General features: G+C 40.8%; 30 protein-coding genes and 4 pseudogenes. 25 read left to right on the plus strand and 9 right to left on the minus strand.

The features are described 5' to 3' along the window. The first annotated feature begins 463 nt into the window (after positions 1–463). From HMPREF0027_RS04580 to tsf, 8 genes and pseudogenes are all read left to right on the plus strand, one after another. Positions 464–1,345 carry an extracellular solute-binding protein gene (locus HMPREF0027_RS04580; RefSeq protein WP_420834421.1) on the plus strand — a complete coding sequence of 294 codons (882 nt, stop codon included), beginning with the start codon at positions 464–466 and terminating at the stop codon, positions 1,343–1,345. 133 nt (positions 1,346–1,478) lie between these two features. After that, on the plus strand, positions 1,479–1,634 hold the full coding sequence (locus tag HMPREF0027_RS13125; RefSeq protein ID WP_005622614.1) for a hypothetical protein: 156 nt from the start codon (positions 1,479–1,481) through the stop codon (positions 1,632–1,634). A gap of 84 nt (positions 1,635–1,718) precedes the next feature. Beyond that, positions 1,719–2,045: a hypothetical protein gene (locus HMPREF0027_RS13130; protein ID WP_420834418.1), complete on the plus strand. Its 327-nt coding sequence runs from the start codon at positions 1,719–1,721 to the stop codon at positions 2,043–2,045. Continuing rightward, positions 2,033–2,671 (plus strand): annotated as a pseudogene (locus tag HMPREF0027_RS13135) (ABC transporter permease); the annotation flags it as partial. The gene HMPREF0027_RS13130 and the pseudogene HMPREF0027_RS13135, both read left to right, overlap by 13 nt. A gap of 243 nt (positions 2,672–2,914) precedes the next feature. Next, positions 2,915–5,041 carry a TonB-dependent siderophore receptor gene (locus tag HMPREF0027_RS04590; protein WP_005622620.1) on the plus strand — a complete coding sequence of 709 codons (2,127 nt, stop codon included), beginning with the start codon at positions 2,915–2,917 and terminating at the stop codon, positions 5,039–5,041. A gap of 103 nt (positions 5,042–5,144) precedes the next feature. Beyond that, positions 5,145–6,929, plus strand: coding sequence for an ABC transporter ATP-binding protein/permease (locus HMPREF0027_RS04595; RefSeq protein WP_005622622.1), 1,785 nt, complete (start codon positions 5,145–5,147; stop codon positions 6,927–6,929). A 263-nt stretch (positions 6,930–7,192) separates the two neighbouring features. Beyond that, the gene (gene rpsB, locus HMPREF0027_RS04600; protein ID WP_005622626.1) at positions 7,193–7,909 is read left to right on the plus strand and encodes a 30S ribosomal protein S2; all 717 of its coding nucleotides are present in this window, start codon (positions 7,193–7,195) and stop codon (positions 7,907–7,909) included. Positions 7,910–8,005: 96 nt separating this feature from the next. Then, the gene (gene tsf, locus HMPREF0027_RS04605) at positions 8,006–8,851 is read left to right on the plus strand and encodes a translation elongation factor Ts (protein ID WP_005622628.1); all 846 of its coding nucleotides are present in this window, start codon (positions 8,006–8,008) and stop codon (positions 8,849–8,851) included. 132 nt (positions 8,852–8,983) lie between these two features. On the opposite strand, the pseudogene HMPREF0027_RS04610 reads toward tsf, so the two are convergent. Further along, positions 8,984–10,539, minus strand: a pseudogene (locus HMPREF0027_RS04610) (phosphoethanolamine transferase). Positions 10,540–10,648: 109 nt separating this feature from the next. On the opposite strand from HMPREF0027_RS04610, the gene pyrH reads away from it, so the two are divergent. After that, positions 10,649–11,362 (plus strand): UMP kinase, encoded by a 714-nt coding sequence (pyrH, locus tag HMPREF0027_RS04615; RefSeq protein ID WP_005622634.1) that lies wholly within the window; start codon positions 10,649–10,651, stop codon positions 11,360–11,362. Positions 11,363–11,518: 156 nt separating this feature from the next. Next, positions 11,519–12,076, plus strand: coding sequence for a ribosome recycling factor (gene frr / locus HMPREF0027_RS04620; protein WP_005596791.1), 558 nt, complete (start codon positions 11,519–11,521; stop codon positions 12,074–12,076). Positions 12,077–12,152: 76 nt separating this feature from the next. On the opposite strand, the gene pdxR is transcribed toward frr, so the two are convergent. Continuing rightward, a complete protein-coding gene (gene pdxR, locus HMPREF0027_RS04625) occupies positions 12,153–13,553 on the minus strand; it encodes a MocR-like pyridoxine biosynthesis transcription factor PdxR (RefSeq protein ID WP_005622635.1) in 1,401 nt (466 codons plus the stop codon). Positions 13,554–13,640: 87 nt separating this feature from the next. Between pdxR and pdxS the strand changes: the two genes are divergently transcribed. Then, entirely contained in the window at positions 13,641–14,528 is an 888-nt protein-coding gene (gene pdxS / locus HMPREF0027_RS04630; RefSeq protein ID WP_005622636.1) for a pyridoxal 5'-phosphate synthase lyase subunit PdxS, read from the plus strand. Further along, positions 14,528–15,103 (plus strand): pyridoxal 5'-phosphate synthase glutaminase subunit PdxT, encoded by a 576-nt coding sequence (gene pdxT, locus HMPREF0027_RS04635; RefSeq protein WP_044024288.1) that lies wholly within the window; start codon positions 14,528–14,530, stop codon positions 15,101–15,103. Before pdxS ends, pdxT begins: the two co-directional genes overlap by 1 nt. A 71-nt stretch (positions 15,104–15,174) precedes the next feature. Here pdxT and tadA read toward each other — a convergent pair whose 3' ends face one another. The 4 genes from tadA to pnp form a co-directional block, all read right to left on the minus strand. Further along, positions 15,175–15,765 (minus strand): tRNA adenosine(34) deaminase TadA, encoded by a 591-nt coding sequence (gene tadA / locus HMPREF0027_RS04640; protein WP_005622638.1) that lies wholly within the window; start codon positions 15,763–15,765, stop codon positions 15,175–15,177. A 17-nt stretch (positions 15,766–15,782) separates the two neighbouring features. Beyond that, positions 15,783–17,606 (minus strand): DEAD/DEAH box helicase, encoded by a 1,824-nt coding sequence (locus tag HMPREF0027_RS04645; protein ID WP_005622639.1) that lies wholly within the window; start codon positions 17,604–17,606, stop codon positions 15,783–15,785. Between the two features lie 229 nt (positions 17,607–17,835). Next, on the minus strand, positions 17,836–18,774 hold the full coding sequence (nlpI, locus tag HMPREF0027_RS04650; protein WP_005622640.1) for a lipoprotein NlpI: 939 nt from the start codon (positions 18,772–18,774) through the stop codon (positions 17,836–17,838). Positions 18,775–18,853: 79 nt separating this feature from the next. After that, positions 18,854–20,977 carry a polyribonucleotide nucleotidyltransferase gene (gene pnp / locus HMPREF0027_RS04655; protein WP_005622641.1) on the minus strand — a complete coding sequence of 708 codons (2,124 nt, stop codon included), beginning with the start codon at positions 20,975–20,977 and terminating at the stop codon, positions 18,854–18,856. 280 nt (positions 20,978–21,257) lie between these two features. Between pnp and parC the strand changes: the two genes are divergently transcribed. The 5 genes from parC to HMPREF0027_RS04680 all read left to right on the plus strand — a co-directional run bounded on the left by parC (position 21,258) and on the right by HMPREF0027_RS04680 (position 31,529). Then, positions 21,258–23,504, plus strand: a complete 2,247-nt coding sequence (parC, locus tag HMPREF0027_RS04660) for a DNA topoisomerase IV subunit A (protein WP_005622642.1) — start codon at positions 21,258–21,260, stop codon at positions 23,502–23,504. Between the two features lie 139 nt (positions 23,505–23,643). Next, positions 23,644–24,975 (plus strand): chromosome partition protein MukF, encoded by a 1,332-nt coding sequence (mukF, locus tag HMPREF0027_RS04665; RefSeq protein WP_005622643.1) that lies wholly within the window; start codon positions 23,644–23,646, stop codon positions 24,973–24,975. A 78-nt stretch (positions 24,976–25,053) separates the two neighbouring features. Beyond that, on the plus strand, positions 25,054–25,767 hold the full coding sequence (mukE, locus tag HMPREF0027_RS04670; RefSeq protein ID WP_005622644.1) for a chromosome partition protein MukE: 714 nt from the start codon (positions 25,054–25,056) through the stop codon (positions 25,765–25,767). 20 nt (positions 25,768–25,787) lie between these two features. Continuing rightward, positions 25,788–30,278, plus strand: a complete 4,491-nt coding sequence (gene mukB, locus HMPREF0027_RS04675; RefSeq protein WP_005622645.1) for a chromosome partition protein MukB — start codon at positions 25,788–25,790, stop codon at positions 30,276–30,278. Positions 30,279–30,353: 75 nt separating this feature from the next. Next, entirely contained in the window at positions 30,354–31,529 is a 1,176-nt protein-coding gene (locus HMPREF0027_RS04680) for a sugar transporter (RefSeq protein WP_005622646.1), read from the plus strand. Between the two features lie 53 nt (positions 31,530–31,582). Here HMPREF0027_RS04680 and acnB read toward each other — a convergent pair. Next, a pseudogene (acnB, locus tag HMPREF0027_RS04685) lies at positions 31,583–34,189 on the minus strand (bifunctional aconitate hydratase 2/2-methylisocitrate dehydratase). 122 nt (positions 34,190–34,311) lie between these two features. Between acnB and HMPREF0027_RS04690 the strand changes: the two are divergent. The 5 genes and pseudogenes from HMPREF0027_RS04690 (at position 34,312) to HMPREF0027_RS12920 (ending at position 37,305) form a co-directional block, all read left to right on the plus strand. Then, the gene (locus HMPREF0027_RS04690; RefSeq protein WP_005622649.1) at positions 34,312–35,052 is read left to right on the plus strand and encodes a GntR family transcriptional regulator; all 741 of its coding nucleotides are present in this window, start codon (positions 34,312–34,314) and stop codon (positions 35,050–35,052) included. A 192-nt stretch (positions 35,053–35,244) separates the two neighbouring features. Continuing rightward, positions 35,245–36,151 (plus strand): annotated as a pseudogene (locus tag HMPREF0027_RS04695) (anion permease). Positions 36,152–36,231: 80 nt separating this feature from the next. Further along, positions 36,232–36,606: a PrpF domain-containing protein gene (locus HMPREF0027_RS12910; protein WP_005622653.1), complete on the plus strand. Its 375-nt coding sequence runs from the start codon at positions 36,232–36,234 to the stop codon at positions 36,604–36,606. Beyond that, a complete protein-coding gene (locus HMPREF0027_RS12915) occupies positions 36,560–36,889 on the plus strand; it encodes a PrpF domain-containing protein (protein WP_005622654.1) in 330 nt (109 codons plus the stop codon). Before HMPREF0027_RS12910 ends, HMPREF0027_RS12915 begins: the two co-directional genes overlap by 47 nt. Before the next feature lie 35 nt (positions 36,890–36,924). Then, the gene (locus HMPREF0027_RS12920) at positions 36,925–37,305 is read left to right on the plus strand and encodes a PrpF domain-containing protein (protein WP_276324223.1); all 381 of its coding nucleotides are present in this window, start codon (positions 36,925–36,927) and stop codon (positions 37,303–37,305) included. A 107-nt stretch (positions 37,306–37,412) separates the two neighbouring features. On the opposite strand, the gene HMPREF0027_RS04705 is transcribed toward HMPREF0027_RS12920, so the two are convergent. Next, positions 37,413–39,143 carry a DUF3413 domain-containing protein gene (locus tag HMPREF0027_RS04705; RefSeq protein WP_005622656.1) on the minus strand — a complete coding sequence of 577 codons (1,731 nt, stop codon included), beginning with the start codon at positions 39,141–39,143 and terminating at the stop codon, positions 37,413–37,415. A 1-nt stretch (position 39,144) separates the two neighbouring features. Further along, positions 39,145–39,366 (minus strand): YejL family protein, encoded by a 222-nt coding sequence (locus tag HMPREF0027_RS04710; RefSeq protein WP_005622657.1) that lies wholly within the window; start codon positions 39,364–39,366, stop codon positions 39,145–39,147. Positions 39,367–39,561: 195 nt separating this feature from the next. Here HMPREF0027_RS04710 and HMPREF0027_RS04715 point away from each other — a divergent pair, with 195 nt between their 5' ends. Genes HMPREF0027_RS04715 through HMPREF0027_RS04725 form a run of 3 tightly spaced genes read left to right on the plus strand, consistent with a single transcriptional unit; the run spans position 39,562 to position 44,557 of the window. Then, positions 39,562–40,194 (plus strand): TetR/AcrR family transcriptional regulator, encoded by a 633-nt coding sequence (locus HMPREF0027_RS04715; protein WP_005622658.1) that lies wholly within the window; start codon positions 39,562–39,564, stop codon positions 40,192–40,194. Between the two features lie 28 nt (positions 40,195–40,222). Further along, on the plus strand, positions 40,223–41,428 hold the full coding sequence (locus tag HMPREF0027_RS04720) for an efflux RND transporter periplasmic adaptor subunit (RefSeq protein WP_005622659.1): 1,206 nt from the start codon (positions 40,223–40,225) through the stop codon (positions 41,426–41,428). Positions 41,429–41,440: 12 nt separating this feature from the next. Further along, complete coding sequence (locus HMPREF0027_RS04725) at positions 41,441–44,557, plus strand: efflux RND transporter permease subunit (protein ID WP_005622660.1); 3,117 nt, start codon at positions 41,441–41,443, stop codon at positions 44,555–44,557. Positions 44,558–44,756 lie beyond the last annotated feature (199 nt).

The following is a 44,756-nucleotide window of genomic DNA, read 5'->3' on the forward strand; positions in this document are numbered from 1 at the left end:
CCGAAAAGCGAGTAATGGAAAAATGAGCAGAATTCTGTAAAATACAATTATAGTAAAAACAATGCCCTTATCGAAATAAGGGCATTTTTGTACGGTTTTGTTTAAATTTTGGTCTTTGTGCAACTGCTACATAATACCGAAATTTCTTGCAAAAACAACCGCTTGCTATTTTATTAGCATTATTTGTAAATCTGACTCTGTTAAAATATTAATTTCTGATTATTTGAATCATACCTGTTTGTCTTGAAAATGACGCACAGTTTTCTGTAAATAAAAAGGATAAGCATAATGAAAGTAAAACTAAAAACGTTGGCTCTAATCGCAAGTACAACATCGGCATTAATTAAGTGCGAACACAGCTCAGGCGGAGGGGCGTTTAACCGTTTATTGTACGGTGCAAAATGAGGTGTGTGAAAACTTAACTCAAAAGTTTGCGAAGCAATATCAGGTTTAAACGCAGTTTATCCACGGCGGTACCGGTACGATTTTCGGCAAAATTAAGGCGGAAAAAGACAATCCACAGGCGGATATTTGGGGCGGCGGTACGATTGAACCGCATTTCCAAGCCGGAAAACGTAGCTTATTAGAAAGTTATCGTCCGCCAAAACAAGCGGAGATTCTGCCGCAATTTAAATCACTAATGGAAAAATGTGGCGATAAAACCTCGATTATCTATATGTTAGTGTTGGGTTCTGGGGTAAATAGTGAGAAGCTACAGAAATTGGGCGTGAAAGCGCCGCAAAGCTGGGATGATTTGTTGAATCCGGCATTTAAAGGTGAGATTCAGCTGCCGGATCCCAGATCTTCAGGGACGACTTACACGATTATGGCAACGCTTATTCAAAAATTGGGGAAAGAAAAGGCGTTCGAGTATCTTAAGAAATTAAATGAAAACGTATCGCAATATGTAAAAAGTAACTTGGTGACGGCAAATCTTTCTCGAGGCGAAAGTAGCGCAAGTATCGGCTTTGTACACGCTTATGCTACGGAAAAGGAAAAAGGTGCGCCAGTTGAAACAGTGATTCCGGCAGGTAAAGTCGGTTATGCGTTGGGCGGAGCGAGTATTATTAAAAACGCACGTAATTTAGAAAATGCTAAATTATTTATGGATTACGTGTTAAGTGCCGAAGCACCGAAGCACCGAAGCACCGAAGCACAAGAATTACCGTGGCGAGAACATGGTGTATATCAGATTCCGACCAATGTGAATGCGAAGGCTTCGCCAAGTTCGGTAGATCCGAAAAAATTCGACTTATTGGATTTCGATTTTGATAAATTCGGTTCGAGTGAAGAAGGTAAGCGTTTAATTGATAAATGGCTTACTGAAATTAAATTAGCGAAATAATTTTCTCTTTGATGACAAGCGGTTGAATTTCTCCCAAATTTTACAGGCAATTTTTGCAAAATTTCAGCTAAATTTAACCGCTTATAAACCACGCTATGTCGTGGTTTATTTTTTTGAATAGCACAAATCTTTTATGTTACAACGTTTTTCTCATTCTTATTTTTGGATCTTATTAGCATTGCTTGCCTTTGCTTGTTTGCCATCGAAGGCGTTAGATTACGGCTTATTCAGTGCTACCAAAAGCGAATTTGTTGCGGCAATGGGCTGGAGTGACGTTAATATCAGTTGACTTTAGTTTGGCGGTTTACTGATTTTTCCGGCGTTTCGTTTCATAAAAGATCGCATCTTACGCAGCCGAATTGAATTGAGTTTGGTGTTGTTACTTACCTGCTTTCTATTATCTTCCGCCTCTTATCCTAACTATCGTTTCGGCTATGCAATTATTTTTCTTGCTTTAGCATTATTGGCAATCAGCAGCAATGTGTTGGCGAATTTAAAAGTGTTACAAGCGGAGCGCTTTATGATTGTGAGCTTGTTAGTGGTGGTATTAACGATAGCGCTTTTTATTTTATATCCGATCACCACAATTTTTAGCACGATGTTCAGCGAAGGTAATTCGTTTGCGATTCTTGAGCAAAGCTATATTTTACTCATTGTTTGGAACTCATTAAGCGTATCGGCAACCGTGGACAAGGCTTAGCTCAGGGCGGTTTCCCGTAATTGATTCAAACCCTGTTGTTTTCACTGATTGCCGCCCCAATCAGTGCAGTATTGGGATTATTGATTGCTTATTTGCTGACTCGCCGTACGTTTGTCGGCAAGCAAAGTTTGGAGTTTGTAACCTTACTTTGTTTTGTCGTACCAGGGACAGTTGCCGGCGTGTCTTATGTGGTGGCGTTTAATCATTCGCCGATTTACCTTACCGATACGGCGGCGATTATTGTCTTATCAATGGTAACTCGCAATATGCCGATTGGTATGCGAGCCTGTATGGCAGCATTGCAGCAATTGGATAAATTACTCGATGAAGCCTCGTTTTCATTAAGAGTAAGTTCGTTGAAAACTTTACTATTTGTAACCTTGCCACTGTTAAAGCCAGCATTTTTATCGGCATTGGTGACGAGTTTTGTCCGTTCCATGACGATGATTAGTGCAATCGTGTTTTTAGTTTCGCCAAGTACCCGAGTGGCGACATCTTATATTCTGAATAGAGTCGAAGACGGGGCGTACGGTCTGGCAGTGGCATACGGCTCAACGTTGATTATGGTGATGGTGTTAATTATCGGTTTATTCGGCTGGTTAATGAAGGATAAACAGCGTTTTTAAATTGTTAGTAGATTAACCACAAGCGGTTGTTTTTACTCAAACTTTTGCAAAATTTGAGCTAAAAATGACCGCTTGTTGTTTGCTTGGTAATTACTTTGTAAATAAAAGTAAATAATAAGGTACTCAGGGTGATTTCTATTGGAAAGATAGGTATGTTCTCAAATTTTGATTGAGAATTATTTTCAATAATTAAAACCTATTTATTGAGGTATTTTTTATTGATTATTTTATGGAAGTATTGGTATGAAATTCAAATATAGTGTGATTTATAGCGCATTATTTACGTTACCACAATCGCAAGCGGCAATGCTTGAACAAGTCAACGTGAGTGCGCAATTTGAAAAAGCAAAAGCGGCAGGCGATAAACAAAAAGAAATTGTGAATTTAAGCCTGCTTGGTAGACAGACTGCTTTTACTTCGCCGATTTCCGTAGTTAATTATGATGAGAAAGCGTTTGAAGATAAAGCACCTCGTAATGTAGTGGATGCGATTGCGAAAACTGATGCTTCGGTAATGAATTTCGGTGGTGAAACCAATACGTTATCCGGTGTGTATGTACGTAACTTGCAATTAGATATGCGCCAAGTAAGTGTAAACGGTTTGGCAGGTTTATATTCGACTTATAATTCGCCGACTGCAGCCGTGGCTTCGGCACAATTAATTAAAGGTGCTTCCACTGCAGCTACCGGTATGGATCCGGAAGGTTCTACCGGTGCCTCAATGAATATCGAAACCAAACGTGCAACTAATGAAGAGATTAATAAAATCGGTTTCGGCTGGTATAGCAATAATCGTTTACAAGAATCGTTCGATTTTGGTCGCCGTTTCGGTGCGAATAACGAATGGGGCGTACGTGTAAGCGGTAAATACCGTGACGGCGATACTGCACGTAACGATTACGATGAAATGAATAAAGAATTGGCGATCGGTACGGATTATCGTGGTGATAAATTACGTGTTGGCTTGGATTATATGTATAGCAAACGTGATATCGATGGCGGACGTGCTCGTTTACAGGAACTGCAAAATCTTGCTTATACTGTTCCTGTTGCGCCAAACGGTAAAACTAACTTAAATCCGCATTGGTTAGGACAGACTACCGAAGATGAAACCGTGATGGGGACTTTCGAATACGATTTAGCTTACGGAATGATGTTATCCGGCGGCTTAGGTCATATGGAATCTCGTTATTCGGGCGCATTCGGGCAAATTACTGCGCCTAAGCAGAACGGTGAATTTGAAGTAAACGGTATTCGTGGTATTGATTTCCGTTCTCGTAATACCAGCGGTAATTTGAAATTACAGGGCGACTTTGAAACGGGAGCGATTTCGCATAATTGGAATTTAGCTTTTGATTCGGTGGTACGCCAGCGAGATCATGACCAAAGCAGTAAAACCAATGGAAAAATTAAAGGTGGTACAATCTATGCACCAAGCTTTGCGCCGTTAAAAAACTTTGATTTAACTGCAAATACTCAAGGAGTGGATTCAAAGCTGAGTGCTAATAGCCTTGCCTTTGCCGATACCTTAGGTTTTACTGAAAATAGCGTTCGTCTAACTTTGGGCGGCCGCTTCCAGTGGATTAAGCAACAGGATAAAAAAGCCGGTACGGAAGTGAAAGCGGATCGCTTTAGTCCGATGGTAACCCTTGCTTATGTGCCAAATCCGGATTTGGTACTTTACGGTAACTATTTGGAAGATTTAGAGCCGGGTAATATTGATGCGGAAACCGGTGAGATGAATAGCCCGCGTGTTAGCAAGCAAATCGAAATTGGTGTGCGTAAAAACTGGGATAACTGGCTAACGACCACGCTAAGTGCGTATGAAATTCGCCGCCCGGGGATTATTCGTGGTAATAAAGCCGCACTGAAAGCACTTGCGGGTAAAGAGCATGGCAAAGAACGTAACCGTGGGATTGAATTTAATACTTATGCGAGTTTGTTCGATAATACGTTACGTCCATCATTAGGTTTGACTTATAACCAAGCGAAATTATTTGATTTCCCAACCTATAAGGATACTTTTGTTGACGGCGTACAAGTCACCAGCCCTCGTTGGATGGCGAAAGCTAATGTAGAATGGGATACGCCGTTTGTGGCTAACTTAACGCTGAATGCCGCATTACAATACTATGGAAAATCTTACCAAGATAGCGCAGCGAATTATCGCTTGCCGTCTTATACCACAGTAGATTTCGGTGCGAAATATGTAGTGAAAGTGGCTGACAAACAAACGCTGACTTTACGTGGTGGAGTGGAAAATGCCTTTAACAAACGTTACTGGCAGGTACAACGTGGTCAATATGACCGCAGTTTTGCCGTGTTAGGTATGCCTCGTACTTACTGGGCAAATATGGAATATTCATTCTAAATAGGCTTTGGCAAGCGGTCGGATTTTGCAAAAAATTTGCCAATTCCGACCGCTTGTTTTTTTGTGCGGAAACGCGATTTGTTATTTTTCAGACAGTGTTTAAATGAACTGGCAAACAGAATTAAATAATAGTTTTTTGTGGTTGATAAGTGCGCTTTGTTGTGTGTCTGCCGGACTTTTGCTGGCGGGCGGGTTACTCAAACAAACCGAATTTGGGCAGCGCTTTTGGCATATCACTCACCCTTGTTGGCAGAAAAGCCATAAAGGGAAAACGCTCGGCTTACTTTTATTGTTGATCTTTTTGATCCTACTGGAAGTACGTATCAGCGTACTCAATACCTTCTTCTACAACGGTTTATATAAATCGTTGCAAAACAAGGCGGTCGAGGCGTTTTGGTTTTTTGCCGGTATTAATGCGTTATTGGTGATCGTGAAGATTATTCACTCGATCATCAATTATTTTCTTACCCAATCGTTTGAAATTAAGTGGTTGGAAAAGCTCAACAGTGAGATGCTAAATCGTTGGTTGCAAAATAAAAATTACTATCTGCTACAGTATGAGAAAACGTTGCCGGATAATATCGATCAGCGTATTGAGCAGGACGCAACCGCTTTTGTTTCAGGAACGGTTGAAGTCACTCGAGGCGTGATTAATTCGATTGTCGCAACCATCGAGTTTACCATTATTTTATGGGGGCTTTCGGGACTGCTGACGCTATTTGGTGTAGATATTCCGAAAGGCGTTGTGTTCTTTATTTATCTGTTCATCATTTTTGCAACCGCTTTATCGGTTTGGATTGGACGACCGCTGATGCGTTTGAATTTTAATAAAGAAAAGTTGCAAGGGGATTACCGTTATTCATTGATTCGTGTGCGAGATAATGCCGAAAGTATCGCTTTCTATTCGGGTGAATTACGAGAACAGCATAATTTAACCGCTAAATTCGATTATGTCATTGCAAACCGCTGGAAGATTGTGCGCAAAATGTTAGGGCTGGACGGCTTTAATACCGGCGTAACACAAGTTGCGATGATTTTACCCTTGATGTTACAAGCGCCCCGTTTCTTCGCAGGGCAAGCAACATTAGGCGATATGCACCAAACGGTACAATCGTTTAATCGCTTAATGCGAGCTTTGTCTTTTTTTCGCTTGTTTTATGAAGAATTTACCCTATATCAAGCCCGCTTAAATCGTCTATACGGCTTTTTCACTACCTTGGATAAGCTCGACCAAATGCAGGTAAATGCGCCTTACCCGTGTTCAAGAGGTTTTGTGCTGAAAGATTTTGGGGTCAAAGACGCAAGCGGTCAAATTTTGCTGAAAAATATAAATATTGAATTACAAGCCGGCGATTCATTGTTGATTCAAGGCGCTTCCGGCAGTGGAAAAACCACTTTATTGAAAGCTTTGGCGGGGATTTATCCATTTGAAACGTTCGGAGTAGCAGAACGTGCTTGTTTAGAACAACCGCTATTTTTACCGCAACGTCCGTATGTACCGCAAGGTAGTTTACGTGAAGCGATTTGTTATCTGAATTTAGCTGTGACGAACGAACAATTAAAAGCAGCAATGCAACAGTGTTGTTTGAGCAAGTATGTGGATTCTCTGGATTTTGATACCGATTGGCAAGCAACTCTTTCACCGGGCGAATTACAACGAGTGGCTTTTGTGCGTATTTTATTAGCGAAACCGGAGTTGATCTTCCTCGATGAAACGACATCGGCATTAGATGAACCGACCGAAGCAATTTTGTATCGGACGATTCGAGAGCGATTACCGAATAGTATTATCATTAGCGTAGGGCATCGTTGTACTTTGCAGCAGTTCCACAATAAGCAGATCAATTTAACCGATCGTGAGCGCTGTGAGTGCATTAATTGCAGTTAATACAAGCGGTTAAATTTGCCGGTATTTTTGCAAAAAATCGCTGGTAATTTTATCCGTTTTTTGGCATAATTCGCCCCGTTTTTTGTCTGAAGAATTTTAGGCGAGAAACATTCATATTTATTTTTTAACACTAAAACACACACATATCGCAAGCTAATGATCGGGGTGCTACGTAAGTGGTTGATTTATTAGGATATGTGGAGGCTAAACCCCGCTTTGTCTTTCATAAGTGACAAAGCAAACAACATTTAAGGAAAATTCTTATGGCACAAGTTTCTATGCGCGATATGCTTAACGCGGGCGTTCATTATGGTCACCAAACTCGTTACTGGAACCCAAAAATGAAACCATTCATTTTCGGTGCGCGTAACGGTGTTCACGTAATCAACTTAGAAAAAACTTTACCTTTATTCAACGAAGCTTTAGCGGGATTAACTCGCATTTCAAGCAACAACGGTAAAATTTTATTCGTTGGTACAAAACGTGCAGCGTCTGAAGCAGTTAAAGCAGCAGCAGTAGATTGCCAACAATTCTACGTAAACCACCGTTGGTTAGGTGGTATGTTGACTAACTGGAAAACAGTACGTCAATCAATCAAACGTTTAAAAGATTTAGAAGCTCAAACTCAAGACGGTACTTTTGACAAAATCACTAAAAAAGAAGCGTTAATGCGTACTCGTGAGTTAGAAAAATTAGAGTTAAGCTTAGGCGGTATCAAAGATATGGCTGGTCTTCCGGATGCAATTTTCGTAATCGGTGCTGACCACGAACATATCGCAATCAAAGAAGCGAACAACTTAGGTATTCCGGTATTTGCTATCGTTGATACAAACTCTACGCCAGACGGTGTAAACTACATCATCCCTGGTAACGATGACGCAACACGTGCAATCCAACTTTACTTAGACGCAGCATCAGCAGCAGTTAAAGAAGGTCGTGGTTCAAACGTTGAAGCTGAGTTAGAAGCGACAGCTGAATAATCGTTATTAAGGCATAGCCCTTAAATCACTTTGGAGCAGGGGCGATTTTTTATCCCCCTGCTTTTCTTATCTAATTCAACCTTAGAGGAATACAAAATGGCTGAAATCACAGCATCACTCGTAAAAGAACTTCGTGAACGTACTGGCGCAGGTATGATGGAATGTAAAAAAGCGTTAGTTGAAGCAAACGGTGATATCGAATTAGCAATCGACAACATGCGTAAATCAGGCCAAGCTAAAGCGGCTAAAAAAGCAGGTAACGTGGCAGCTGAAGGTGTTATCTTAGCTCGCGTTGCTAACGGTTTCGGTGTGTTAGTTGAAATGAATTGCCAAACTGACTTCGTAGCAAAAGATGCTGGTTTCTTAGAATTAGCAAACGAAGTTGTCGATTACGCAGCAGCAAACAAAGGCATCACAATTGAAGCATTAGCGGCACAATTCGAAGAGAAACGTGTTACATTAGTTGCTAAAATCGGTGAGAACATGAACATCCGTCGTGTTCAATACTTAGACGGTAACGTAATTGCACAATACTTACACGGTGCGAAAATCGGTGTATTAGTTGCTGGTGAAGGTTCAGAAGAAGAATTGAAGAAAGTTGCAATGCACGTTGCAGCATCTAAACCAGAATTCGTAAACCCAGAAGACGTTTCTGCAGACGTAGTTGCTAAAGAACGTGAAATCCAAATCGAAATCGCGATGAACTCTGGTAAACCAAAAGAAATCGCTGAGAAAATGGTTGAAGGTCGTATGGCTAAATTCACTGGTGAAGTTTCATTAACTGGTCAAGCATTCGTAATGGATCCTTCACAAACAGTTGGTGCATACTTAAAATCAGTAAACACTTCTGTATCTAACTTCATCCGTTTAGAAGTTGGTGAAGGTATCGAGAAAGTTGAAACTGACTTCGCTGCAGAAGTTGCTGCAATGCAAAAAGTTTAATTTTCGGTATGAAAATAGAAAAAGCAGGCTTTGGCCTGCTTTTTTATTTCTATCTACCAATTGGTTAAGCGGTCATATTTGCTGAAATTTTTGCAAATTTTTTGCTAAAAATGACCGCTTGTTATCAGCTAACTATTTGGTTGGAATTACAATCGCCGGATCGGCTTTTTCTGGGATTTTTTCAATTACTTGCTTCAGTCCGTAATCGTCTTTATCGCTTTGACTACTAAATAAATCCGCTTGTGGATTTAATTTCTCATTAGTAATGCCAATCCATTTACCGATACCGTCAGTAAAGTTTAAACCGGATTTAAACACTTTATAAACGTGGCGTTCGGTATCATCGCTTGAAATTTTAAATAACGGTACGTCAAAGTGCAGCTTGCCTTGTGCGGTATTTAAAATATGGATGCCTTTATTGTCTTCACTATGGATTAAACCGTGGTCGGAAAAGTAAACCATGGAGAAGCTTCTGCCGCTTTTCGCTTTATTTTGATTTAACTCGTTATACAGTTTTTCCAATAATTCATCGGTTTTCTTCATCAAAGAAAGGTAACAGTTCACGTTGTGATATTTTTGCGCAATTTTGGCATCATCAAAGATTTTTGGGTAATCGGTTAGGCAATCGCAGGTAATCGAATGTGAACCATATAAATGTACCGCAATAAAGCGCTTTGCCTTGTGCCGCTTGTGAAATCACTTGGCTGAATTTCGGCAGTAATGCGAAATCACTGATATTTTGGCTAAATGAATTACCTGATTTGAGAAAGATCTTCTCATCGCTTTTGTTTGCCAATGAAGAAATAGGCGTATCAAAACGCCCTAAATAACCTTGATTGGAAATCCAGTAAGTTTTAATACCGGCGGATTTGACCAGCTCGACTAAATTTAAGCGGTAATTGCCTTCCCAAGGTTGAGTATTCGGCTTGGTGAGTAATAATTTGAGTGACGAAATGGTATTGGTTCCGTCAGCGGTGAATCCGTCAATTAGCGTACCTTTCGCGTTGCTCATAAACGGCGTATTTTCAACCGGATAGCCGTAAGCATGATGATAATCTTTACGGGCGCTTTTACCGATAACTAACACGTAATCATCATATTTTGAATCGCTAGAAAGTGTGGAATTGCCCCATTCGGAAGGAATCGCAGTACTGTTATTTAGCGCTTCTAATTCCTGTTTTACCTTCATACTTTCACTAAAAAATTCGTGAAAGAATTTGAAGGGAGCAAGGCTGAAAAGTGAAACCACTAATGAGCTAATAATAAATGCACGATTGTTCAAGAAATTAATCTGATGCTGTTTGGTAATTTTTCTGAAAAAAATGACCGCTAGTAAGATTCCGATAGTAATCAAATAGTTGCTAATCGGTAACTGAGTGAGAAACTCTCGTCCTTCCAGTAAATCGGTTGCAAATAATGAAGCAATATATTGATAAGACGGCGCACCGAAAGATAAGCCGATTGGCGTATATAGCATATAGCCGATAGTAATCGGTAATAATAATGCGTAGTACGAAATCTTAGAACTTCCGAGCGCAATAATTAAAATGATGGCGCATAGTATTTCAATAAGAATTAGGTGTAGGGAAGAAATCGGAACCTTTTAGCATAAAGTAGCCGGCGAAAATTGCTAAAAGCAGCGCAATAAAAGTATAGATGACTTGTTGTTTTGTTAATTTCTGTGTCATTTGCTATTCCAAGAAGTAAATATAATCGGTTGCTATTTCCTGATTAAACAGGATAGTCTATAATGGCGTAATTTTGTTTTTAGTCCATACAGCATAAGAGGCAATTAAAATGAGTAAACCAATCTACAACCGTATTTTATTAAAGTTAAGTGGCGAAGCGCTACAAGGTGATGAAGGCTTCGGCATCGATCCGTCAATTTTGGATCGTATGGCGTTAGAAATAAAAGAATTAGTAGAAATGGGCGTAGAAGTTGGCGTTGTGCTTGGTGGCGGTAACTTGTTCCGTGGTGCGAAATTAGCAAAAGCGGGTATGAACCGTGTTGTGGGTGACCATATGGGTATGCTTGCAACTGTAATGAACGGTTTAGCAATGCGTGATGCGTTACACCGTGCGGATGTAAACGCAAAATTAATGTCTGCATTCCAATTAAACGGTATTTGTGACACTTATAACTGGTCCGAAGCAATTAAAATGTTACGTGAAAAACGTGTGGTGATTTTTTCTGCTGGTACAGGTAGCCCGTTCTTTACTACGGATTCCGCAGCCTGTTTACGCGGGATTGAAATCGAAGCGGATATCGTATTAAAAGCAACGAAAGTCGATGGCGTATATGATAAAGATCCGGCTAAATTTGCCGATGCGAAACTTTATAATCAATTAACTTATGCGGAAGTGATTGATCAAGAATTACAAGTTATGGACTTAGCGGCATTTACGTTAGCACGTGACCACGGTATGCCGATTCGTGTATTTAATATGGTAAAACTGGGTGCATTAAAACAAGTAGTAACCGGTACAACCGAAGGTACGATTATTTCTTAATTATCTGAATACAGTAAAAGCGGGTCGTTTTTTATTGCTTATTATTCGCTGCGTTAATTTAACCAAATGAGAAATTTAGCGTTAGGACTATGAAAATGAAAGGGATTTAGGTAAACTTGAACAGTTTATTGACTCAAATATTGAAAGGAACAACAAATGATCAACGAAATTAAAAAAGATACTCAAGACCGTATGGAAAAGAGCCTGGAAGCGTTAAAAAGCCATATTTCTAAAATTCGCACCGGACGTGCGCAACCGAGCCTTTTAGACGGTATCCAAGTAGAATACTACGGTTCTGCAACACCGCTTCGTCAATTAGCGAACGTGGTGGCGGAAGATGCGCGTACTTTAGCGGTAAACGTATTTGACCGTTCTTTAATTAGCGCGGTAGAAAAAGCGATTTTAACTTCCGATTTAGGTTTAAACCCATCGTCAGCCGGTGCAACCATCCGTGTTCCGCTTCCGCCATTAACGGAAGAACGTCGTCGTGATTTAATCAAAATCGTAAAAGGCGAAGGCGAGCAAGGTAAAATTGCCATCCGTAACGTACGTCGTGATGCAAATGATCAAATCAAAGCGTTATTAAAAGACAAAGAAATCAGTGAAGACGAAGAGCGTAAAGCACAAGATGAAATCCAAAAAATCACTGACGGCTATGTGAAAAAAGTTGATGAAGTATTAGCGGCAAAAGAAAAAGAATTATTGGATTTCTAATCTTTGCGAAATAAAGAAAAAGGTACGTATTGCGTGCCTTTATTTTTGCCAAAAAATTGACAAATTTGACCGCTTGTTAGCAAGCAATATCCCAACAATGCAACAACTTATCTAATCCTTCCCGAAGCTGTTCTTCCGATAAATGGCCGAAGCCTAAACTAAATAATCTACGTTGTTGTTGATGAATCGGATAGACCTTAATTTTCTGTGCATTTGCCAATGTAACTAATTGATTTAATGATCTTGTTTCATCTAATAATTCGATCAGCAAATAGAAGCCGGAATGTTCGCCGTAATATTTAATCCGTTTGCTATAAGGGACTAACAGCTCACACAATAATTCCATTTTTTTGCGATATACCTTGCGCATGCGGTTGATATGTTTTTCGAATTCACCGGATTGAATAAATTTAGCTAACCTTTGCTGTTCCAATCGTGAAACAGACGCATTAAAAAATTCACAATATCGCTGATATTCGCGCAATAAATTGCGAGGTAACACCAAAAACGTAATCCGTAGCGAGGGCATCAGTAATTTGGAAAATGAGCCTAAATAGATCACTTTATCTTGCCTGTCTAAACTTTGAAGCGAGGGAATCGGTTTGCCGGTGTAGCGGAACTCGCTGTCGTAGTCGTCTTCAATAATGTAACGACCGTCTTGTGCTACTGCCCATTCGAGTAATTGTTGGCGTTGTCCGATCGTTAAAATATGACCGAACGGATATAAATGTGAGGGAGTTAAATAAGCGACGTTAATTCGGTTTTGTTCCAAGAAAGGAATGTCCAGCTGATAATTTTCCGAACTAAACGGCATTTTAACAATCGGCTTTTGGTAGAGATGCAGTAATTTTTCTACCGTAGGATAACCGTATGATTCCATCGCCCAATTCATAGTAGGGTTGAGTTGCTGAAATAATAAGATCAATTGCTGTAAGCAACTTTCTAAGCCCGCCCCGATCACGATTTGCTCCGGCTCGCAATTCACCCCGCGTGAAGCCAATAAATATTGAGAGATTTGCTGACGTAAATTGAGGTCACCTTGTTTATCGCCCATATTCAAAAAATCTTTATTTGCCCAATTCGCACATTTTTTCCAACGATTAAACGGAAAAGATTGGCTATCGATTTTATTCGGGTTGAAATCAATTTCATATTCGCTACAAGCGGTCGGATTTACAAAACTTTTTACGACATTAGTATGCGGATAAGCTAACTCTGCCTGAAAACAGACAAAGAAACCACTGCGAGGTTTGGATTCGATATAACCTTCGGCTAACAGCTGTGCATAGGCACTTTCCACCGTATTTTGGCTAATTTGCAAGTGTTCGCAGAGCTGACGTTTAGACGGTAATTTATCGCCAAGTTGCAATTCTTGGCTGTAAATAGACCGCTTGATTTGCTGATAAAGTTGTAAATAAAGCGGTGTAGCTTGTTGCTTATTGAGTAGATAGCTTAATTTTTTCACTTCTGACCTCATTAATATTTATTAAATTGATGCTTTTAATTATATCTGTTCGAGCTAAAAATAGCCATCGTTTTTCATATCAATAATAAGGAAATTAAAATGACTAAAATGTTAGGTTCAGATCTAGTTAAACGCGGAATGGCTCAAATGCAAAAAGGCGGGGTCATTATGGATGTAGTGAATGCGGAACAAGCTCGTATCGCAGAAGCTGCCGGTGCGGTTGCCGTGATGGCGTTGGAACGTGTACCTTCCGATATTCGTGCGGCGGGCGGGGTAGCAAGAATGGCGAATCCGACGATTGTGAATGAAGTGATGGAAGCTGTATCCATTCCGGTAATGGCAAAAGTCCGCATCGGACACATTGTCGAAGCGAGAGTGTTGGAAGCAATGGGCGTAGATTATATCGACGAAAGTGAGGTATTAACCCCGGCGGATGAAGAGTTTCACTTATTAAAAAGTGACTATACCGTGCCTTTTGTGTGTGGGTGTCGAGATTTAGGCGAAGCTCTGCGCCGTATTGGTGAAGGGGCTTCAATGCTACGTACTAAAGGAGAGCCGGGAACGGGCAATGTAGTAGAAGCGGTACGCCATTTACGTAAGGTCAATGCGCAGTTACGTAAAGTGATTAATATGAGTCATGACGAGCTGATGACTGAGGCAAAACAGTTAGGCGCACCATTTGAACTATTGTTGCAAATTAAAACGTTAGGCAAATTACCAGTGGTGAATTTTGCGGCGGGCGGAATTGCCACACCGGCAGATGCCGCCTTGATGATGGAACTCGGTGCAGACGGTGTTTTTGTCGGCTCAGGAATTTTCAAATCCGAAAATCCGGAAAAGTTTGCAAAAGCGATTGTAGAAGCTACCGCTCATTATCAAGATTATGACTTGATTGCTCGTCTTTCGGAGGATTTAGGCGAACCGATGAGAGGCTTGGAGATCAGCAAATTAGCGGCACAAGATCGTATGCAAGAGCGTGGTTGGTGATGAACGATTACACAAAATATACCGTAGGCGTATTGGCATTACAGGGGGCTGTTTCGGAACATATCGCTCAAATAGAAACTTTGGGTGCAAAAGCCATTGCGGTAAAGACGTTAGTCGAATTGCAGCAAGTTGATGCGCTTGTATTGCCCGGTGGCGAAAGTACCGCAATTGGACGATTACTTCATTCAAGCGGTTTATTTCAGGCGCTACAATCATTTAATAAACCTATCTTAGGCACTTGCGCCGGATTGATTTTATTAGCGAATAAACTTGAAGACGATGAGCAACCTCATTTGGCGAAAATGGATATCCAAGTTCAACGTAATGCGTTTGGGCGACAGGTTGATAGCTTCCAAGCGGAATTAATGGTTAAAGGATTTACTGAACCTTTTCCGGCGGTGTTTATTCGTGCACCTTATATTAGTGCTGCTGGATATGAGGTAGAGGTATTGGCGAAATGGCAAGGAAATGTTGTATTTGCCAAGCAAGGTAATTTACTGGCTTGTGCATTTCATCCGGAATTAACTTCAGATAACCGTATTATGGCATTGCTGTTAGAACAGATTAAAAGATAGGGTGTTTGTTGACACACTAGGGACACCGTATAGGTGTCCTTATCCAAGGAGTTTGCAAAAAATGCAGAAAATTAGACCGCTTGTTTTTGTTGCTTATGTTCTTTTCGTCGGCGTTGAAAGAATCGGCTGATTTTTTGACTACAGTCTTCCGCTAATACTCCTCCTCGAATTTCAAGAAAATGGTTCATTTTGTAATCTTCAAACAGATGAAATCTCGAACCGATAGCACCGGTTTTATAGTCACTCGCACCAAAAACTAAGCGATGTAAGCGACTATGTAAAATAGCTCCGGCACACATAGTGCAAGGTTCTAAAGTGACATATAGAGTACAACCTAATAAGCGATAGTTATTTTGTACTTTACCTGCTTGACGTATTGCAAGCATTTCTGCATGCGCACTAGGATCGGCAAGTTGAATCACTTGGTTCCAGCCTTCACCAATAATGTTTCCATCGCTATCGATCAGAACTGCGCCAACAGGAATTTCATCTATTGCTTCCGCACGATCCGCTAATGCTAAAGCATATTGCATAAAGTGAATATCTTGTGCTGAGATGGCTAGTGAACATTGGGTCGTTTGAGGTTTGATAAACATAATCGTAAAAATTAGAAAAAATTTAACCGCTTGATTGGATAGCAAAATGCCCCAAAACTGGGGCATTTAGTTAACAACGTGAATTAGTCACGACGACCACGACCTCTGTCATTGAAACGTTTTTCTTTAAAACCGCCTTTTTTACGGTCGTTAAGGCCACCACGATCTCCACGGCGGTCATTTCTATCGCTACGACGACCACCACCACGGCGTTCTTCAAACGGTTGGCTGTTTACACCACCGGTAGGGCCTAACAAAGACATTTGCATCTGTTTGTTTAATACACGTGCTTTCTGCGCAAAGTGTTGCACAATGTGGTTCGGCATACCTTGTGGTAACTCAATCGTAGAGTAAGTATCGTGTAATTTAATGTGACCGATATAACGGCTGCTAATATCACCTTCGTTAGCAATAGCGCCTACGATATGACGTACTTCCACACCGTCTTCACGACCTAATTCGATACGATATAGATCCATTGCCACACCGTTCTCACGGTGTTCACGACCGCCACGGCGCTCATCACGTCCTCCACGGCGCTCGTCACGGTCTCTGCGACCACGTTCGCCACGTGCTGCACGAATTTCCGGATCCGGCGGAAGAATTAATTTTTGTTTCTCTTGAAGCATCATCATCATTGCAGCTGCCAATTCCTCGTGGTCTTGGTCGGCTGTGAATAAATCTTCAAGTAATTCACGGTATTTCTCTAAATCGTGATGTTCTAATTGTGCTGAAACACGTGCTTTAAATTTCTCACGGCGTTTTTCCATTAAAATTTCGTGATTTGGAATTGCAACTTCATCGATCGGTTTTTTCATTAAATGTTCGATATTACGAAGTAAACGACGCTCACGAGGTTCTACAAATAATAATGCACGACCAGAACGACCTGCACGGCCGGTACGACCGATACGGTGAACATAAGATTCCGCATCTAATGGAATATCAAAGTTCACTACAAGGCTGATACGTTCGATATCGATACCACGAGCTGCTACGTCGGTTGCTACTAAGATATCTAAACGACCTGATTTTAATTTTGCTAACGTTTGCTCACGTGCTTGCTGGGTCATATCACCGTTTAATGCCGCCGCACGGTATCCGTTGCGTTCACATAATTCAGTAATATCAATTGTGCCGGTTTTGGTACGAGTAAAGATAATTGCTGCATCAAATTCTTCTACTTCTAAGAAACGTAGTAACGCATCATTTTTACGGAAGCCATTTACTAACCAGTAGCTTTGTGTGATATCTGGTGCAGAACGTTGAGTCGCTTGAATTTTAACTTCTTGCGGATCTTTCATAAAGCGACGAGTAATACGACGAATCGGCTCAGGCATCGTTGCAGAGAATAATGCTGTTTGGTGATTTTCCGGTAATTCTGCCATCACGGTTTCAACGTCGTCAATAAAGCCCATACGAAGCATTTCATCCGCTTCATCTAATACGATAGATTGGAGTGCAGATAGATCTAATGTACCACGACGAATATGATCAAGAATACGACCTGGAGTACCAACAACAACTTGTGAACCTTGTTTTAATGCGCGCAGTTGAATGTCATAACGTTGACCACCGTAAACGGTTACAACACGCACGCCTTTCATATTCTTAGTAAATTGCTCGCACGCATCTGCTACTTGGATTGCTAATTCACGGGTTGGTGCCATCACTAACATTTGTGGATGGTGTTGTGTCGGATCAATTTGTGCAAGTAACGGTAAAGAGAATGCTGCTGTTTTACCACTACCGGTTTGTGCCATACCAAGTACGTCACGACCAGCTAATAAGTGTGGGATTGTTTCTTGTTGAATTGGCGATGGGTTTACAAAGCCGATTTCATTTACTGCGTCAAGAATTGATTGTGGAAGACCTAAGTCTGCGAAAGTTAAAGAATTAGTTGTCATAAAAAACCATAAGTAATAAATAATGGAGTGATAAAGATAATTAGGTTATGCATTGCAATACATAACAAATTATCTCAGTTATCCATTATCAATTGATAATAAATTGTTGAGTTTAGGAAAGAAAAAATAAAGTAATGAAGCAAATCAGATGCTTTTAACAATTTGTCCCAAAGAGTACAAGCGATCTGTTTTTACAAAAAATTTGCAAAATTAGACCGCTTAAATCGTCCTAATTATTCCCAACAACGGGAGTAATTCGAGCTGCTGCGCTATTACTACGTAGCTGAGAAAGCTCAAATAAGGCAAAACGATACTCAACAAAGTTATACACTTGATTTGCAAGAGAGAGACGGAAAAGCGTGGTGGCTTCATCCGTTTTATTTAGTTTGAGTTGTTGTTTTGCTAGATAAAAATACGTTTCGGTTAGAATTTCCGCATAAGAAGCAGTATTTGGTTGCGCTTCTTTTTCTATTCTATCACGAAGTTGTCCAAGAGTTAACTCCCCTAAGAAATAATGTACCACATTTGTTCCCCAAAAATCTAGAGATAATGATTTGGATCGAGCAATTAGATTTGCTTTTGCTTCATTAGGTTTGAGTTCTAACTCATTGAAATATAACCATAATGCACGATATGGATCTTGCTTTTCTTCTTCATAAAAACGCAATAAATCACGTTCTGCTTCCGAATAACGACCACTATAATAAAAAGCTAAACCACGATTTAAGTAGGTATAATTATAGCTTGGGTCAAGTTCTAATACGGCATTGAAGGCATCAATAGCACTGTCGTAATCATCTTCAAGTAACAGATATAAACCCATATAGTTATAGGCAGCAGTCATTTTTTGGCTAAGACCGATAGCTTGGGTAAAATCATAACGAGCAAGGGACCATAAACCTAAGCTGTCATAGAGTACACCTCGTTTAAAATGAAGATCTGCACGTTCGGCAGGGCTTAATTTTGCTTCTTGTAATACCTGTGTTAAACGGACAACCATCACTTCTTGTTCAAAGCGTAATTGCGGGTTCAATTCGGCTAATGCTAAATGATTTGACGAAACCATTTGTGAAATATTGCGATTGACGCAACCGGTCATAAATAAGAATGTGAAAAGATTGAACATTAAGAAGCGAATATAAAACATTTTAAATATCAGTGAAAACATTAGATAAGCAGCCTTTGAGAAAATATCTACCCTCTGCTAAAGAGGGTAGATTATGTGAGTGGTATTAGATCTCAGCTTGTTACTCTTGAGGTTGAGCTTCAGTTTCTTCAGCTGGTGTCGCCGCATCATTGTTGATGTCTTTCATCGTTAAACGAATACGGTTTTGACGATCAATTTCAACAACTTTTACAGCCACTTCTTGACCTACGTTTAAGTAGTCCGCAACACGTTCAACACGTTCGTTAGTGATTTGTGAAATATGTACTAAACCCTCTTTGCCACCTAAGATAGAAACAAACGCACCAAAGTCTACAACACGGATAACTTTACCTTTGTAGATAGCGTTTACTTCAACTTCTGCAACGATATCTTCGATACGAGCCATTACCGTTTTTGCTGCATTATTATCAGTTGCCGCAATTTTCACAGTACCGTCATCATCAATATCAATTGAAGTACCGGTTTCTTCTGTTAATGCACGAATTACTGCACCACCTTTACCAATAACATCTTTGATTTTCTTCGGATCAATTTTCATTGTGTGGATACGAGGCGCAAAATCAGAGATATCTGCAGGTGCCGGAATCGCTTGTCCCATTACGCCAAGAATGTGCATACGAGCACCTTTCGCTTGGTTTAATGCAATACGCATAATTTCCGGTGTAATACCTTCGATTTTAATGTCCATTTGAAGTGCAGTTACACCTTCACGTGTACCGGCTACTTTAAAGTCCATATCACCTAAGTGGTCTTCATCGCCTAAGATATCTGAAAGTACGACAAATTTTTCTTCTTCTTTTACTAAGCCCATTGCGATACCCGCAACTGCTGCTTTAATTGGCACGCCGGCATCCATTAACGCTAAAGATGCACCACATACAGAAGCCATTGAAGAAGAACCGTTAGACTCGGTGATTTCAGAAACGACACGTACTACATATGGGAATTCTTCCGCAGTTGGCATTACCGCTAACACCCCACGTTTTGCTAAACGACCGTGACCGATTTCACGACGTTTTGGCGAACCGATCATACCTGTTTCACCTACAGAATATGGGGGGAAGTTATAGTGGAATAAGAAACGATCAGATTTCTCGCCGGTTAATTCGTCAATAATTTGTGCATCGCGCTCAGTACCTAAAGTTGCAACCGCTAATGCTTGCGTTTCACCACGGGTGAAGATCGCAGAACCGTGAGTACGAGCTAAAACGCCGGTGCAAATATCTAATGCACGAACGGTGTCTACGGTACGACCGTCAATACGAGGTTCACCCGCAAGGATACGACCACGAACGACAGAACTTTCTAAAGCAGTGATAATATCAACGATTGCACCTTCCGAAATTGTTTCGTCTTGTGCGGTTAATTGTGCGATAACGTCCGCTTTAATTACATCAATTTGTTCGTAACGTGCTTGTTTTTCGGTAATACGATATGCGTCACCGATACGAGCTTCCGCTAATGCTTTAACTTGATTGATTAATGCCGTATTTGGCTCCGGAGCAACCCAGTCCCAACGCGGTTTACCTGCTTCTTTTACGAATTCTTTGATGTTTTCGATCACAACTTGTTGTTGCTGGTGACCAAATACTACTGCCGATAACATTTGTTCTTCAGAAAGAATATCCGCTTCAGATTCAACCATTAATACAGCTTTGTCCGTACCTGCAACCACTAAATCTAAACGGCTTTGTTTTTGTTCTGAAATAGTTGGGTTAAGTACGAATTGGTCATTAATAAAACCAATACGTGCTGCACCGATAGGGCCGTTGAATGGTACGCCTGATAATGAAAGTGCTGCTGATGCACCGATCATTGCAACTAAATCTGGGCTAATTTGCGGGTTTACAGAGACAACAGTTGCAACAACTTGGATTTCGTTGAAAAAGCCTTCTGGGAAGAGTGGACGGATAGGACGGTCAATTAAACGCGCGATTAACGTTTCGCCTTCAGACGGACGACCTTCACGTTTGAAGAAACCGCCCGGAATACGACCAACCGCATAAGTACGCTCTTGGTAGTTAACGGTTAATGGGAAGAAATCTTGGCCTTCTTTTACATCTTTTTTAGCCACTACGGTAACGAATACGGTTGTATCGTCCATACTAGCCATAACTGCCGCCGTTGCTTGGCGAGCGATAGCACCTGTTTCTAATGTTACGGTATGTTGACCGTATTTAAATTGCTTAACAATTGGATTCATTTTTGAAATTCCTTAATTTACTTTTAATCGTTTCGTTTTATTTCTTTAAATTGCGACTAGCAAAAACTCTCTGGGTGCCAACAAACAGTTTTTGATAGCCGCCTCTCTAAAACTAAGAAATAAAACGAACCCATTATACAGAAAAATTTACAGAAAATCGTTAATTATTTTAGCAGTGGTTAGATTTTTGCAAAATCTTGGTGCTTGTCATTTTTGAGGTGGACAGATATCCATAAATCATAGAAAATAAGCGGTCTTTTTTACTAAATTATTTGCAAAAATGAGTACAGAAATTAATTACGAAGGCGTTGAACAGATGCCGATTAAGCGCTTTACCGAAGACGCTTACCTCAACTATTCAATGTACGTTATTATGGACCGTGCATTGCCGTTTATCGGTGATGGGTTAAAACCGGTACAACGCCGTATTATTTATGCAATGTCCGAATTGGGCTTAAATGCCTCGGCGAAATACAAAAAATCTGCACGTACCGTCGGGGACGTGTTAGGTAAATTCCATCCGCACGGCGATAGTGCTTGTTATGAAGCAATGGTACTCATGGCACAGCCCTTCTCTTATCGCTATCCACTGATTGACGGGCAAGGGAACTGGGGGGCGCCTGACGATCCGAAATCTTTCGCTGCGATGCGTTATACCGAATCAAAACTGTCAAAAATGGCAGAGGTATTATTGGGCGAATTAGGGCAAGGTACGGTCGATTATCAGCCGAATTTTGATGGTTCGCTTGAAGAGCCAAAATATTTACCGGCACGCTTACCGCATATTTTGCTAAATGGCACAATGGGAATTGCTGTCGGTATGGCAACCGATATTCCTCCGCACAATATCAATGAATTAGTCGAAGCAAGTGTGATGTTATTGGAAAATCCGAGAGCAAGTCTTGCGGAGTTAATGACGGTGGTACAAGGTCCGGATTACCCGACCGAAGCGGAAATTATTACCCCTAAGGCCGATATTGCCAAAATGTATGAGCAAGGCAAAGGCTCAATCAAAATGCGTGCGGTATGGAAAAAAGAAGACGGAGAAATTGTGATTTCGGCATTGCCACATCAAGCCTCGCCTTCAAAAATCATTGAGCAAATCGCAACGCAAATGCGGAATAAAAAATTGCCGATGGTGGATGATATTCGTGATGAATCGGATCACGAAAATTCAATTCGCATCGTGATTGTGCCTCGTTCAAATCGTATTGATTTTGAAGCGTTAATGGATCATTTATTTGCCACGACTGACCTAGAGAAAAGCTATCGAGTCAATATGAATATGATTGGGCTAGACGGCAAACCGGCGGTGAAAAATCTGCACACGATTTTAACCGAATGGCTAGCGTTCCGCCGTACTACGGTAAGGCGCCGTTTAAATTACCGTTTAGATAAAATTTTAAACCGCTTGCATATTTTAGACGGCTTGATAATCGCCTTCCTCAATATTGATGAAGTGATCGAAATTATCCGTAATGAAGATGAACCGAAAACGGCATTAATGGCTCGCTTTAATTTGAGCGAAGCACAAGCCGAAGCGATTTTAAATTTACGTTTACGTCATTTAGCAAAATTAGAAGAACACGAATTGCAAGCAGAAAAATCACAGCTTGAAAAAGAGCGTGATGAATTGCAATTAACGCTTGGCTCGGAGCGCCGTTTAAATACGCTGATCAAAAAAGAAATTCAAGCGGATGCAAAAGTGTTTGCTAGCCCACGCCGTTCACCGCTTGTTGAGCGTGCTGAAGCAAAAGCAATTTCTGAAAGTGACTTAACCCCAACCGAAGATGTGACGGTAATTCTATCGGAAAAAGGCTGGGTACGCTGTGCGAAAGGGCATGATATTGACGTGCAAGGCTTAAGTTATCGTGCCGGTGACGGCTATCTTGCCCATGCGCATGGCAGAAGTAATCAGCCGGTCGTGTTCCTAGATAGTACTGGGCGAGCTTATGCGCTTGATCCGACTTCATTGCCATCGGCTCGTTCACAAGGTGAGCCACTTACCGGTAAAATCACTTTACCGGACGGGGCAACTGTGCAACAAGTGTTAATGGCGAACTCGGACACTAAAGTCCTGATGGCGTCGGATTCCGGTTATGGTTTCATTTGTAGCTTTGAAGATTTGGTTTCTCGCAATAAGGCGGGTAAAGCGGTTATTTCTTTAACCGAAAATGCCAAAGTGCTGCCGCCGCAATTAATTGATAACGAAGCTGAACTTTCGCTTGTCGCAATGAGTAGTGTCGGACGAATGTTAGTATTCCCGATCACCGAATTGCCACAGCTTTCGAAAGGTAAAGGGAATAAGATTATCAATATTTCCGCACCGGCGGCAAAAGAAGGTAATGAATTGCTTGCCCGTTTATTACTGGTTAAACCGACACAATCGTTAGTGTTTGTTTCCGGCAAGCGCAAAATCACCCTTAAGCCGAGCGATATTGATAATTATCGTGGCGAACGAGCAAGAAAAGGATCTCAACTTGTACGAGGCCTAAGTGCGACTTCGACTGTGGAAATTGTAGACTAATTATTTCCTCATCAGACAAGCGGTCAAATTTCGTAAAAACTTTGCGGAATTTGACCGCTTCTTTTTTTGATTTCATTCCTATTTGATTCACATTCCTGTACAATAAAAGCCATTTTTCATCAACAAACGACAAATCTGTATGCAAAACGAATTGGCACAGACAATCCCAGAACTGATCAACTGGACGAAAGAGCGAGAATTCTCTCTTTCGCTTTCTTCTGATCGCATAGCCTTTCTCTTGGCGATTTCCATTTACAATAACGAACAAACGGACGGAGAACTTTTAGAAAGCGATCTTGTTGATCTTTTCCATTATGTTTCGGAAGCATTCGACCAATCGGAAGCCACCCTTACACAACGTGCCAATAATGCGATTAACGATTTAGTTAAACAACGTTTTCTTAACCGTTTCTCCAGCGAATTTACCGAAGGTCTAGCCATTTATCGTATCACTCCGTTGGGTGTTGGCGTGGCGGATTATTATGTGCGTCAGCGAGAATTTTCCACTTTACGTTTATCCATTCAGCTTTCGATTGTGGCGGACGAAATTCAACGTGCTTCATCGGCGGCGGAAGAAGGTGGTGACGAGCGTTTTTGGCGTAATAACGTGTTTGCACCGCTTAAATATTCGGTCGCGGAAATTTTCGACAGTATCGATCTTTCCCAACGTATGATGGATGAAAACCAACATCAAATTCGTGAGCGAATTGCCGAATTGTTGAGCCAAAATTGGCATGAAGCGATTCTTAGTTGTGAACAGTTGTTGGATGAAACCTCAGGTAATTTAAGAGAGTTACAAGATACGCTTAATGCGGCAGGCGATAAACTACAAGCACAATTACTGCGTATTCAAAGCTGCTTGATCGGGCGTGATGATTTGGATTTTGTCGATCAACTGATTGTCAATCTGCAAAACAAATTAGACCGCATTATTAACTGGGGACAAAAAGCGATTGACCTGTGGATCGGTTATGATCGTCATGTACACAAGTTTATTCGTACAGCGATTGATATGGATAAAAACCGTGTGTTCGGTCAGCGTTTACGCCAATCTATTCAAGATTATTTCAATGCGCCTTGGCTACTTTATACTGCGAAAGCGGAATCTCTATTAGATCAGCGCGACGATGAAACGATGCTGAATGAGGCGGAAGCAGTTGGTGAATTACCGAGTGAGTTGGAATATGAATCGCTTTCTGATGTTCAAGAGCAAATTATCAGCGTAATGCAAGCGCATTTAGCGCTGTTTAGAGCAGAAGGTAAACCAATCGATCTCGGTGCGGTATTGCGAGAGCAACTTGCGCTTTATCCGCAGTCTAGTCATTTTGATGTGGCAAGAATTATTGTGGATCAAGCGGTAAAACTCGGTATGGCAAGCCTTGATAGCCAAGCGGTTTATCCTGAATGGCAAACAATTAATGATAATGGTGCCGAAGTTCAGGCGAACGTGATCGACCAATACAATAAATAGTAGGGTGGGGAAACCCCCACCATTGGAAAAACAGAAAGTTTAATGGTAGGCAACATGCCTGCCCTACGAGAGTAAAATATGACAGAGCAAATCCAAGACGTTATTTCTCCAAAATTAGCAGTGGCAATTGCCAACCCGATTTTCCCAGAGCTAGACAGCCAACTACGTGCTGGCCGCCATATTAATACGGAACAGCTGGATGAACATGCATTCTTAATGGACTTCCAAGCCGAGTTAGAAAGCTTTTACCGCCGTTATCACGTGGAATTAATTCGTGCGCCGGAAGGCTTTTTCTACTTACGTCCGAAAGCATCAACCTTGATCGCCCGTTCGGCAATGTCGGAAATGGAAATGTTAGTGGGTAAAGTGCTTTGCTATCTTTACCTCAGTCCGGAACGTTTAGCGCAACAAGGCATTTTTAGCCAAGATGATGTGTATGAAGAGCTAATGAATCTTGCTGATGAAAGCAAATTACTTAAGGCTGTGAACCCACGTTCGACCGGTTCTGACTTAGATAAAGCAAAATTGGCCGAGAAAGTTGGTGGTGCGTTACGCCGTTTGGCACGTATCGGTATTATTACCCGTATTGGTGAGCAAAACAGCAAGAAATTTGTCATCTCGGAATCAGTATTCCGCTTCGGAGCGGATGTCCGAGTGGGGGATGATCCACGAGAAGCGCAATTACGCTTAATTCGTGATGGTGAAGCGACAACACCGGCAGTTTTGGCAGAACAAGCGGTCGAATTTGCAGAAAATTCTGCAACTGACGAATTAGAAGATGAAACAGAATAACGGCTAACGAGATAAAGCAAATGACAGATACAAACGAATTATTTGAAGATCAAACCACTGCGTTGCAAAATTCTGCACCAATCGCACCGCTTGCTAATCCTCAACATACAGTGAGCCGTGGTAAATTCCGTTCACTGACATTAATTAACTGGAACGGTTTTTTTGCGCGTACCTTCGATTTAGACGAGTTGGTGACCACGCTTTCAGGTGGGAATGGTGCAGGTAAATCCACCACAATGGCGGGTTTTGTGACTGCTCTGATTCCCGATCTAACCCTTTTAAATTTCCGTAATACGACAGAAGCCGGTTCAACTTCCAGCTCTCGTGATAAAGGTTTATACGGTAAATTGAAAGCCGGTGTGTGTTATGCGGTGTTAGAGTCATTGAACTCACGTGGACAGCGTGTGATTACCGGTGTGCGTTTACAACAAGTAGCAGGGCGTGACAAAAAAGTGGATATTCGCTCGTTATCGTTACAAAACGTGCCGATGAGCGATTCAATTATCAGCGTATTAACCGAACAAGTCGGTGAAAAAGCACGTGTATTACCGTTAGCGGATCTAAAAGATAAATTTGATGGTTCGGAAGTGGTATTTAAACAATATCATTCAATAACCGATTACCATAGCTTTATGTTCGATTTAGGTGTGATTCCTAAACGTTTACGTTCTTCGGCGGATCGCAGCAAATTCTATAAATTAATCGAAGCATCGCTTTACGGTGGTATTTCAAGCGTAATTACCAAATCATTGCGTGATTATTTATTACCGGAAAACACCGGCGTTCGCCAAGCGTTCCAAGATATGGAATCGGCATTACGTGAAAACCGTATGACGTTAGAAGCGATTAAGGTCACACAATCTGATCGTGATATGTTTAAACACCTGATCACCGAATCAACTAACTACGTGTCGGCTGATTATATGCGCAATGCAAATGAGCGCCGTGGTAACGTACAAATTGCTCTAGAGCAACGCCGAGCGTGGTATGAATCGAAATCTAAACTTGAGTTAGAACAGCAACGTTTAATCAAATTTAGCCGTGAAGTAGCGGATATTTCAGAAAACGAAAGTGGCTTAGAAGCGGAATACAATTCGGCGAACGATCACTTAAATTTAGTGATGAATGCGCTTCGTCACCAAGAAAAAATCGAACGTTATCAAGATGAAGTTGCGGAACTCAATGAAAAGCTGGAAGAGCAACAAATTGCGTTAGAAGAAGTTTCCGAGCAAGTGGAAACTGCGCAAGTAAGAGCGGATGATGCTGATGATCAAGTGGAAGAATTACGCTCACAAATGGCGGATTACCAGCAAGCGTTGGATGCGCAGCAAACACGTGCGTTGCAATATCAGCAAGCGATTGCCGCATTAGAAAAAGCGAAACAACTTTGTGGCTTACCGCATTTAGATCTCCATAATGTGGAAGATTATCATGCCGAATTTGCCGCACAGGCAGACGATTTAACTGATCAAGTTTTCGAACTGGAACAACGTTTATCCGTTTCGGATATGGCGAAAACTCAGTTCGAAAAAGCTTATGAATTAGTTTGTAAAATTTCTGGTGAAATTGACCGCTCTGAAGCGTGGAATGAAGCGAGAAGTTTGCTAACAGCGTTTACCGATCAAAAAATACAGGCAACACAAGCGGTCGCTTTACGCCAAAAACTTGCAGATTTGGAACAGCGTTTACATCAACAACAAAATGCGGAACGTCTATTAGCTGAATTTAATCAAAAAGCACAAACGCAATTTGAGACGGCGGAAGAATTAGAAAGCTATTTCGAACAGCAACAAGCTCGCCTTGAAGATGTGGAAGCGGAATTAGCGGAATTTGTTGAAGTGCGTTCGATGCAACGTCAGCAACGTGAACAGCTTAATCAGCAATATAATCAACTGGCGAAAACCGCACCAGCATGGCACACAGCGCAATCCGCATTAGCTCGTTTAGAAGAGCAATGTGGTGAAAAATTTGAAGCCAGCCAGTCTGTGATGCAGTTTATGCAAAATATGCTGACCAAAGAGCGTGAAACCACTTTAGCACGTGATGAATTAGCACGCCGAGAAGCCGCGTTAGTCGCCCAGATTACTCGTTTAAGCCAGCCGGACGGTTCAGACGATGTTCGTTTAAATCAATTGGCGGAACGTTTTGGCGGCGTGCTGCTTTCTGAATTATATGATGATGTATCGATTGATGATGCACCGTATTTCTCTGCTCTTTACGGTGAAGCTCGTCACGCTATCGTGGTACGTGATTTAGAAAGCGTTAAAGCACAATTAGAAAAATTAGACGATTGCCCGACCGATCTTTATTTGATCGAAGGTGACCCGTCAGCATTTGATGATGCGGTATTTACCGCAGAAGAATTGGCTGAAGGTGTAGTGGTCAAAGTATCTGATCGCCAATGGCGTTATTCTAAATTTCCGGAAGTGCCGTTATTTGGACGTGCAGCACGTGAGAAACATTTAGAAACGTTAAAAGCGGAACGTGATGAAGTCAGCGAACAACACGCGGAACGTGCATTTGACGTACAAAAATGCCAGCGTTTACATCAGCATTTAAGTCAGTTTGTCGGTACGCATTTAAATTTAGCCTTCCAGCCGAATCCGGAAGAGCAAATGCAAGAAATTGCGGCGGAACGTACTGAAATCGAACGTGAACTTAACCAAGCGGCAGGCAACGAACAGCAATTACGCACCCAATTAGATTCGGCAAAAGCAAAATTGCAAATGTTGAATAAAATTCTACCGCTTGTTAGCTTGTTAGAAGACGAAACCTTAGCGGATCGAGCGGAAGAATGCCGTGCGCAATTAGATGAAGCGGAAGAAGATGAACAGTTTGTTCGCCAATTCGGTAATTATTTAACTCAATTAGAACCGATTGCGGCGAGTTTGAAGAGCGATCCGGCGAAGTTCGAACAGTTGGAGCAAGATTACCAACAAGCTAAAGCGGAACAAAAACAAGTCCAACAAAAAGTTTTTGCACTGTCTGATGTGATTCAACGCCGAGTGCATTTCAGCTACGAAGAAGCGATTGGTTCGGAAGGATCAGCATTAACCGGGCAATTACGAGCTCGTTTAGAGAGCGCACAACGTGAACGTGAGCAAGCTCGTGATCAATTACGTCAAGCACAAGCGAAATTTACTCAATACAATCAAGTGTTAACCGGTTTACGCAGTTCGTGTGATGCGAAAACACAGATGTTGCAAGAGCTGATTCGTGAAATCGATGACCTAGGTGTACGTGGTGATATCGGTGCGGAAGAACGTGCAAGATCACGCCGTGACGAATTACAACAACGTTTAAGCCAACAGCGTTCACGCAAAGGTTATTTAGATAAACAACTAGGTACGATTGAAGCGGAAATTGATAATTTAACCCGTACGTTACGTAAAGCGGAACGTGATTACCACACGCAACGTGAGTTAGTAGTACAAGCGAAAGTCAGCTGGTGTTTAGTACTTAAACTTTCACGTAACAGTGATGTGGAAAAACGTCTGAATCGTCGTGAGTTAGCTTATCAATCGGCGGAAGAGTTACGTTCGATTTCCGATAAGGCGTTAGGTGCTTTACGTACGGCAGTGGCAGATAACGAATATCTGCGTGACAGTTTACGTGCCTCGGAAGACAGTCGTAAGCCGGAAAATAAAGTGGCGTTCTTTATTGCGGTTTATCAGCACTTGCGTGAGCGTATTCGCCAAGACATTATCAAAACCGATGATCCGATTGATGCGATTGAACAAATGGAAATTGAGTTATCTCGTTTAACCAACGAATTAACCAGCCGTGAGAAAAAATTAGCAATCAGTGTGGAATCTGTGGCAAATATCTTACGTAAAACGATTCAACGTGAGCAAAACCGTATCTTACAGCTTAACCAAGGGTTACAAAATATTGCCTTCGGTCAGGTGAAAGGGGTGCGTTTAGTGGTGAATATTTGTGATACGCACGCAATCTTACTGAACGCATTGAGTAATGGCAGAGAGGAGCATAAAGATTTATTCGACAGCCAAAAGCTCAGTTTCTCAGAAGCGTTGGCAATGTTGTATAAACGTGTGAATCCACATATCGATATGGGACAACGTACGCCACAAACGATCGGTGAAGAGTTATTGGATTACCGTAACTATTTAGATCTTGAAGTGGAAACCTTCCGTGGAGCAGACGGTTGGATGCATGCGGAAAGTAGTGCGTTATCTACCGGTGAGGCGATCGGTACCGGTATGTCAATCCTGTTAATGGTGGTACAAAGCTGGGAAGAAGAGTCTCGCCGTATGCGTGCGAAAGATATTTTACCGAGCCGCTTATTATTCCTTGATGAAGCGGCACGTTTGGATGCAACTTCAATCAATACCTTGTTTGAATTGTGCGAACGTTTAGATATGCAGTTATTGATTGCCGCACCGGAAAATATTAGCCCGGAACGTGGTACGACTTATAAATTGGTGCGTAAAATTACCAATAACCAAGAGTATGTACACGTGGTCGGATTGAAAGGGTTTGGGCAACACTAAAGCGTAAACTTACAAGCGGTCAGAAATTGCAAAAAAATTGCAAAATCTGACCGCTTAATTTTTTAGGAAGATAAAATGATAACCAGAAAAGAACAGCGCAGACTCTCGTTTTTACGAGTGTTTGCATTTTCACTGTCCGCATTTATTTTTAATACCACGGAATTTATTCCAGTTGCCTTACTTTCGGACATTGCAGCGAGTTTTGATATGGAAACGGCAACGACAGGGTTAATGATTACCGCCTATGCGTGGGTAGTGTTTCTCGCATCTTTACCTTTTATGCTACTTACTGCAAAAGTAGAACGAAAGCGTTTGTTGCTCGTATTGTTTGCGGTATTTATTGTGTGCCATGCGGTTTCTTATTTTGCCACCAGCTTTGCTATGTTGTTGGTGTTTCGAATTGGGATCGCACTTACTCACGCTATTTTTTGGTCAATCACCGCTTCGCTGGTGATTCGAGTTGCACCGAAAGATAAGAAACAACAGGCGCTAGGGCTATTAGCGTTAGGTAGTTCATTGGCGATGATTCTCGGTTTGCCGTTAGGACGAATGATCGGACAAGCGTTCGGTTGGCGTGAAACCTTTGCGCTGATCGGCATTATTGCACTTGGTATTATGTTGATTATGTGGAAGTTACTACCACATTTACCAAGCAAAAATTCGGGATCGTTAGCCAGCTTGCCGATTTTAATCAAGCGTCCGATGCTAATCGGTATCTATTTACTCACGATGATCGTGATTTCTGGACACTTTACCGGCTATAGTTATATTGAACCGTTTATAGTGAAGATCAGCCAAATGAGTGAACAAACTAGTACGGCAATTTTATTAGTATTTGGTTTGGCAGGTGTGGCAGCAAGTTTCTTATTCGGGCGTTTATATCCGAAAGCACCGAAGAAATTTATTATCAGCAATATGGCATTAATTATGCTAATGCAGATGTGCTTATTACCATTTAGTAATCATATTGCGGCGATGTTCGGCATAGTGTTTATTTGGGGAATTGGCATTACCGCAATGAGTATCGCATTGAAAATGCAAGTGTTGGATCTTGCACCGGATGCGACCGATGTAGCAACAGCAATTTATTCAGGTATTTATAATGTCGGGATTGGTGGTGGTGCATTAATCGGTAGTCAAGTGATTCAGCATGTCGGCTTACCTTATATCGGATTAATTGGTAGCGGATTAGCAGGAATTGCAATCTTGTGGTTTGCATTTATTTCGCTACGCTATCGAGTGGTGAATTAACCCTTTAAAAGGCAAATAAAAAGTGGGCTAATTGCCCACTTTTTTGTTTTCGCTTAGAGTGCGGTTTGGAAAATTACACTTTCCACTTTTTGCACATAATTTGGTAGCTGATCAAAATTGAGGTAGCGATAAACTTCATTATGTTGTTCATCAAGTGTTGCAACAGCTTCCAAATATTCTTGTGGTGATGGTAAACGTCCTAAGATTGCTGCGACAGAAGCCAGTTCCACAGACGCAAGATAAACATTTGCACCTTGTCCTAAACGGTTAGGGAAGTTACGGGTTGAAGTTGAAACCACCGAAGAATTTGGACGTACATGAGCTTGGTTACCCATACAGAGCGAACAACCAGGCATTTCGGTACGAGCGCCGGAACGCCCGTAGATATTGTAGTAACCTTCTTCAGATAAGCGAGCTGCATCCATTTTTGTTGGCGGAGCAAGCCATAAACGGGTGTTGATTTCTCCATTCACTTGGCTGAGTAATTTACCAGCTGCACGGAAGTGACCGATATTGGTCATACAAGAACCGATAAACACTTCATCGATCTTATTACCTTGTACTTCAGATAATAAGCGTGCGTCATCAGGATCGTTCGGTGCACATAAAATCGGTTCTTTGATTTCATCTAAATTGATTTCGATGATTTCCGCATATTCTGCATCGCTATCCGCTTCTAACATTTCAGGATTTGCTAACCACGCTTCCATCGCTTTAATACGATTTTCAAGTGCTTGCGCATCACTATAGCCGTCAGCAATCATTGTTTTCAGTAATACTACGTTTGAACGTAAATATTCTTCAATAGATGCTTGGCTTAACTTAATTGTACAAGCTGCTGCTGAACGCTCTGCAGTTGCATCAGAAAGCTCAAACGCTTGCTCTGCCGTGAGGTGTTCTAAACCTTCGATTTCAAGAATTCGACCAGAGAAAACGTTTTTCTTATTCGCTTTTTCCACGGTGAGTAAGCCTTTTTGGATCGCATAATAAGGAATTGCATGAACTAAATCACGTAAGGTAATCCCTTTTGGTATCTTGCCAGTAAAGCGAACTAACACGGATTCCGGCATATCAAGCGGCATCATACCTGTTGCAGCTGCAAAAGCCACTAAACCTGAGCCAGCAGGGAAAGAGATCCCGATTGGGAAACGAGTATGCGAGTCACTACCGGTACCGACTGTAAACGGCATTAACATACGGTTTAACTAATAGTGGATAACACCGTCCCCCGGACGTAATGTGATACCACCACGGCTGGTAATAAATTCCGGTAATGTTTGGTGAGTAACAACATCACTTGGTTTCGGATATGGTGCTGTGTGACAGAATGATTGCATGACTAGCGGTGCAGAGAATCTTAAGCACGCAAGATCCTTTAATTCATCACGTGTCATTGTACCGGTTGTATCTTGCGAACCCACAGAAGTCATTGCCGGCTCACAATATTGTCCTGCTCGGACCCCTTTTACGCCACAAGCTTTACCTACCATTTTTTGTGCGAGCGTATAACCTTTGCCAGAGTCAGCGACTTCAGCTAGTTTGGCAAATACATCGCTTTCCGGTAAACCAAGTTCCGCGCGTGCTTTAGTCGTTAAACTACGACCGATAATTAACGGAATTCGACCGCCTGCACGTACTTCATCCAATAACACATTAGTTTTGTATGAGAAAGTAGTAATCACTTCATCTGAATTATGCTTGCATACTTTACCAGCGTATGGGTAAAAGTAGATAACATCGCCCATATTCAGTTTAGTAACATCTAATTCAATGGGTAATGCACCGGAGTCTTCCGCTGTATTAAAGAAAATTGGTGCAATTTTACCGCCGAGGACAAAACCACCGGTACGTTTATTCGGGATATATGGGATATCCGTTCCCATATGCCATAACACTGAGTTTGCTGCAGATTTACGTGATGAACCAGTACCAACGACATCACCAACATACACTAATGGAAAACCTTTTTCTTTTAATGCGGCTAATTGTTTTAATGGACCGACAACACCTTCCTGATCCGGCTCGATGCCTTCACGTTTCATTTTTAGCATCGCATTAGCATGCAGTGGGATATCGGAACGACACCAAGCATCTTGTGCAGGAGAAAGGTCGTCTGTGTTGGTTTCATCAAGAACTTTAAATACTGTCAGCGTGATTTTTTCTGCAAGTGTTGGGCGAGAAGTAAACCACTCGGCATCAGCCCAAGATTGGAGTACTTGTTGAGCGTGAGGATTACCTTGTTTAGCTTTAGCCGTAATGTCTTTGAAACTATCGAAAATAAGCAGGGTATGAGAAAGGACTTTAGCAGCAAGCGGTGCCAATTGAGCATGGTCTAATAAATCAACAAGAGGTGTGACGTTATAGCCACCACTCATTGTGCCCAATAATTTTACTGCATGTTCAGGAGAAATTAATGGACTAGTTATGCTACCATTAGCAAGGCCTGTCAGAAATTCGGCTTTAACTTTAGCTGTATCATCTACACCGGCAGGAATGCGTGTTTCAAATAATTCAAGAAGCTCGCTTTCTTTACTAGCAATAGGCGATTGTAACAATTCAATTAACTGTACCGTTTGTTGAGCATCTAATGCTTTTGGTACAATCCCAATTGCTGCACGCTCGGCAACGTGTTCATAATATGTTTGAAGAAAATTAGACATGGTTGTCACCCCCACAAGAAAAAATTAGAATGTATGAAAACCTATAAACATATAGATGGCTATATGTCGAAACACTACTTATTTTTTGGTAGTGAGTCAATTTATTTTGAGAGAAAATATAAATGTTTAACTATGATCAAAAATATGTCGAATTAAATAAGATTCCTCGTTATCTACAAATTAAATATGAATTACAAAAATTTTTAGCAGAAAATAACTGGAGCTTCGAGAAGGCAATTCCGAGTGAACAAGAACTGGCAGCAACGTATGATGTGTCTATCGGAACAGTGCGTAAAGCAGTTGAAGGGTTAGTTGAAGAAGGGGTATTAATTAAGCATCAAGGTAAAGGGACTTTTTTAAAACATCCTGCATTTGTTGAATCATCGATTGTACGATTTTATTTGCGTAATGCTAAAGAAGGAAAACCAGAAACGCCTATTGGTGAAGTTAAATGTGTTAAAAGTGTGCAAGCAAATCCAAAGATTAATCAATTGCTCGGTGAGCCGGCAGAGCGAGAGCTGATCTATCTTGAGCGTATTCGCTCAGTAGATGATAAAGTGATTGTGAGTGATAAGATTTGGCTTTCTCCGGAAAAGTTTGGTGAGCTGAGAAATCTGAAACCGGAGCAGTTTGAGAATTTGCTCTATCCGTTTTATTTTAAACAATGTGGACAATTAGTCGTCTCGGCAAAGGAGCAAATGACGATTTTATTAAGCCATAACGATACTTATCTAACGGATGGGCAAGAGAAAACCGTGATTAAAGTGTGCCGTGCGGCAAAAGGGCTAGACGGCAGCATTATTGAGTATCGAGAGTCTTATGGCTTAGCGGAAGATTTCTACTACGAGACGATTATTACCTAAGAAAGACTTTAAACAAGCGGTCAAATTTTGCAAAAAAAGTGCAAATAATAGTAAACAATGGGCAAGGAGTAATCTTTGCCCTTTTTTATGATTTATCTCAAATTTTTGCACGATCAGTGCTTGCAAGTATAAATATAACTAATTATATAATATATGACTATATAAGTTTATACTTGCAATGAGGTATTTCTTATGAACTTGAAAAAACTTCTGCATTATGCAATTATTCTTGCATGCCCTATTGCAACCTATATTTTCCCTACGCCTGAAGGTTTATCTGTCCTCGGTTGGCACATTTTAGGTGTCTATATCGGCACTATCCTTGCTCTCATTCTCAAACCTTTCCCTGCTCCCCCTCTTCTGCTAGCTGCCGTTGCGATTTCCGCTATTATTGGTAATACGCCCGCTGAAGTGTTGGCTGACGGTACAAAAGTCGCAGTAAAACAAGGTTCAGTCTTAGATGGTTATAAATCAGGTACAACTTGGTTAGTTTTTGCTGCTTAATACTTATATGGTGGTTAAAACCACAGGCTTTATTTTCTTAACTGCAATGGCACCAAATGCAGTAGCACTTGAGTTGATGCGTCCGATTTTAAATATTGATGTAAGTTGGACGCAATGGTTCTTAGCCGCATCAGTACCGGGTTTACTCACTTTATTAGGTATTGCAGCTGTACTTACACAAGCAAAATTTTTTGTTTGGCTATCAAGTACAATGAGCAATTTAGTACCGGCTGATTTAGGTAGTCCAATGGTAATTACTATTTTACTACTTACGCTGAGTGTGCTTGTTCGGTATGTATTTGCTTCAGGGGCTGCTTATGTTGCATCAATGGTGCCAGTATTTTGTGCAGTAGGTATGGCAGCGGGAGCTGATCCGGTATTTTTAGAGTTCGGTTTATTATTCTCTAATAGCTATGGCAGCATGGTAACGCACTATGCATCGGCATCGGCTGCAGTTATCTACGGCTTAGGCTATCACGATGTGAAGTCATTTTGGATTGCCGGTGGAGTATGTGCGTTGGTGACATTATTTATCCAAGTAACAGTTGGTTTTGGTTGGTGGTCAATGCTCCAAAGTATGGGTATTTTAGGTTAGTAAAATAATTTAAGAATTTGACCGCTTCTTATACTTAGCAAGCGGTCAAGTTTCATAACTTTTTTGCAAAGGTGGAAAAAATGAAAAAAGTTCCTTGTATGATTATTCGTGGCGGTACATCAAAAGGCGTGTATTTCTTAAAAGATGATTTGCCAGCAGATATTGCTGAACGTGATAAATTCTTAATGGCAATTATGGAATCGGGCGATCAGACTCAAATTAACGGTTTGGGCGGTGCGACAAGTGTAACCAGTAAAGTGGCGATCGTTTCAAAATCGGAGAAAGAGGGGGTTGATTTAGATTACTTATTTGCACAGGTGGGTATCGGTCAAAAAGTGGTAGATACGGCACCTTCATGCGGTAATATTTTATCTGGTATCATCTGTTTTGCGAGTGAAAAAGGCTTGATTGAATTACAAATTACAAGACGGTATCACAAGTGTCGTAGTAAATAACGTTAATACCAACAGTATTATTGAAGTTTCTGCCGAGTCACCAAATAAGCAATTAAAATATACGGGTAATGCGGAAGTTTCCGGTGCTCCGGGAACGGGATCGCCGGTAAATCTCAATTTTAGTCAGATTGAAGGGGCCAAAACCGGTAAAGTTTTCCCGACCGGAAATAAACAAGATAATATCAATGGCTATAATGTGACTTGTATTGATGTAGCGATGCCGATGGTGCTGTTTAATGCACAAGATCTTGGTTTAACCGGTAAAAAAACAAAGCGGAACTAGATGAGAATCGTGCGTTATTCGAAGTCATTGAGCAAATTCGTCGTAAAGCAGGTGAAATGATGGGATTAGGCGATGTATCTGAAAAAGTGATTCCGAAAATGGGGATTTTATCGGCACCGGCCGGCAAAGGTAATATTACTTCGCGTTATTTTGTACCGGATAAATGCCATGCAAGTCATGCGGTAACCGGTTCAGTTTGCGTATCTGCAGCATGTAATATCGAAGGTATGGTTGCGCATCCGCTTTATAAAGATACCGGTAGCGTAGTAACGATTGAACATCCTTCCGGTTTTATCAGCGTTGACATGGTTTGCGAGAACGTAGATGGTGATTATAAATTCACTCGAGCAGCGCTAGTACGTACTGCTAAACCGCTAATGATGGGTGAAGTATATTATGATGAAACGGCAGAATAGTACGTTAAGTTTTTATATGCTTAACACATAAATGCTTATAGAGAATACAAGCGGTTAAATTTAGTAAAAAATTCGCTAAATTTGACCGCTTGTTATATTTCCAATCCTTATTTCTCGACAAATTGATTACTTTGCTGAATCATTTGTAAGAAGAGCGCTAAAGGCGGACGATCGCTTTTCTCTTTTTCGCCTTGAGCATTAAATTTCTCAAAATTACCTTTACGATCAATATGGTATTGTTCACCATTCGGCATAATTGCGACATTCCAGTTATGGTTAGAAGCTAAAACCCATAAACGATTATTTTGGGCGGTTAAATTGATCCCTTGAGAATAGTCACTAAGAGGATTCCTTACCCCAAAGAACTGGGTTAACAGTGTCGGCATAATATCTAAATGGCTTGAGAGCGAATCGTATTCTTTTACTTCACCTTGCCAATAGATAATTAACGGCACTTGCATATCCTGCTGAGTAAAGCTCATTTCATCAGTTGGATTAGCTTGATCAGAGGTAATAATTACCATGGTATTTGCTAATAAAGCGTTCTTTTCTAATTGTGACCAAATCTCACTAAATTGCCAATCGAGCAATCGGGTTTGCTGATCGTAAGAGTTTGCCTGCGGTAAACTTAAATCTAAATAACTGAAAAACGGCTCATTTAAAGATCGCTCTGTTAGCCATTGTTTCCATTGTGAGATTGCGTCTAGGTTATTTTTGGATTCAGGCAATAAAATACCGGCAAAAGCTGCTTGGTGATATACCGGATCCGCAAAGCCATTATGCGAGAATAAGCCGAGCTGATAACCGGATTGGCGAAAAGCTAGCATCAACGGAGAGGCTTCTTTATTACCTAATACCGGATCCAAATATTTACCACTTAAGCTATAAAAGATGCCTAATACACCGGCAGAGTGAGAGTCACCACTGCTGTAATGCTGTATAAAACGTAATGATTTACGACTAATATCAGCAAGTGTTGGCGTGTTTTCGCTATTGATTGCGTCATTACGTAATCCTGATAAATTGATTAGTAAAATATTTGAATGAGGCTTTTTAGTAAAGGTTAGTTGGTGTTTCGGGTAATTTAAATAGAAACTGTCTAAACGACCGTTTTCTTCAATTTCTTGCTGTAACTCAGCACGATCAATCAGCCCATGCTTTTGTAAGAAGGTACGAGCGGTCATCGGATGCGATAACGGATAGTTTGCCTTTTGTGCGGTAATCGGACGGTATAACATCATATCCGCCCAAGCGTAAATTAAATGTGTCGCAGTAAAACAGGCTAAGAAAAAATAAGCAACATATTTACCCCATTTCTGGCGGTTAAAGCTACGTAGCTTTTGCCAACACCAACGTGAATAAAGCATTTCCGCTAACAAAATAAGTGGCATTGGTACAAAGAGTAATTGCCATTGACGAGTAAGCTCACCTTGTTCGGGATTAACTAATAAGTCCCAAACAAGCGGTGATAAATGCAGATAGAATCGCTTAAATACTTCCGTATCAACTAAAAGAAAGGTTTGTCCGATCGTAGCCAAAATGACGGAAATACCTCGGAAAGTACGATCATTTTTAATGATGAAACTTAACGGAAAGATTAATAATAAGTAGCAAGCAAAAACAATAAAACTGAAATGCCCGAACAGACTGGTAAAAAAGTAAAGTTTACCTGACAGTGTATTAGGCCAATCGGCATTAAAAGCGTAGCGGGAAGAAATAAGTAACGCCAACACTACATTAAAAAGGGTAAACCAATGACTCCACGTAATGCGTTGCGAGGTTTCTTCTCGATATTGACGAGAATTGGTCGGTAATAATGAGCGAAGGTGTGTAAACATACTATTTGGTTTTTAAAGAGTTTTTTAATGCATTTGAGAAAGCATCTGCTAAAGCATGACGTTGTGCTTCTGTTTGAACGTTTTCACGTAAGATATTGGTAATTAAATTACCTAATGCCATTAATGAAAGATCAACGGGAGCTTTATACTTTTCCAGTGTTGCAATTAAATCACTGGATAATGCATCGAATTGTTTACTTTGATATTTTGATTGAGTTGCCATATTAAAAAGATAGGTTAAAAATATTTGGCAAATATTAGCATAAAATTAGTCGGAATGAGAGTAATAAGTGGTGGGATTTTCCATATTTTTGCAAATTAGAGTAAAAAAATCACTATACAAAGGAGTTAGTGATAAAGTGTTCAGTTAATTTTTCTCGGCTTTTTATCGGACGAGATATTTTTCTTTTAAATTATAATGAATAAATATAAAATGAACGACTGTTCATTGGATTTAAATATGGGAGGTTTTATGTCCAGACGAACTGATCCGAATGATATGATCAACCATATCTTATCGGCAACAGAGTTACTTGTAGCAAAGGAAGGCTTACAGAATTTATCAATGCGCAAGATAGCAAAAGAAATTGGCGTGGCAGCCGGTACACTTTATTTATATTTTAGTACAAAAGATCAACTTTTAAGTCAGCTAGCCAATCATATTTATGAACGCTATAGCTGCTATATCAACATTGATTTTGATCCGAACGAATCTCTCTTCAAGCAATATCGTCAAATGTGGGTTAGAAAGTGGCAATTCTTGTCTGACAACCCCATGATTGCTATTCACCTGTCCCAATACCAAGCGATGCTTGGTTTCAGCGAAATTGTTTATAGAACAATTAATGATCCAGAATTTATTTGGAACCGATTTGTTGACGAAGGTAAAAAGCAAGGTGTAATTGTCGATTTACCTAACGAGGTGTTGTATTACCTGAGTATGGGAACGGCAACAGACATTGCGTATTTACAACAGGTCAAGAAAGACGTTGTTCCGGAAGAATATTTTGAGGAAATTATTTCACGTACTTGGAAAGCTATTACTTTCTAAATTTAGTTAATTTGTCTATGGAGAATATATGACAGTAGAAAACCAAAAGCCCTCTCGTGGCAGAAAATTTTTAATTGTGACAACCTTAGCAGTGGTGCTGGTTGCCTTTGGTGGCGTTGCTGGAATGCAAAAATTTATTGCGGGGAAAAAAGCTGAAGCGGTAGCGAATATGCAGGAAACCGTAAGTGAAATTACTGCGATGAAAGTAGAGCCACAAGAGTGGACACCGAGCATTGCTGCTGTGGGATACATTCGTCCAAATCAAGGTGCTATGCTAAGTGCAGAAGCAACTGGTACAGTAACTCGAGTACATGTGCGCTCGGGTCAGCGTGTAAATAAAGGTGATTTATTGGTAGAGTTTGATAGTGCCGTTGAAGAGGCGACTTTACGCGCATCGCAAGCGCAATTACCAAATGCAAAAGCAAATTACGATCGTTTCCGTAATTTAGTCGCATCAAATAGTGCATCGAAAGCTGAATTAGATAATGCGCAATCAACTTATAACCAATTACTTGCGAATATTGAGTCACTTAAAGCCTCTATCGGTCGCCGTAAAATTTACGCACCATTTAGCGGTATTGCCGGTATCGTTAATGTAAACGTAGGGCAATACATTCCAGCGGGTACAGAGATCGTGCGTGTTGAAGATCAAAGTGTCATGAAAGTTCGCTTTACTTTACCTCAAACTGATGTGCAAAAAATTAGTGTAGGCCAAAAAGTAACGGCAGTCATTGATGCGTTACCGGGTCAAACATTCCCAGCAAATATCGCAGCAATCGATCCTGCAGTGGATCATACAACCGGCTTAATTAATGTAGAAGCGGTGATTACAGAGAACCAAAATCTTCTTTTATCAGGTATGTTTGCTCGTCTGAATGTGGCATTACCGACCGAGAAACAGCAAATTGTTGTACCACAAATTGCAGTGACATACACAATGTATGGTGAAACACTTTATGTGTTACAACCGCTTTCTGACGAAGATAAGCAATTAGTTGCAAAAATGGCAGAGCAAAATCCGAAATTAGATGTGAATAGAATGTATCACGCAAAACAAGTTGAAGTAAAAACATTAGACCGTAGCGGTATTTATGCACAATTAGCTAAAGGAGCGAAAGCCGGCGATTTAATTGTGACCGGAGGGTTCCAACGTTTAAGTAATAACGCACTTGTGATTGTTTCTGAACAAGAGGCGGTAGGTGTTACTCAACCTGCTAAAGAAAGTAGACTTTAATTGAGGTAATCAATGAAATTTACTGATATTTTTATTAAACGTCCGGTACTTGCTGTTTGTATTAGTTTGCTGATTACTATTTTAGGTTTGCAATCTATCAATAAACTTCAAGTTCGCGAATATCCTGAAATGACGATTTCGATCGTAACTGTTAACGTTAACTACTCAGGTGCAGATGCAAGCTTGATGCAAGCGTTGGTAACTTCTCAAATCGAAGAGGCGGTAGCGCAAGCGGATAATATCGACTATGTAACTTCTTCAAGTAGTCCGAGTACATCTACTACCACGATTAAGATGAAGTTAAATACTAATCCACAAATGGCGTTAGCGGATATTTCTGCGAAGGTGAATGCAATTCGTGCAAATTTACCAAGTGGGATCGATGACCCGTCTATCAGCGTATCATCAGGTTCAAATGATGCGTTAATGTATATTCGTTTTGTGTCGGATGAATTAAATCCTTCACAAATTACCGACTATATTAACCGTGTGGTAAAACCACAATTCTTTACAGTAAACGGTGTTTCAAGCGTAGATATTTTTGGTGCGGCAACTTTCGGTTTACGCATTTGGTTAGATCCGGAAAAAATGGCGGGTAATAACCTTTCCGGTGCGGCTGTATTATCAGCACTAAGAGCAAATAACTTAAATACTGCGGCAGGTAATGCGAACGGTTACTATACTGTTTATAAAAACAAAGTGGAATCAAGTACGCCGTCGGTTGAAGAGTTAGAAAACGTTACGATTTCAACAACATCAGATGGTCGTATTGTTAAACTTAAAGATATTGCAAAGGTTGAGTTAGATAAATACCAAGATGCATCTCGAGTAGTTGCAGATGGCAAAGAAGCAGTTGTATTAGCAGTGAGTGCTGCAACGACAGCAAACTCATTGACCGTAGCGAAAGACATTTATCCCGTATTTGAATTAATTACTAAAAACTTACCGTCATCAATGAGCGGTCAGATTTTATATGACAAAACTATTGCAATTAATAGCTCTATTAATGAAGTAATTAAGACTATTGGTGAAGCCACTGTCATCGTATTAGTGGTAATTATCCTATTCTTAGGTTCATTACGTGCGATGATTGTGCCAATTATCACCATTCCGATCTCATTGATCGGGGTATTATTTTTACTTCAGATGTTTGGTTTCTCAATCAATCTATTGACTCTATTAGCATTAGTACTTGCAATCGGGTTAGTGGTGGATGATGCGATCGTTGTTCTTGAAAACGTAGAACGTCATGTTAAAGAAGGCAAATCGCCGTTTGATGCGGCTATTATTGGTACGCGAGAGATTGCTATTCCAGTTATTTCGATGACGATTACACTTGGGGCAGTATATTCTCCAATGGCGTTAATGGATGGTGTAACCGGCTCTTTATTTAAAGAGTTCGCATTAACCTTAGCTGGTGCGGTATTTATTTCAGGTATCGCTGCATTGACGTTATCACCGATGATGTCTAGCCGAGTATTAAAAGAGCACAATGAAGATCACGAAAGTCGTTTCTCAAAATGTATCAATGCGATGTTAGACAAAATGACCAGCTGCTACACCAATATGCTGAGAGGTGTGATGGCGATGCGTTGGTTTGTATTGATTTTTGCATTGGGAATTTTTGCTGTATTACCGACATTATTAACATCACTTTCAAGTGAAGTCGCACCGACAGAAGACCGTGGCTTCGTGGTTGGTATCGGTAATGGTCCGTCAAACACTAACTTAGATTATACGCAAGCTGCGACAGAGAAGTTTAATGAAGAGGTAGGTAAAATACCGGAAGTAGCATCAATGATGACTGTATCCGGGTTTAATGGTGCAAATAGTGCATTATCAATTATCTCATTAAAGGATTGGAATGATCGTGAACGTGAACGAGCACCAATTTCAGCAGACGTTTCTGCAATTGCTAAAAATGTTGTCGGGATGGATATTAATGCGATTTCATTCCCAGAAATTTCAACCGGTGAAAACGGTTTACCGTTCTCATTAGTGATTACTACCGCAGATAACTATACTAAGTTAGCCGATGTGGCAACTCAGTTCCTGAAAAAAGCGCAAGCTTCAGGTCAATTCTTTTTCTCGAGTCTTGATTTGAAATTTGATACGGTAACGATGAAATGGAAATTTGATCGTGAGAAAATGGGAACTTATGGCGTAACGATGCAACAAGTGAGTGGTACGTTAGGTGCGTACTTATCTGGTGCGATTATTACACGTGTGGATATTGATTCTCGTGCGTATCCGATTGTATCGCAAGCTATCCGTAAAGATCGTTTAAATCCACAAGATTTAGTAAATTACTATGTTACAACGGCAAGTGGTGAATCGGTTCCATTAAGCTCATTTGTGACACTTGAACTTTCGACAGAACCATCAGCATTACCTCGTATGAACCAATTAAATTCAGCAACCATTTCGGGCGTAGTATCAAGCTCGATTGGTGATGCGGTAAATTGGGCGAAAGATGAGTTGGATCGCAGCTTACCTAAAGGATATCAATACGACTTTAAATCTGAAGCTCGTCAGTATGTTCAAGAAGGTAATGCAATGGCGATGACCTTTGCCTTAGCGGTAATTATTATTTACCTCGTACTTGCGATTCAGTTTGAATCTTGGCGTGATCCTATGGTAATTCTAGTTTCTGTACCATTAGCATTAAGTGGTGCATTGCTAGTACTTAATTTGCTTGGCATTGCAGGTGTTGCCGGCGCAACTTTGAATATTTATTCACAAGTTGGCTTAGTGACATTAGTCGGTTTAATTACGAAGCATGGTATCTTAATGTGTGAAGTTGCAAAAGAAGAGCAGTTAAACAATGGTTTATCTCGCTTTGATGCAATTGTTCACTCAGCGACGATTCGTTTACGTCCTATTATGATGACAACCGCAGCAATGGTTGCAGGTTTGATTCCATTATTATTTGCGGTAGGAGCAGGTGCGATTGCTCGTTTTAGTATGGGTATGGTAATTGTTGCTGGTTTGAGTATCGGTACATTATTTACCTTATTCGTTCTGCCGGTAATTTATACATTCTTAGGCGAATCACACAAACCGCTACGCGAGTTTGATGAAGAAAAGTATACTAAAGAAGTAGAAAAAATTGAACACGCAAATGCGTAATTAATTAGGAGCGCCGTCCATTGTGATCTGCACCCCAAAAGTTGGACTAACCATCCAACGGATTAAGGTGCAGATTTTTTATGACTAAATATAACTCGCTATTCAAACAACAAGTCATCGAGTTTTATCATTCAAAATGACAAAAACCGTTTATTCACTCAACGACATTTTCAATTATTCAAGAAAACCTTAATTCGGT

It is taken from the genome of Actinobacillus ureae ATCC 25976 (assembly GCF_000188255.1).
Taxonomy (GTDB): Bacteria; Pseudomonadota; Gammaproteobacteria; order Enterobacterales; family Pasteurellaceae; genus Actinobacillus; species Actinobacillus ureae.

Excerpts from the sequence above, each read along its gene's own strand:
- HMPREF0027_RS13125 (WP_005622614.1), top strand. The coding sequence starts at position 1,479 with ATGTTACAACGTTTTTCTCATTCTTATTTTTGGATCTTATTAGCATTG.
- HMPREF0027_RS04590 (WP_005622620.1), top strand. The coding sequence starts at position 2,915 with ATGAAATTCAAATATAGTGTGATTTATAGCGCATTATTTACGTTACCA.
- HMPREF0027_RS04595 (WP_005622622.1), top strand. The coding sequence starts at position 5,145 with ATGAACTGGCAAACAGAATTAAATAATAGTTTTTTGTGGTTGATAAGT.
- rpsB (WP_005622626.1), top strand. The coding sequence starts at position 7,193 with ATGGCACAAGTTTCTATGCGCGATATGCTTAACGCGGGCGTTCATTAT.
- tsf (WP_005622628.1), top strand. The coding sequence starts at position 8,006 with ATGGCTGAAATCACAGCATCACTCGTAAAAGAACTTCGTGAACGTACT.
- pyrH (WP_005622634.1), top strand. The coding sequence starts at position 10,649 with ATGAGTAAACCAATCTACAACCGTATTTTATTAAAGTTAAGTGGCGAA.
- frr (WP_005596791.1), top strand. The coding sequence starts at position 11,519 with ATGATCAACGAAATTAAAAAAGATACTCAAGACCGTATGGAAAAGAGC.
- pdxR (WP_005622635.1), bottom strand. The coding sequence starts at position 13,553 with ATGAGGTCAGAAGTGAAAAAATTAAGCTATCTACTCAATAAGCAACAA.
- pdxS (WP_005622636.1), top strand. The coding sequence starts at position 13,641 with ATGACTAAAATGTTAGGTTCAGATCTAGTTAAACGCGGAATGGCTCAA.
- pdxT (WP_044024288.1), top strand. The coding sequence starts at position 14,528 with ATGAACGATTACACAAAATATACCGTAGGCGTATTGGCATTACAGGGG.
- tadA (WP_005622638.1), bottom strand. The coding sequence starts at position 15,765 with ATGCCCCAGTTTTGGGGCATTTTGCTATCCAATCAAGCGGTTAAATTT.
- HMPREF0027_RS04645 (WP_005622639.1), bottom strand. The coding sequence starts at position 17,606 with ATGACAACTAATTCTTTAACTTTCGCAGACTTAGGTCTTCCACAATCA.
- nlpI (WP_005622640.1), bottom strand. The coding sequence starts at position 18,774 with ATGTTTTCACTGATATTTAAAATGTTTTATATTCGCTTCTTAATGTTC.
- pnp (WP_005622641.1), bottom strand. The coding sequence starts at position 20,977 with ATGAATCCAATTGTTAAGCAATTTAAATACGGTCAACATACCGTAACA.
- parC (WP_005622642.1), top strand. The coding sequence starts at position 21,258 with ATGAGTACAGAAATTAATTACGAAGGCGTTGAACAGATGCCGATTAAG.
- mukF (WP_005622643.1), top strand. The coding sequence starts at position 23,644 with ATGCAAAACGAATTGGCACAGACAATCCCAGAACTGATCAACTGGACG.
- mukE (WP_005622644.1), top strand. The coding sequence starts at position 25,054 with ATGACAGAGCAAATCCAAGACGTTATTTCTCCAAAATTAGCAGTGGCA.
- mukB (WP_005622645.1), top strand. The coding sequence starts at position 25,788 with ATGACAGATACAAACGAATTATTTGAAGATCAAACCACTGCGTTGCAA.
- HMPREF0027_RS04680 (WP_005622646.1), top strand. The coding sequence starts at position 30,354 with ATGATAACCAGAAAAGAACAGCGCAGACTCTCGTTTTTACGAGTGTTT.
- HMPREF0027_RS04690 (WP_005622649.1), top strand. The coding sequence starts at position 34,312 with ATGTTTAACTATGATCAAAAATATGTCGAATTAAATAAGATTCCTCGT.
- HMPREF0027_RS12910 (WP_005622653.1), top strand. The coding sequence starts at position 36,232 with ATGAAAAAAGTTCCTTGTATGATTATTCGTGGCGGTACATCAAAAGGC.
- HMPREF0027_RS04705 (WP_005622656.1), bottom strand. The coding sequence starts at position 39,143 with ATGTTTACACACCTTCGCTCATTATTACCGACCAATTCTCGTCAATAT.
- HMPREF0027_RS04710 (WP_005622657.1), bottom strand. The coding sequence starts at position 39,366 with ATGGCAACTCAATCAAAATATCAAAGTAAACAATTCGATGCATTATCC.
- HMPREF0027_RS04715 (WP_005622658.1), top strand. The coding sequence starts at position 39,562 with ATGAATAAATATAAAATGAACGACTGTTCATTGGATTTAAATATGGGA.
- HMPREF0027_RS04720 (WP_005622659.1), top strand. The coding sequence starts at position 40,223 with ATGACAGTAGAAAACCAAAAGCCCTCTCGTGGCAGAAAATTTTTAATT.
- HMPREF0027_RS04725 (WP_005622660.1), top strand. The coding sequence starts at position 41,441 with ATGAAATTTACTGATATTTTTATTAAACGTCCGGTACTTGCTGTTTGT.